The following is a 55785-nucleotide window of genomic DNA, read 5'->3' on the forward strand; positions in this document are numbered from 1 at the left end:
GCCTCGAGCTTGCGGGGGCTGCCGGCCGTGACGGCGACGCGGGCGCCGAGGGCGGCGGCGATCTGGACGCCCGTGGTCCCGATCCCGCTCCCGCCGCCGTGGAGGAGGACGGTGTCGCCGGATCCGAGCCCGGCCACCATCACGAGGTTCGACCAGACGGTGGACGTCGTCTCCGGGAGGGCGGCGGCCGAGACGAGGCCGACGCCGTCCGGCACCGGCAGCACCAGGCCCGCGTCGACCGCGACGTACTCCGCGTAGCCGCCGCCGGAGAGCAGCGCGCAGACCTCGTCGCCCTCCGCGAACCCGGTCGCGTCCTCGCCGAGCGCGACGACCGTGCCGGACACCTCCATCCCGAGGATCTCGGAGGCGCCGGGCGGCGGCGGGTAGACCCCGCCGCGCTGGCCGAGGTCGGCGCGGTTGACGCCGGCGGCCGCGACGCGGACGAGGACCTCGCCGGGTCCGGGGGAGGGCGTCGGCACCTCCTCCAGCACGAGTCGGGAGTCGGGGCCGGGGTTCTCGATGCGGATCGCCTGCATGAGGGGGATGCTACGCCGCGGGCCTCGGCGCTCGCGGTGCTCCCGCCCGGCGAGGGGCCGGCTCAGCGCTGCTCCGCCAGGAACGCCAGCACCGCGTCCTTGAAGCCCCGCGCGGGCACGGTGCTGGTGTGGTCGCGGCCGGGGACGCTCACGAACCGCGCCCCCGCCGCCGCCGCCAGCAGCTCTCCGCCGGGAGCGATCGGATCCGCGCCGCCGGTCACGAGCAGCGTCGGCAGGCCGGGGTGCCGCCCGTGCTCCGGGTGCGCCCCGCCGCGGACGCCGTCGGCCACCGCCACCAGCGCCGCGAGGTCGTTGCCCTGCACGCCCTCCGCCATGCCGATGAAGGCGCGGGTGAAGCCGTCGTCGATCTCGCCGCCGGAGGCGACGCGGGCCCGGGCCGCCTCCGCGTCGAAGGAGCGGAGGGACTCGCCCACGGTCAGCCCGCCGAGGCTCAGCGATGCGAGCCGCTCCGGGTGCTCGAGCCCCAGCACCCAGCTCATCCGGGCGCCGAGGGAGTACCCGAGCACGTGGGGCGCGTCGAGGTCGTAGGAGTCGAGCACCCGCACCAGGTCGGCCACCATGGCGTCCACGCTGTAGGAGTCGGAGTGGTGCGGCTTCTCGCTCGCGCCGTGCCCGCGCTGGTCGAGCGCGACGACGCGGTACCCGGCCCGGTGCAGCGTCCGCAGCCAGCCCGACGTCTCCCAGTTGAGCACGGCGTGGGAGGCGAAGCCGTGCACGGCGAGGACGGTCGGGGCGCTCTCCTCGCCGACGGAGTAGGTGGCCAGTCTCACTCCGTCGTCGGCCACGACGTACACGGGCGGAGGGAAGGCGATCACTCCACCACCCTGCCCGCCGCCGCGGGGTCGAGGGGGCACCGCGCCGCGGACACGCCGGGCGGAGTCCCCGTAGCGGAGAGAGGCCGGGCCCGGTGTCCCCGGACGGTCAGCGCGGCGGACGGGTGGAGCGGGCGAAGGGCACGGCGATCCAGAGGCGCACGGTGCGTCCCCGGCCGGACCGGATCCCGAGGACGGCGCACAGCACGAGGTTGAGCACGGCCAGCGCGAGGATCGCCGAGATCGTCGCGAGCGGCCAGTCGGCGCCGAGCGAGTCGCGCACCGACACCAGCGCGAGGTGCAGCGGGACCAGCATCAGCTGGAGCGCGAGGTAGGTGAGCTGCCAGTTGACGGCGACCAGCCCGTTCCGGTCGCTGAGGGTGCCGATCCGCCGCCGCGACCCCCACACCATCACGGTCGCCGTGAGGGAGATCACGGGGGAGATCACCACGAAGCCGGCGAGCGCCGACAGCCCGGCGAACCAGACGGCACGGGCGCCCTTGCGGTCCCGGGTGCGGTGCCGCAGCTCGTCGTCGTCCATCGTCGCCGCCTCCTCGCGCCGGGACCAGTCTCGCACCCGCCCCCGCCTCGAGGCGGGGGATCGCCCCCGAGTTCCGGGGGTTCCCCGGATGGGGCGGGTCCGGGCTCGTCCGTAGCGTGGAGGCATCGTCGGAGCACACCGGCAGCACCGCCGGCCCGCCCGGCGGGACCGCATCCCGCCGGGCGACCGGCACCCGAGAAGGAGCACACCGTGACCACCGACGACCGCACCGCCCGCCTCTCCACCCCCGCCGACGAGCAGCCGACCGTGGACCTGGGCGCGACCGCCGTCCTCACCGAGGAGCGGCCGTCCGCCGGGGAGCGCCCCGCCGCCGAGGAGCCCGCCTCCTCGCAGCAGGCCCGCGCCCCCTACGGCACCCCCGCCGTCCCGCCCGCGGCCCTCGCCCCGGCGCCCTCGACCCCGTTCTCGCTCACCAGCCTGATCCTCGGCGTCACCTCCGTCTTCTTCGGACTGACCGTGATCGCTCCGGCCGCGGGCCTCGTCTTCGGCATCCTGGGCCTGCGGAGGGAGCCGACCGGCCGCACGCTCTCGATCTGGGGCATCGTGCTCAACTCCGTCATGCTCGGCCTCGTCCTGCTCTTCGCGATCGCCGTGCTCGTCGTGGTCGTGCTCGTTCCGCTCGCGGCCCTCGCGTCGGGCAGCGACTACCGCTGATCCGCCGCTTCCCGCGTCCCGCGCCTCCTGTCCGCTCCGGCGGCGGGAGGCGCGGTCGTTCCGCGCCCGCCGAGAGGACGCTCCGCGCCCGCGTCCGCCGCCGCCCCGTGCCCCGGCGATAGGCTGGCCGCGCAGTTCGCGAGCCCCCTGCACCCTCCGGGGCCGCACGACGACAGCAACGGAGCTGGACGTGACCCTCGCACCGAGCACCCTCCCCGACCGCGACCCGGAAGGCAGAGCCCTGGACGACACCGAGACCCCCGCCACGCGCACCGAGAGCGACTCCATCGGCTCGATGGAGATCCCCGCCGAGGCCTACTGGGGCATCCACACGGCGCGGGCCCTCGACAACTTCCCGATCTCGAAGCGCCCCATCTCGATCTACCCCGATCTCGTCCGGTCCCTCGCGACGGTCAAGCTCGCGGCCGCCCGGGCCAACACCGAGCTCGGCACCCTCGCCCCCGCCAAGGCCGAGCTGATCGAGGCCGCGTGCCGCCGCATCATCGACGGCGAGTTCCACGACCAGTTCGTGGTCGGGGTGATCCAGGGCGGCGCCGGCACCTCGACGAACATGAACGCGAACGAGGTCGTCGCCAACGTCGCACTCGAGATCGGCGGCTTCGAGCGGGGCGACTACGCGCACCTGCACCCCCTCGACGACGTCAACCGCAGCCAGTCCACCAACGACGTCTACCCGACCGCGATCAAGATCGCGATGACCTGGTCGCTGCGCCGCCTGCTCGACGAGCTGGCGCTGCTGCGCGAGTCGTTCTCCCGCAAGGCGGTCGAGTTCGGCAGCGTCCTGAAGGTCGGCCGCACGCAGCTGCAGGACGCGGTGCCGATGACGCTCGGCCAGGAGTTCCACGGCTTCGCGACGACCCTCGGCGAGGACCACGCCCGTCTCTCCGAGACCATCTGGCTGCTCGCCGAGGTCAACATCGGAGCCACCGCGATCGGCACAGGCATCACCGCCGATCCGCGCTACGGCGCGGCTGCTGTCCGCCACCTCAACGAGATCACCGATCTCGACCTCGAGATGGCGCAGGACCTCGTCGAGGCGACGAGCGACACCGGCGTCTTCATGTCGTTCTCGAGCGCGCTCAAGCGCTCCGCGATCAAGCTGTCCAAGATCTGCAACGACCTGAGACTCCTCTCCTCGGGCCCCCAGGCCGGCTTCGGCGAGATCAACCTGCCTCCGCGCCAGGCGGGATCGAGCATCATGCCCGGCAAGGTGAACCCGGTCATCCCCGAGGTGGTCAACCAGGTCGCCTACTCGGTGGCCGGGGCCGATGTCACGGTCACGATGGCGGCCGAGGCGGGTCAGCTCCAGCTCAACGCCTTCGAGCCGGTGATCGCGCACTCGCTGCTGCAGAGCATCACCTGGATGACGCAGGCCTGCAGGACGCTCCGCGAGAACTGCATCGACGGCATCACCGCGAACGTCGACCGGCTCGAGGCCATGGTCGCCTCCTCGGTCGGGGTCGTGACGGCGCTCACGCCGAGCATCGGCTACACCGCGTCCGCCGCCCTCGCGAAGGCCGCCCTCGCGACCGGCCGCAACATCGCCGACCTGGTGGTCGAGGCGGGGCTGATGTCCCGCGAGGAGGTCATGCGGCTGATCTCGCCGGCGCGGCTCTCGGGCATCGAGGCGATGACCGCGGCGCTCCCGATCATCGACCCCGCGCCGGAGGCGTGACCGCGGCCGCGAGGCGCGCCCCGGCGTAGCTGCGCCAGGGCGCCCAGCGGCGTCCGGTCTCGGTCAGCGCGCGCTCGCCGGAGGGCAGGCCGAGCGCCGCCGCGCCCCGCCGGAGCACGGGATCCCCGGTGAGCAGGACGTCGGGATCTCCGGTCGCCCGCTGTGCCACCTCGGCCGCCGTGGCCGCGTCGATCCCGGGGACCGCCAGCAACTGCTCGGCGAGCTCCTCCCGGTCGGCGTCGAGCCGCAGGGCTCCCTCGGCGAGCAGCGTGCAGGTCCGCACCAGCACGTCGGCGGATCCGCGGAGCACGTCGGCGGCGTGCTCGGCGATCACCGCGGGGGAGGGGAAGGCGCGTGCGATCGATCCGCTCGCCACGGACTCCGGGAGCGTCGCGCCGAGCGCTGTGACCAGCCGTGCGGCCTCCCGCCGGCCGAGCAGCGCGCGCACCAGCGTCTCGGCCGGATCGACGGAGCCGGGCACGCGGACACCGGGGCGGGCGGCGACGCTCGGAGCGAGTGCGGGATCGGCCGCGAGGGCCTCGTCCACGGCCCGGGCGTCCGCGTCCAGGTCGAGAACCCGCCTCACCCGGGCGACCAGCGGCCCGACGTCGGCGACGGAGACGAGCGTCGCGCTGCAGCGGACGCTCTCCCCGTCCGCCGCCAGCCGCACCAGTGCCGCGCCCCCGGGCAGGACGAGCGAGCGCGCGTAGCCGCCGGGGGACGCCTCCTCGATGCCCGGGAGCGCGGCGCCGCCGAGCACGTCGAGCACCCCGGGATCGAACGGAGCCCGCACTGCCAGCCGGAGCTCCAGCGTGGTCGCGCCGTCGTGGACGCTCGCCTCGGAGCGCGTGCCGCGGGCCGAGGCGCGCAGGGCCGTCGGGGTCCGCTCGTACACCTCCGCCAGGGTCGCGTTGAACTGCCGGATGCTCGTGAAGCCGGCGGCGAAGGCGACGTCGGACACGGGCAGGTCGGTGCTCGTGAGCAGGAGCCGGGCGGTCTGGGCGCGCTGGGCGCGAGCGAGGGCCAGCGGAGGCGCGCCCAGCTCCTCGCGCAGGATGCGGCCGAGGTGGCGCGCGCCGTAGCCGAGCCGGGCGGCCAGCCCCTCGACCCCCTCGCGGTCGACCACTCCGTCGGCGATCAAACGCATGGCGCGCGCCGCCGTGTCGTCGCGCAGGTTCCACTCGGGGGAGCCGGGGACAGCGTCCGGCAGGCAGCGCTTGCAGGCGCGGAGCCCCGCCTCGTGCGCGGCGGCGGCCGTCGGGTAGAAGCGCACGTTCGCGCGCCGCGGCGTGATGGCGGGGCAGCTCGGACGGCAGTAGATGCCGGTGGAGTGCACGCCGGTCAGGAACCGCCCGTCGAACCGGGAGTCGCGGGAGGCGACGGCGCGGTAGCGCTCCTCGAAGAGCGGATCGGAGTCGGGCACGCCTCGAGCCTCGCACGCGGCGACGTCGAGCAGGAGCGGGAATCGGACACGGGCGTCCGCACCCCGGCCCTCCTCCACGCGCCCGGCGCGTGTCAACCGCCGACAGCGCACCCCGCCCGTGCCCTACTGTCGGCCCCATGAGCGCCTATCCGCCGCCCGCACCGCCCGCCACCGCCCGCCCCTCCGTCGTGCCGACCGTGCTCGGCTCGATCGGCGTGGCGCTCCTCGGGATCCTGCTGCTGCTCGTGCTCGCCTACGTGGTTATCGGACTCGGCGTCAGCGCCGCGGGGATCTGCGCGGTCATCGCCCTCGTCCCGCTGACCGTGGTTCTGCTGGGCGTCCGCTGGGTCGACCGGTGGGAGCCGGAGCCAGCGCTGGGCCTGTGGTTCGCGTTCCTCTGGGGCGCGGCCGGGTCCGTCGCGATCGCGCTCCTGGTCGACCTCGGCGTGCAGATCGCCGTCTACGCGTCCGGGCAGCAGCCGAGCGGATCCGACTTCGTCGGCGCCGTGATCCAGGCGCCGCTGGTCGAGGAGACGGCCAAGGGGATCGGCGTCCTCCTCGTCCTGCTGATCTGGCGCCGGACCTTCGACGGGCCCGTCGACGGCATCGTCTACGCGGCCGTCGTCGCCTCCGGGTTCGCCTTCGTCGAGAACATCCTCTACTTCGGCAGCGCGCTGGTGGAGGGCGGTCTCGGCTCGCTCGCCGTGACCTTCTTCCTCCGCGGGGTGCTCTCGCCCTTCGCGCACGTGCTCTTCACCGCCTGCACGGGCGCGGCCCTCGGCTTCGCCTCGAACCGGCCCGCCGTCGCGCGGCTGCCCATCGCCCTGCTCGGGCTGGCGCTCGCCGCGTTCCTGCACGCGCTCTGGAACGGCTCGTCGTTCCTGGTGTCCGACTGGTTCGGCTTCTACGGCGTGGTCCAGGTGCCGCTGTTCGCGGTCGCCGTGGTCGTGGTGGTGCTGCTGCGCCGGCAGGAGCGGCGCGTGACGCTCCAGCGGCTCGACGACTACGCCGTCGCCGGCTGGCTCTCGCCGGCCGAGGTTCGGATGATCGGCACCGCGGAGGGGCGCCGCACCGCCGCTCGCTGGGCCCGGAGCGCGGGAGGGGACCGGCCGCGGGCGATGCGGGACTTCCTCCGCTCGGCGACGCGGCTCGCGCACCACCGGCAGCACCTCCTGCTCGGCCGCGGCGGACGCACCGGAGCAGTCGACGAGCAGGTCCTGCTCGACGAGCTCGTCGCCCGCCGGGCGGTGCTCACCCGCTGAGCCGGGGCCGCCCCCGCTCAGCCCCGGCGCGCTAGGCGGAGGCGCTGCGCACGCGGCGCTCGCCGGCCGTCACGGGCACGCCGAGCCGGTTCTGCGCGGGCGGCAGCGGGCAGTTGTAGTGGGGCGAGAAGCCGCACGGCGGGATGTACGCCCGGTTGAAGTCCAGGAGCACCGGACCGGGGGTGCCCGCGTCGGCCGCGCCGCCGATCCGCTGCACGACGAGGAAGCGGCCGACGGGGTAGCTCGCGAGCTCCGGGTCGTCGCTGCGGTTGGTCGGATCGCCGAACGGGACGAGGAGCGTGCCGCCGTCGTCGAACGCCGCGACCGTGTACTCGCGGGCGCGCCCGTCGTCCATGAGCGAGAAGGTGATGTCGCCGGGCACGACGAGCTCGCGGGTGGCGCCGTTGTCGCGCAGGTGCTCGAACGGGACCGTGCGGTCCTCGGCGACCGGCTGGAACCACGCCTCGAGCACACAGGCGGCGTCGAACGGGAAGGTCTCGATGGCGTCGAAGGACCGGATGCCGTCGGAGGCCGCGTCCCAGACGCGGTAGCCGTACTCGGGCTCGCCGGTGTCGAGGTTCTCGCGGCGCATCCGCGTCAGGGTCGCCGAGGGGCCGTAGCCGGCCAGCGCCTGCTCGTCGTCGACGCTCTCGCCGGGCTCGAGCCAGCGCGTCTCGACGAGGGCGAGATCGCCCCGGGGTCCGGTGACGCGCTCGACGCGTCGGGCGAGCCACGACTCCCAGCCGGCGCGTGCCGACTCCGTGAGGTCGATCGAGGCGCGGGAGGGGGCGGTGACGCTGCTGCTCGGAGTGGCCATGGGGCGTGCAACGCGGGGCCGTCCGGTTCTCTTCCCGGTCGATGACCGGACGGAGGACGGACACCCGCGAGAAAGAGCTCGACGCCCTGCGGCAGCGGCAGGGCCGGCTGCTCGGACGGGGCGTCGAGCTCTTCGTGAGAGAGAGGATGCTCCTCCGCGGCGCCGAGCGCAAGAGGCATCCGGATCCCGCTGTCGGCGCGGCCCGCTTCGGATCGCTCGGTAGACTGGACCGCCTGTTTTCCCGCGGCCCCCGGAGCGCATCCCGCGCCTCCCGGCCCGCGGCGGCGGACCCTCGGAAGGCGGACGATGACGGACGGCAGCACTGTGCAGGCCACCGAGCTCTCTCGGGAGCGCGACTACGTGGCGGCGCTCTACGCCCGCCTCGACGAGCTGATCGCCCAGGCCCGCGAGGCTCTGGACACGGTCCGCATCGAGAGCGTCGGCGGCAACCACCAGAGCCGCTCCGAGCGCGACGCCTACGCGCGGCTCTACGAGGACCGCATCCGCTCGCTCACCGGCGCCGACGACCGGCTCGCCTTCGGCCGGCTGACGCTCGCGGACGCCGACGCCGAGCACCGCTACATCGGCCGGATCGGCCTGCGCGACGAGGAGCAGGACACGCTGCTGCTGGACTGGCGCGCCCCGCAGTCGGCCGCGTTCTACCAGGCCACCGCCGCCCGGCCGATGGGGACGCGCGCCCGGCGCCACCTCACCACTCGGGGCCGCGAGGTCCTCCGCTTCGAGGACGAGGTCTTCGACGAGGAGCTGCTGCGCGAGGGCACCGTGCTGCAGGGCGAGGGCGCGCTCATGGCGGCCCTCGGTGCGCAGCGCACCGGCCGGATGCACGACATCGTCGCGACCATCCAGAGCGAGCAGGACCGCATCATCCGGTCCGAGCTGCGCGGCGTGCTCGTCGTGCAGGGCGGGCCGGGCACCGGCAAGACCGCGGTCGCCCTGCACCGGGCCGCCTACCTCCTCTACTCCTACCGCGACCGCATCGCCTCCTCCGGCGTGCTCGTGGTCGGCCCCTCACGCTCCTTCCTCCGCTACATCGAGGCGGTGCTGCCCTCGCTCGGCGAGACGGGTGTCGTCCTCTCGACGCTCGGCCAGCTCTACCCGGGCCTCGACCTCGTCGAGGAGGACGTGCCCGCGGTCGCCCGCGTGAAGGGCTCGGCGCGGATGGCGGAGCTGCTCAAGCGCGCGGTCCGCTCCCGCCAGACCGTCCCGGCCGAGACCCAGGTGCTCGACGTCAACGGCGAGAAGCTCCGTCTGGAGCCGCAGGACGTGGAGCGCGCGATCACCCGCGCGCGCGACACCCGCAAGCCGCACAACGAGGCGCGCGTCTCCTTCGTCAAGACGCTGCTCTCGCAGCTCACCCGCCAGCTCGCCGATCAGCTGCGGAGCCACGGCAGCACGGTCGACGAGGCCGACGAGGCGGTGCTGCGCGAGGACGTGCGGACCGCCCACGACGTCCGCGTCGCTCTCAACACCGCGTGGATCCCGCTGACCCCCGAGAAGCTGCTGCAGGACCTCTACGCCCGTCCGAACTGGTTCGCGACCCTCACGCCGCGCTGGACCGCCGCGCAGCGCTCCCTCCTCCGCCGAGACCGCGACGCTCCGTTCACGGTCTCCGACGTGCCGCTGCTCGACGAGGCCGCGGAGCTGCTCGGCGCCTACGACGACCACGCCGACGCCTCGAAGAAGGCCGAGAAGGAGCAGCGCAAGCGCGACGTCGAGAACGCGGAGGCCGCCATCCGCAACATGGGCGTCGACGGCCTCGTCAACGCCAAGGACCTCGCGGCCGGCTTCGCCGAGCGCTCGGTGCTCGGGACCACCGCCGAGCGGGCCGCGGCCGACCGCACCTGGACCTACGGGCACGTCGTGGTCGACGAGGCGCAGGAGCTCTCGCCGATGCAGTGGCGGGTGCTGCTGCGCCGCTGCCCGATGCGCTCGTTCACGATCGTGGGCGACGTCGCGCAGGCGTCCGGCGCCTCCGCCGCCTCGAGCTGGGACGCCGCGCTCCGCGACACCTTCGGCCGCCAGTGCCGGGGAGTGGAGGCGGCGCCGTGGCGCCTGGAGGAGCTGACGGTCAACTACCGCACGCCCGCGCAGATCGTCGCCTTCGCCGAGCGGACGGCGCGCGAGAACGGGCTGGAGATCACGCCGGGGGAGGCCGTGCGCTCCACCGAGTGGCCGGTGCGGACGATCCGCGATCGCGGCGACGCGAGCATCTCGGAGCGCGTGCTGGCGGCCGTCGTCGAGGACCGGGCGATCGAGGCGGAGGGGACGCTCGCGGTCATCGCGCCCGACGACGACCTCGCCGCGATCGCCGAGCGCCTCGAGGAGCGGTTCGGCCGGGAGGTGGGCCGCGGAGCGACCGGGCTCGACCGCGCGATCGCCGTGCTGTCGACGAACGACGCCAAGGGGCTCGAGTTCGACTCCGTGATCATCGCCCGCCCTCGCCTCATCGCGCAGACCGGCGAGCGCGGCGCCGCATCGCTCTACGTCGCGATGACCCGGCCGACGCAGCGCCTCACGCTCGTGGAGTGAGTGCTCGCAGCCCGCTCCCAGACTCCGCTCCCGAGCGCCGTAGGATCGAGGCATGAGCAGCGAGAACCTGACCAAGCCCGAGGTCGACGCCCCTGAGGGCCCGGCCCCCGACACCCTCGTCGTCGAGGACATCGTCGTCGGCGACGGCGCCGAGGCGCAGCCCGGCTCGACCGTCGAGGTCCACTACCTCGGCGTCGAGTACGACAGCGGCGAGGAGTTCGACTCCTCCTGGAGCCGCGACCAGTCGATCAACTTCCCCCTCAACAACCTCATCCGCGCCTGGCAGCAGGGCATCCCGGGGATGAAGGTCGGCGGCCGCCGCAAGCTGATCTGCCCGCCCGCGCTGGCGTACGGCCCGGCCGGCGGAGGGCACCCGCTCTCCGGCAAGACCCTGATCTTCGTGATCGACCTGCTCGGCACCAAGTAGCTCCGAGCACACGACGAAGGCGCAGCTCCTAGCGGGGCTGCGCCTTCTTCACGCGGTCGACCAGCTCGCGCCAGGCTCCGTCGAGCTCGGTCTCGCCGAGGCGGACGTGGTGCGTCTGCACGCGGATCTCGTAGACGAAGCGGTCGGCCCGGCCGGGGGACTCGCCGTCGGCGGCGTCCCAGGGGAGCGAGCCGAGCAGGTCGCGCCAGGCGCGCTCGTCGGGCTGCTGCTCGACGTCGACCCGCCACACCCGGCGGAGGCCGGCGACTCCGCCGCTGCGCGACACGATGACGTCCATGCGCGCGATGCTACCCGCCTCCGTCCTCGAGCGGACCGGCTCAGGCGGACAGCGTCACGCCGACCGTCGTCCAGCCGGTGCGCACGGCGGCCTCGACCTTGGAGCCGGATCCGTAGCGCTCGGCGGCGGCCCGCACGGTGAGCGCCGCGAACGCCTCGAAGTCGGCCGTCGCGGTGAGGACGCCCCCGGTCAGCACGTCGTACCAGACCTGCCCAGCGCGCTCCCACGCCTTCCCGCCGAGGGTCGTCGCCGCCACGGCGAACGCGCGGTTGGGGATCCCCGAGTTGATGTGCACTCCGCCGTTGTCGTCGTCGGTCTCGACGTAGTCGGCCATCGAGCCCGGCTGCGGGTCGGAGCCGAGGACGTCGTCGTCGTAGGCGGTGCCGGGGGCGATCATCGACCGCAGGGCCGTGCCCTGCACCTCGTCGGTGAAGAGCCCCTCGCCGATCAGCCAGCTCGCCTCGTCGGCGCTCTGGCCGGCGCCGTACTGCTCCAGCAGGGCTCCGAACACGTCCGAGACCGACTCGTTGAGCGCTCCGGACTGGCCGCGGTAGACGAGGTTCGCCGTGTACTCGGTGATGCCGTGGGCGAGCTCGTGGCCGATCACGCTCTGCGAGACGGTGAAGCGGCGGAACACCTGGCCGTCCCCGTCGCCGAAGACCATCCGCGAGCCGTCCCAGAAGGCGTTGTCGTAGTCGTCGCCGAAGTGCACGGTCGCGTCGAGCGGCAGCCAGGCGTCGTCGATCGAGTCGCGGCCGTACGCACCCTGCAGGAAGGCCGACATCGCGCCGAGGCCGTCGTACGCCTCGTCGACGGCCGCATCCCCCGTGGCCGCCTCGCCCTCGCGGCGGACGACCGTGCCGGGCAGCGTCTCCTCGGTCCGCGCGTCCGCGATGGTGCGCTGGAGGGACTGCACGCGGGTGCGCGGCGAGGACGTCGCGGCGGCGGTCGGCGCCCCGCGGTCGGGCGCGGGCTCTCCGGGCCGGACGCGCCGGAACGGCACGTCCTGCTCGAGCGAGCGGCTCGCGGCCCGCGCGGCCCGGGCGAAGGCCGGATCGTCGAGGCGGGCGATGCGGACGAGGAGGTACGGCGGCACGACGGTTCGTCTCATGCCCCGATCCTGGCACCGACGTCCGACACGGTCCCGGGCTCGCCCGGCGGGCCCGCATGCGGTAGCGCCGAGCGGTAGCGTGAGCGCGACGAGCGGTTTCCAGCGATCCGGGGCCAGGCCCCGAGGACGACGAGGGCGGACATGGGCATCATCACGCGGGGCTTCTTCGGCAAGAGGGAGGCGGACCCGGACCTCCCGCCGGGCCAGCACCTCGAGAACGGCTTCCCCGTCCTCTCGATCGGGCCCACCCCGAACATCCACGAGTGGGCCTTCTCCATCGACGGCGGACCCGCGGGCGTGCGCCGCTGGAACCGGGAGGAGTTCGACGCGCTCCCGCACGAGGACGTGCACACCGACATCCACTGCGTGACCCGGTGGTCGAAGCTCGGCACCAGCTGGCGCGGCGTCTCGGTCGACACTCTGCTGGAGGGCCTGGAGACGGACGCCGGCTTCGTCATGGCGCAGAGCTTCGGCGGCTACACGACGAACCTCCCGCTCGCCGAGATCCGAGGCGGGAGGGCCTGGGTCGTCACCGAGTTCGAGGGGAAGCCCCTCGCGGCCGAGCACGGCGGCCCCGCCCGGCTCCTGGTGCCGCACCTCTACTTCTGGAAGAGCGCGAAGTGGGTGCGGACGCTCCGCCTGATGCCCGGCGACGAGCCCGGCTTCTGGGAGCAGAACGGCTACCACATGCACGGGGACCCCTGGAAAGAGGAGCGCTACTGGTGATGTGGACGGAGGCGGTGGCCGAGTCGGTCGCGCCGCTCACGCCCACGTCGCGCCTCCTGGTGCTCCGCGTGCCCGGGTGGCCGGGCCACCTGGCGGGGCAGCACCTCGACGTGCGCCTCACCGCGCCCGACGGCTACCAGGCGAGCCGCTCCTACTCGATAGGCGCCCCGGCCGACGGGGAGCGGGTCGAGCTCGCGGTCGAGCGGCTGGACGACGGGGAGGTCTCCCCGTACCTGGTCGACGGCCTCGAAGCGGGCGACCGGCTCGAGATCCGCGGTCCGATCGGCGGCTGGTTCGTCTGGCGTCCGGAGCAGGCGGAGCCGGTGCAGCTGATCGCGGGCGGGAGCGGCGTGGTGCCGCTGATGGCGATGGCGCGCGAGCACGCCCGGTCCGGGAGCGCGGCGCGGATGCAGCTGCTCTACTCGGTCCGCTCGCCCGTCTTCGCCTACTACCGCGAGGAGCTGGCGGCGCTCGCCGAGCGGCCGGCCGCGACGGGCGGAGTCGCGGTGGACCACGTCTTCACCCGGGTGGCGCCGGCGGGAGCGGCGCGTCCGGCCGGCCGCGTCACTCCGGAGCTGCTCGCCGAGGCGGCTCTGCCGGCCTCGCTCGAGCCGACCGTCTACGTGTGCGGCCCGACCTCGTTCGTCGAGGCCGTCGCCACCGCCCTGGTCGAGCAGGGCCACGCGCCCGAGCGCGTGCGCACCGAGCGCTTCGGCGGCGCCTGACGCCATTCCCCGCGAGGCGCCGCGCCCCGGCGGCGCCCCGGGGGGAGGGATCACTCGAAGGAGACGGTGCGGTTCTCGCCGATGTCGGGCTGTCCGCCGGTGACGGCGGCCTTGAGGACCTTGAACAGCACGACCGGACGCGGCTCGTCGGTCGCCCACAGCTCGACGGTCTCGGCCTCGACGCGGATCAGCGCGACGGTCGGGTCGTCCTTGCCGTCGGGGAACCAGCCGGCGACGGCCGGGGACCACAGCTCGTCCACCTTCGCCGGGTCGTGCACGACGGTCGCCGAGCCGGCCACCGACAGGTAGCCCTTCTTCGACTCGAACGCGACGTTGACGCTCGGGTTCGCGCGGATGTCGTCGACCTTGGGCGACGGGTCCTGCGTGAAGAACCACAGTTCGCCGTCGAAGTCGATGTCCTGGGCCTTGAGCGGACGGCTGACGAGCTGCCCGGTGGCGTTGACGGTGGTGAGGAGCCCGATCCCGGCGCTCTTCACCATCTCGGTGATCTGCTCGCGGTCGTCGGAGTCGGCGGGAGTGATGTCGGTGTCGGTCATGGTGCCGACGCTACGCGGACCGTGCGCCGCCGCAAGGGGTGGCGACGCCTCCCCGCGCGTGTCTAGCGTCGAGGCATGGACACCGAATCGACGTACACCGCCATCCTCGACAGCGGAGCGGAGCAGGAGAGCATCCGCCTCGAGATGATCGACGGCTCCCCGCAGCGCTCCTTCACCCGCCTGGCCGACATCGACGGCGAGGAGGTCGAGGTGGTCTGGGAGCTGGAGCCCGACGACGACGGCTTCCACGTCTACCGCCCGGTGCGGGTCGAGGGCCGCGACGACGACAGCGGACTGGTCTCGGACGACCGGCTGACCGACGGCGGCGGCGCCGACGCGGCCTCCGGCGACTGATCCCCGGCGCGCCCGTCCGCCGGCCTGAGCCGAGCGGGCGGGCGCGCTGTCCCATCCGGCTCGAGGGAGACGCCCCTCCGCTCAGGCCGTCGGGTGCAGGGCGTCGTACCCACGGAACCCCGGTCGGAGTCGCAGCACCGCGGCGAGGATCGCGATGATCGCGAGCCCGCCCGCGAGCGGCGGCAGCCAGAGCAGCGCGAGCGAGGCGAGCAGTCCCGTGTAGAGGTCGCCGACCCGCGGGCCGCCCGTCACCACGACGATGAACACGCCCTGGAGCCGACCCCGCATGTTGTCGGGGACCGCGGTCTGCAGCATCGTCTGCCGGAAGATCGAGCTGACGTTGTCGGAGGCGCCCGCGCCGGCCAGGGCGACCGCCGCCAGCGCGATGAGCACCGCGTTCGGCGCCGACGCGTCGTGCTGCACGAATGCGGCACCGAGCAGGACCGCGCCGAACGCGACCACGAACGCTCCGTACACCTGGATCGAGCGGCCGATCGCGAGGCCCTGCCGGCGGACCCCGGTGAGCCGGCCGGAGAAGACGCCGCTGATCAGCGCCCCGATCGCGAACGCGGCCGTGAGGGCGCCCACCGTCACCGCGCCTCCGCCGAGCAGCACGGCGGCGGCGGCCGGGAAGACCACGCGCGGCTGTCCGAAGGTCATGGCCACGATGTCGACCAGGAAGGACATCCGGATGTTCGGGGCGCCCTTCAGGAAGCCCAGGCCGTAGCGGAGGGACTCCAGCCCCGGCCGCTGCCGCTCGCCCTCGGGCACGAGCGCCGGCAGCCCCGCGATGCCGAGGAACGCGGCGAGGAACAGCACGACGTCGATCGTGTACGTGATCGCGAAGCCGGAGGAGGCGACCAGCACGCCGGCGAGGGCGGGCCCCACGGTCACCTCGACTCCGCTCGCGATGCCGCCCAGCGCGGCGGCGGCGGGGACCAGCTCGGTGCGGAGCAGCCGCGGAGCCAGCGTCATCCGGGTGGTCACGATCACCGTCGTCGCCACCGCGTTCACGGCGGTGAGCACGTAGAGGGAGAGCGGGGTCTCGGCGCCGAGCCAGGCGAGGGCCGCGATCCCCGCGGTCGAGCCCCAGGCCACGACCGCGGCGAGCAGGAGCACCAGGCGGCGGTCGAACGCGTCGGCGAGCATCCCGCCGTAGAGGCCGGCGATCACGGTCGGGACCAGCGCCACCACGCCGACCAGCGCGACCGCGAGGGTCGATCCGGTGAGCTCGTAGATGTGCAGGCCGACCGCGACGATCGTCATCTGGCCGCCGATGCCCGAGATCACGTTGCCGGCCCAGAGCCGGGCGAAGGCCGGGGACTCGCGGAGGGGGGAGACGTCGAGGACGTGGCTGCGCCGGGGGGCGCGGGGGGTCTGGCTCACTCGCTCCATTCTGCTGACTCCGCCGCCCCGGCGGGCCGCGTCGCGCCGATCCGGGGGCTCAGGGGTCATCCCCTAGGGTGAGAGGCATGAGCACGTCATCCGACGGCGCGCCCGGGCGTCAGGGTCCTCCTGCCCCGCGAGCAGCCGGAGCCGCCCCCTCGCGACGCTCGATCCGCACCGCCGCCGAGGCGGGCGCGCGTCGCGCGGCGGCCGCCACGGGCGGTCGGCGCAGCTCCACGGGCGGCGTCCGCGCCGGAGCCGCTCGGACCGGTGCCACGGCCTCGGGAGCTCGCCGGTTCCTCCGCCGCTACGGAGCCGGGATCGTCTCGGTCCTCCTGGCCGTCCTCGCGGTCCCGCTGTCGTTCTTCGTCTGGTACGCCCTGATCTCGCTCGGCGCCTACCCGGGCGACCAGGCCGTCAGCGACCTGCTGGTCGGCGTGCTCTACACCGCGCTCGTGCACGCGGTCCTGCTCGCCGGGATCCTGCTCGCCGTCTCCACCCTCCGCGCCCGGCGTCGCGAGAAGCGCCCGCCGATCGCCGGCTGGATCGGCGTGGTCCTCAACGTCCTCGTGCTCGTCTACTGGCAGCTGCTGGTCTCGCCGTGGCTCGTCGTGCTCTGGAACCGGGCCACCGGCTCCTGATACCGCCCTCCCTCTGGTAGAGTCGTCCGGTTGCCGTTCGACGGCCGCGGATCAAGAGAGCCCACGCATCAGGCGCCGGGCACCGCGCAACGAGAGAGAGGGGATCCCATATATGGCACTCGAAGCAGATGTCAAGAAGGCGATCATCGAAGAGTACGCGACCCACCCCGGTGACACCGGATCCCCCGAGGTGCAGGTGGCCGTCCTGACCAAGCGGATCAAGGACCTCACCGAGCACCTCAAGGAGCACAAGCACGACCACCACTCGCGTCGTGGTCTGCTGCTGCTCGTGGGTCAGCGTCGTCGACTCCTCGGCTACCTGTCGGATGTGGACATCAACCGCTACCGCTCGCTGATCGAGCGTCTCGGTCTGCGCCGCTAGCTCCTCCCGGAGCAGGGCGCGGTCTCGATGACACCGCGAACTTCTTGCCGAACGGGCCGTTCTCCTCGCGGAGGGCGGCCCGTTCGCGTTCCCGGGCGGACGAGGCGCGCGGCGCCGGTCAGGGCAGGGGAGCGGGGCGGTCGACTCCGCCCCACGAGTAGCCGCTCGAGGCCGAGAACCAGTCGGCCGCGGCCCGCTGGAGCGCCGTGTCCTCCTCGGGGCGGCCGGGAGCCTCCACGGCGTCGACGAGCCCGGGCAGGGCGATCCGCCAGGCCGCCGCGCTGCGCTGGGCGCGGCCCCAGTCGCGCGCGCACACCGGGTCCTCGGCCGCCGCGGCGAGAGCCCGCGGCGAGGTCACCCGCCAGCCGGTGTCCGACTCCGCGACCACGACCGCGCAGGTGAGCGCGGCGCCGCGGATGATGCTGTCGGGACCGGCGGAGGGGCCGATCGCCTGATCCTGAGCCGCGACCACCGCGGTGAGCGCGAGCTGCAGCCGGGTCGAGGGCTCGTCGGGCCGCGGTCGGATACTCCCGTCGCCGGCCGAGACCGAGGCCGCCGATCCGGGTGCGAGGAGCAGCCCGGAGGAGGACTGCGACGCGTGCAGGCTCAGCAGACCCGTCACTCCGTCCGTCCCGCTCGTCACGCCCCGCACCGAGGAGTCGCCGAGACTCCAGACGACGGGGGTGCGGTTGTGGATCGTGAGGCGCCGGTGGTCCTCGTCGAGGCAGGCCACGAGGTGGCCGGCCGGCACGCCCGCTCCGCCCTCGAAGGCGGACGAGGCGGCCAGCAGCTCCCGGGCGTCGTCGCACTGGGCGGGGGCGTCGGAGGCGGCGGCGGCCTGGTCGGCGACCGGCGCCCGGGGGGCGAGGGAGCCCTGCACGCCCGCGACCGCCGCCGTGGTGAGCGCCGCGGCGGCGAGGAGGAGGACCACGCCGCGCCTGCCCATCCTCCGCACCTCCTGGTCGGAGGCTAGCCCGGCGCGGGCGCTCGGGCCAGCGCTGCGAGGGGCTCGCGAAGTGTCCGGCAGGAATTCTTTCGAAGAATCTCAGACCGGGTGCATCCGAGGAGGCGCCTCGGCCGGAAGTAGTGGTGAAGGCCCTTCTCGACCACCCCCCGACCCCTCGCGGGTCCCATCGTGAAAGAGGAACACCGTGACCACCTCCCGCTTCTCCCGCAGCCTGCTCGCCGGTGCCTGCATCGGAACCCTGGCCGTCGTCGGCATCGCAGCCACGCCCGCCGCCGCCGTCGACGCCGACTCGGCCGACCTCTCGGTCCTGCACGCCGTCCCCGACACCCCGGTCGACGTCTACGTCGACGGCAAGCTGACGCTCGACGACTTCACCCCCGGCTCGCTCGCCGGCCCGCTCGACCTCCCCACCGGCACCTACAAGGTCGCCATCACGGCCTCCACCGCCGCGGACGCCAGCGCCCCCGTGATCGGCCCGATCGACATCAGCCTCGAGGCGGGGAAGAGCTACACCGTCGCGGCGCACCTCAAGCCGGACAACACCCCCACCGCGACCCTCTTCACCAATGACATCTCGAAGACCGCCGCGGGCGAGGGCCGGCTCACGGTCCGCCACATCGCCGCCGCTCCGGCCGTGGACATCCTCGCCGGAGGGTCGCCCGTCCTGACGAACGTGACGAACCCGAACGAGGGCGTGCTGAACCTCGCCCCGGCCACGATCTCGACCGTGGTCGCCGCGACCGGGACCACCGCGCCGGTCATCGGCCCGGCCGACGTGCAGGTCCAGGAGGGCGTGAACACGATCGTCTACGCCTGGGGCAGCCTGGAGAAGGGCAACCTCGCTCTCGCGACGCAGACCATCGATGGACTGCACTCCTCGCCGTCGGGCGTCCCCGCCGGTGAGGCCGGCCTCGCGGCGGACAACCGCCCCGACGCCGCCGCGGGCTGGTGGGGCGGAGCACTGCTCGCCGCCCTCGCCGCTGCCGGCGCTGTGCTGATCGGCCGCCGCACCGCCGCCTCGCGTCGCTGACCCGAGGATCCGACCGCCGGGTCGGCCGTGCTGGAGCGCGGCCGTCCCGGCACCCCCGACCACGACCCAGGAGGACGCCATGAGCCGGAGCCCCTTCCCTCTGCGCGTCCTCGCCGTGGTCGGGCTGATCGTGGCCGGTGCCGGTCTCGCCGGATGCGCGGCGCAGGAGTCCCGGGTGGAGCCCGCTCCCGCCGCCGTCTCCTCGGCGCCCCAGCAGCCGGTGCCGGCCACGGTCCCCTCCTCGCCCGCGGCGACCCTGCCGGAAGCGGTGCCGTCCGTCCCGGTGGCGGATGCTCGGCTCGGCGCAACCCCCGCCCCCACCGCGCTCGCTCCCGAGCGGCTCGTCGTCAACGGGCTCCCCGTCGACATGGCCGTCGAGCCGGTCGGAGTCGCGGACGACGGCACGATGGAGCTCGTGCCCGACACGCAGGTCGCCGGCTGGTACCGCTTCGGCGCCGGCCTCGACGAGCCGGAGGGCACGGTCGTGATCGCCGCGCACGTCGACTCCCTCGCCTACGGCCTCGGGCCGTTCGTCGAGCTGAAGAAGGCGGTCCCGGGCCAGACCGTGACCCTCACCGGCGCGGACGGCGCGGAGCGCGCGTACACCGTCTCGACGGTGGAGACCACGGAGAAGACCACGGTCGACCTCTCGGCCGTGTTCGCCGCCGACGGACCGCCGCGGCTGGTCCTGATCACCTGCGGCGGCGACTTCGACTACGACACCCGCCACTACCTCAGCAACGTGGTGGTCACGGCCGTCCCGGCCGGCTGACCCGCCCGCCCGAGCCTCAGCGACGTACGATGAGCCTCGCAGCGCCGCACGCCCCCGGGCAGCAGCGCTCCCCGCAGCCCTGGAGGGACCCCCTGATCGAGACCATCGAGCCCGCCGACGGCGCCGAGGCCGACAGCGCTCTCGTGGCCCGGCTCGGCCGCCGCTTCGCCGCAGGGGAGGAGGCGGCGCTCGCCGAGGCGTACTCGCGCTGGTCGCCGCTGGTCTTCACGCTGGCGCTGCGCTCGCTCGGCGACCGCGGCGACGCGGAGGACGTGGTGCAGCGCGTGTTCGCCTCGGCCTGGACCTCGCGCTCGGGCTTCGACCCCGGACGGGCGGCTCTCGGAGCCTGGCTGGTCGGGATCTCCCGGAGGAGGATCGCGGACGCGCACGAGGCGCGGGCGCGCGAGCGGAGGCTCACCGAGGCCCTCGTCGCCGTCACGCCGGTCGAGGAGGGGGAGGCCCCCGTCGACATCGAGGCGCGGATCCTGATCGCCGACGAGCTGGCCCGCCTGGATCCCGTCCCCCGGCGGGTGATCGGCCTCGCCTTCTACGAGGACCTCACCCACACCGAGATCGCCGAGCGCACCGGCCTGCCGCTCGGTACCGTCAAGAGCCACATCCGCCGCAGCCTCGACCGGCTCCGCTCCCGCCTGGAGGTGAGCAGCACATGACCCACCTCGATCCCGACGAGCTCGCCCTGCTCGCCCTCGGCGAGCACTCGAGCGACGCCGAGCAGGCCCACCTGCGCGACTGCCCCGACTGCGCCCGGCAGCTGGTCGAGCTCGGCCACGCCGCGGGCCTGGGCCGTGCGAGCCGTGCTGTCGAGCTGGAGGCGCCGCCCGCGATCGTCTGGGACCGCATCCGCGAGGAGCTCGCCCTCGGCGACCTCGGGCCCGGCGCCCTGCCGTCGTCGGCCGCTGCCGTGCCGCCTCCGCTCGCCCTTCCCCCGGGACGGCACCGTCCCGCCCGCCGCCGCCGGCCCCGCGCTCTGAGCGCCGTGCTGGCCGCTCTCGGCGCGCTCGTCATCGGGGTCGCGGGCGGAGCCTGGTGGCAGGCCTCGCGGAGCGACGACACCGCCGCCGTCGTGGCGCGCGCTGATCTCGCCGCTCTCCCCGACTGGCAGGGAGCGAGCGGAACCGCCGAGCTGGAGGACGCCGACGGCACCCGCCGCCTGCACGTGCACCTCGATGCGCAGAGCGCGGACGACTCGTACCGGGAGGTCTGGCTCCTCGCCGCCGACGCCTCCGGGCTGGTCGGGCTCGGCGTGCTCGACGGGACCGACGGCGTCTTCGCCGTGCCCGATGACGTCGACCTCGCCGAGTACTCGCTCGTGGACGTCTCCCAGGAGCCGTTCGACGACGACCCGGAGCACTCCGGCGACTCGATCGTCCGCGGCCCCCTGCGCGAGGGCTGAGGCCTAGGCCGAGCGCTCCGCCAGCACGGCCGTGAGCGCCTGCACCGCGGCGGAGGGGCGCGGCGCCGTGCAGACCGAGAGCTCCCAGACCAGCCCCGGCCAGTCGAGCGCGAGGGCCGTGACGCCCTCCAGCGGCTCGACGCCCGCGCGCGGCACGATCGCCGGCCCCAGCCCCGCCTGCACGAAGCGGGGGATCCCCGGCAGATCGGCGACCTCGGTGGCCACCCGGCGCGACGCCCCGGCTTCGCGGAAGGCGAGGTCGACGGCGACCCTGTTGCCGAAGCCGGCGGGCGTGTCCACGAAGGTGAGCCCGTCGAGGTCCTGCGGGGAGGGCGGTCCCGCCGCGGCGAGCGGATCCGCGCTCTCCACCAGCAGGACGTAGTCGCTGCGCACCAGCCGCGTCACCGCCAGGCCCCGCAGCTGCGCCGCGGGCAGTGCCAGCAGAGCGGCGTCGAGCAGGCCGCGGCGCAGGTCCTCGGCGAGACCGGTGGAGCCGGTGGTCGAGGTGCGCAGGAGCAGGTCCACCAGCGGGTGCCGAGTGCGGAAGACGCCGAGCGCGCCGGGCAGGTCGACGAGGTCGAGGGCGGAGAAGGTGCCCACCCGCACCCGCCCGCGGAGCCCCGCCGCGTCGTCGGCCGCGAGCGAGCGCATCCGGTCGAGGCTGTCGATCGCCGATCGGGCCGAGGGCAGGAGCGCCTCGCCGACCGCGGTGAGCGCCACCCGCCGGGTCGAGCGGGCGAACAGCGGCGAGCCGAGCTCCTGCTCGAGCGAGCGGATGCTCGCCGAGAGGGTCGACTGCACGACGAACAGGCGCGCGGCCGCCCGGGTGAAGCTGAGCTCCTCGGCGACGGCGACGAAGGCGGCGAGCTGGCGGTCGTCCATCCGCCCATTATCCAGCAGGGACGATCAATCCAACCGAGATCCTCCGTTGGACACGGATGATGGGGCGGAGCACTGTGGACACCGTGACCACCACCGAGCGCTCCCTGCCGTCCGTCCACCGCCGCGAGCTCCCGCACCGCCACGGCTTCTGGGTGATCGCCGTCGCCTTCCTCACGGTGATGGCGTTCTCGACCGTGCCGACACCGCTCTACGCGATCTACCAGCAGCGCGACGGGTTCCCGGCCTTCGTCGTCACCGTGGTCTTCGCCGCGTACGCGGTCGGAGTCGTGGCGAGCCTCTTCCTCGCCGGGCACGTCAGCGACTGGCTCGGCCGCCGCCGGATCCTGCTCGCGTCGATCCTCGTCGAGGTCCTGGCGGCCGCCGTGTTCCTGCTCTGGCCGGACGTGCCCGGGCTGATCCTCGCCCGCCTGCTGACCGGGCTCGGCGTCGGCGCGCTCACCGCGACGGCCACCGCCCATCTCTCGGAGCTGCGCGCCGTCGCCCGCCCGGAGGAGGGCCCCGGCACCTCCCGCGCCGTCTCCGCCCTCGTCAACATGGGCGGGCTGGCGCTCGGCCCGCTCGTCGGCGGGGTGTTCGCCGTGACGGTGCGCGAGCCCCTGGTCGTCCCGTACGCCGTGTTCCTCGTCCTCCTGGTCGTCCTCGGGATCGGCGTCGCGCTCGTCCCCGAGACGGTCGAGCGGCGCGAGGTCCTCCCGGCCTACCGTCCGCAGCGCCTGGCCGTGCCGGCCGCCTCCCGCGGCGTCTTCCTCTCGGCCGCGGTCGGCGCGTTCGCCGGGTTCGCCGTGTTCGGCCTCTTCACCTCGCTGGCGCCGACCTTCCTCGCCGGGCGCTTCGGCGAGACCTCCCACCTCGAGGCGGGCGCGGTCTCCTTCGGGGTCTTCGCCGCCGGAGCCGTCGCGCAGCTGGTCTCGATCCGGCTGTCCTCGCGGACGGCGCTCCGCCTCGCGGCCGTGGCGCTGACGGCCGGGCTGCTGCTGGTCGCGACCGGCGCCGTGATCGTCTCGGTGTCCGCCTTCATCATCGGCGGGGTGCTCGCGGGAGCGGGCGTGGGCCTGCTCTTCCGCCTGGCGCTCGGAGTCGCCGGCTCGCTCGCCACCGACGAGACCCGCGGCGAGGTGCTCGCGGCCGTGTTCCTCGCCGCCTACCTCGGCCTCGCGGTGCCGGTCCTGGCGATCGGTGCCGCGCTCGCGCTCCTGCCGGCCGTCCCGGTCCTGCTCGGCTTCGTCGCCGTCGTGCTCGTCCTGGTGCTCGCGGCGATCGCCCGGATGCGGCGCACCGCCTGACGCGAGCGGGGGAGGGGCCGCGAGCTGGACAATGGAGGCATGAAGCTCTTCCCGTTCGGACGCGGCGACGCGAACCCCCTCCCCTCCGACGACCGCGGCTCGGGCAAGCTCGACGACTACGACTACGAGCTGCGCCCGAAGTCGCGGCGCGGTGACACCCTCCTCCGCCTCGCCGACTCCCGGCCGCACCAGGACGAGATCGCGCGGGTGCTCGCCCTCGGCGAGGACGAGGTCACGGCCGTGATCCCGCGCCGCACCGCGGAGGAGGAGCGCGTGGATGCTCCGATGCCGGTCCGCCTGTTCGCGGCCCAGCGCCCCTCGGGGCTCGTCGGCCAGGTGCCGCGCGGTCTCGAGAACGTGGTCGAGGCCGCCCTCGCCCGGCTCTCGGAGGCGGGGAGGTCGCCCCGCGTGCCGGCCCGCATCGTGACGGTGAGGGGCGGGCTGCGCGTCGAGCTGCTGATGCACGAGACGCGGGGCTGACGGGCGGAGGGCCCGCCGGGTCGGCGCGGTCCATGGAGGAACCGCACCGCGGCTGATAGCATGAACCGGTTCCGAATCCGAAAGCGACCGCCGGTCGACCCAGGATTCGAGCCACGGAGCAGGCCGGCAGGAAGCTGGTCCTCGGTGGTGGAGTCCCGGACGGCGGCAGCGTGCGACAGAGCACGGGCCGCCGCGGCACGAGTCGCAGGCGGCACGTCCCGCTCGCGGCACAGGTCGCGACAGCCCGGAGCTCTTCTACTGGTGGCCAGCACGAACGCCCTCCACACGACGGCACGGCGCGAAGCCCTGCCGTGGGATCGTCTCGATTCCTGACCGGACCGCTGCTCCGACGAACGCCGGCGCCCAGAAGGGGCGCCGCTGCAGACGTTAAGGAGACAGACCTCTTGGAAGGTCCTGAAATCACATTCGCCGAAGCCGTTCTCGACAACGGCTCGTACGGCACCCGCACCGTCCGCTTCGAGACCGGCCGCCTCGCGCAGCAGGCTCAGGGCGCCGTCGCCGCCTACCTCGACGAGGACACCATGCTCCTCTCGGCCACGTCGGCCTCGAAGAACCCGAAGGACAACTTCGACTTCTTCCCGCTGACCGTCGACGTCGAGGAGCGCTCCTACGCCGCCGGCAAGATCCCCGGCTCGTTCTTCCGCCGCGAGGGCCGCCCCTCCACCGAGGCGATCCTGGTCTGCCGTCTGATCGACCGGCCGCTGCGCCCCTCGTTCGTCGAGGGCCTGCGCAACGAGGTCCAGATCGTCATCACGGTCCTCAGCATCGCGCCGGACGAGTTCTACGACGCCCTCGCGATCAACGCCGCGAGCGCGTCCACGCAGATCTCCGGCCTGCCGTTCTCCGGCCCGGTCGCCGGCGTCCGCCTGGCGCTCATGTCCGACGGCTCCGGCAACGACCAGTGGGTCGCCTTCCCCAAGGCCTCCCAGCTGGAGAACGCCGTCTTCGACCTCACCGTCGCGGGCCGCGTCGTCACCAACGAGGACGGCTCCTCGGACGTCGCCATCATGATGGTCGAGGCCGAGGCCACGGAGTCCTCCTGGAACCTCATCAAGGCGGGTGCGACCAAGCCCAGCGAGGACGTCGTCGCCGAGGGCCTCGAGGCCGCCAAGCCCTTCCTCCGCGCACTCGTCGAGGCGCAGGCGAAGCTCGCCGCCGAGACCGCGAAGCCGGTCAAGGACTACCCGGTTTTCCTGCCCTACGCGCAGGAGACCTACGACAACGTCGCCGAGCTCAGCTACGACGAGCTCGTCCGCGTGTACCAGATCGCCGACAAGGTCGAGCGGCAGGACGCCGACGACGCCCTCAAGGCGCGCGTCAAGGAGCAGATCGCCGAGCGCATCGCCTCGGGTCAGCTGTCAGCCGAGGCCTACAACCAGGTCGGAGCGGCGTACAAGTCCGTCACGAAGGTGGTCGTCCGCGGCCGCATCCTCCGCGACGGCGTGCGCATCGACGGACGCGGCCTGGCCGACATCCGCCCGCTTGACGCCGAGGTGCAGGTCATCCCGCGCGTCCACGGCTCGGCCATCTTCCAGCGCGGCGAGACCCAGATCCTGGGTGTCACCACGCTGAACATGCTCAAGATGGAGCAGCAGATCGACTCGCTGTCGCCCGTCACCAAGAAGCGGTACCTGCACCACTACAACTTCCCGCCCTACTCGACCGGTGAGACCGGCCGCGTCGGATCGCCGAAGCGTCGCGAGATCGGGCACGGCTTCCTCGCCGAGCGCGCCCTCGTGCCGGTGCTGCCGAGCCGCGAGGAGTTCCCCTACGCGATCCGCCAGGTCTCCGAGGCGCTGAGCTCCAACGGCTCGACCTCGATGGGCTCGGTCTGCGCGTCGACCCTGTCGCTCCTCAACGCCGGAGTGCCGCTGCGCGCCCCGGTCGCGGGCATCGCGATGGGCCTCGTGTCCGACGTCGTCGACGGCCAGACCCGCTACGCGGCGCTGACCGACATCCTGGGCGCCGAGGACGCGCTCGGCGACATGGACTTCAAGGTCGCCGGAACCGCCGAGTTCGTCACGGCCATCCAGCTCGACACGAAGCTCGACGGCATCCCGTCGTCGGTGCTCGACGCCGCGCTCAAGCAGGCCAAGGACGCCCGCACCACGATCCTCGCGGTGCTCACGGCGGCCATCGACCAGCCCGACGAGATGGCCCCGACCGCGCCCCGCGTGATCTCGGTGCAGATCCCCGTCGACAAGATCGGCGAGCTGATCGGCCCCAAGGGCAAGACGATCAACGCGATCCAGGACGAGACCGGCGCCGACATCTCCATCGAGGAGGACGGCACCGTCTACATCGGAGCCGTCGACGGCCCGTCGGCCGAGGCCGCGCGTGCGCAGGTCAACGCCATCGCGAACCCGACCAACCCCGAGGTCGGCGAGCAGTTCCTCGGAACCGTCGTCAAGCTCGCGACGTTCGGCGCGTTCGTCTCGCTCCTCCCCGGCAAGGACGGACTGCTGCACATCAGCGAGGTCCGCAAGCTCGCCGGCGGCAAGCGCGTCGAGAACGTCGAGGACGTCCTCGGAGTCGGTCAGAAGCTGCTCGTCCAGATCACCAAGATCGACGACCGCGGCAAGCTGTCCCTCGCGCCCGTCGTGGCCGAGGAGGCCGAGGCAGAGGCTCCCGCCGAGAGCTGATCCCTCCTGCACGACCGTGACGCCCGTTCCACTCCGGTGGGGCGGGCGTCCGTCGTCGGCGGGGGCATGGGGTACGGTGGCGGGACCGCGCCGCACCGCCCCGACCGGAGGACTCCGTGACCGACCCGACGCCCCTGGCCACCGAGCCGGAGACGCCCCTCCTCTCACGCACCCTGGGTCGGACCGGCCTCCCCGTGCATCCTCTCGCCCTCGACGGCTCCGTCTTCGGCTGGGCCGCCGGGATCGACGACACCACCGAGGTGCTCGACGCGTTCGGCCGTCTCGGCGGCACCCTGATCTCGACCGCGGACCACTACGCGACCGGTCGGAGCGAGTACATGATTGGCCGCTGGCTCGAGCAGAGCGGGCTGCGCGAGCGGATGCTGGTCGCGACGAAGGTCGGCCGGCACCCGGACGCGCCGGGCCTCGCCCCGGAGGACGTCCGCATCGCGATCGAGGGGAGCCTCGAGCGGCTCGGCACCCGGATCGACCTGCTCTCGTTCGACAGCGAGGACCCCGGGATCCCCATCGCCGACAGCCTGGCGGCGGTCGCGCCGTTCCTGGCGGACGGCTCGGTCGGCGCGCTGGGCGCCGCGCACTTCAGCGGAGCCGCGATCACGGCGCTGCACGAGACGGCGACCGCGTTCGCGCTGCCGTCGCTCTCGGCCGTCGTGTCGGAGTACAGCCTGATGGAGCGCCGGACCTACGAGACCGACGTCGCCCCCGAGGTGGTGCGGCTCGAGCTCGGCACCCTCGCGCGGCTGCCCCTGGCGAGCGGTTACCTCACCGGCGCCCTGCGCAGCCGCACGGACGAGCCGGAGTCGGCCCTGTTCGAGGCGGGCCTGGACTACGTCGGCCGCCACGGCTCCCGCGTGCTCGCTGCCCTCGACGAGATCGCCGGGGCCCACGACACGGAGCCCGGCGTGGTCGCGCTCGCCTGGGTGCTCTCGCACCAGGAGGTCTCGGCGGCGATCGTCCGGGCGCGGAACGCCGCGGAGCTCGAGTCGCTGTTCGCGGCGGCCGCGCTCCCGCTGACCCGGAGCGACATCGCTCAGCTGGACCGCGTCTCCGCCTGAGGCTCTCGCCCGCTGGTCCGCCGCCGTCGAGCGCCGCGCCGCGCCCCGCGCCGGGCTCGGAGCGGGGCGCGGCGCGGTTCAGCGGCGCAGGATGCGCGCCTCCCACGGGCCGAGCGTCGACCCGGTCGCACCGGCGACGTTGCCGAGGACCGTCTCGGCAGCCGCCCACTCCTCGAGCAGCGGCACCTCGAGCGGCTCACCGGACACGTTCCCGACGACGAGCAGCTCGCCCGGTCCGGTGCGTGTGAAGGCGAAGAGCGCGGGGTGCTCGGGCTCCAGCAGCGCGAAGCGGCCCAGCTGCACCGTCTCGTCGGCGTGCCGCAGCGCGATCAGCGCCCGGTAGTACTCGAAGACCGACCGCTCGGCGGCCCGATCGGCGGCGACGTTCACCTCGGCGGCGTTGGGGTTGACCGCGATCCACGGCTCGCCGGTCGTGAAGCCGGCCTGGAGGCTGTCGTCCCACTGCACCGGCGTGCGGGCGTTGTCGCGGCTCTGCGCGCGCAGCCCGGCGAGCACGGTCGCCGGGTCCTCGCCGCGCTCGCCGACGGCCTCGGCCCAGTAGTTCAGGGACTCGACGTCGCGGAAGTCCTCGATGCCGGCGAACGGGACGTTCGTCATCCCGATCTCGTCGCCCTGGTAGATGTACGGCGTGCCGCGCTGGAGGTGGAGGAGCGTCGCCCAGAGGGTCGCGGACTCGTAGCGGTGCGCGCCGTCGTCCCCGAAGCGCGAGACGAGACGCGGCTGGTCGTGGTTGCCGAGGTACAGGCTGTTCCAGCCGCGCTCGGCCAGGCCGTCCTGCCAGCGCGCGAGGTTGGCCTTCAAGGCGACCAGGTCCAGCGGCACCGGGTGGAACTTGTCGACTCCGTGGTCGATGCCGACGTGCTCGAACTGGAAGACCATGTCGAGCTCACGCCGCTCGGGATCGGTCACGAGCACCGCCTCCTCGAGGGTGACCCCGGGCATCTCGCCGACGGTGAGGAAGGAGCCCTCGCGGTGCGCGAACACGGCCTCGTGCATCTCGCGGAGGTACTCGTGGAGCCGCGGACCCACCCCTCCGACGATGCCCGCGCCGCCCTGCTCGCCGTCGACGGCTCCGACGTCCTTCGAGACGAGGTTGATCACGTCCATCCGGAAGCCGTCCACTCCGCGGTCGAGCCAGCGGTTCATCATCGCGTGCACCGCGTGCCGCACCTCGGGGTTCTCCCAGTTGAGGTCCGGCTGCTGCACCGCGAAGAGGTGGAGGAAGTACTCGTCCGTCGCCGGGTCGAGCGTCCAGGCCGGGCCGGAGAAGTAGGAGCGCCAGCCGTTCGGCTCGGCGACGTCGAGGCCGGCGCCGGCGGCCGCCTCGAGCTCGCGGCCGGGCTCGGCCGAGCGGCGCCCGCGGCGCCACCAGTACCAGTCGCGCTTCGGGTCCTCCTGCGAGGAGCGGGACTCGACGAACCAGGCGTGCTCGTCGCTCGTGTGGTTGACCACGAGGTCCATCACGATGCGGATGCCGCGCTCGTGGGCCTCCGCGAGGAGCAGGTCGAACTCCTCCAGCGTCCCGAACCGCGGGTCGATGTCCTCGTAGTCCGAGATGTCGTAGCCGTTGTCGTGCTGCGGCGACGGGTAGACCGGCGAGAGCCAGATCACGTCGACCCCCAGGTCGGCGAGGTGGTCGAGCTTCGAGCGGATGCCGCCCAGGTCGCCGATGCCGTCGCCGTTCGAGTCCGCGAACGAGCGCGGGTAGATCTGGTAGACGACGGCGCTCGTCCACCAGGGCGCGGACGTCTCCCGCTCGGGGGAGTCGGAGGTCGGGGCGGCGGTCTCGGAGGGGGTCGGGGCGGCGGAGTCCATGGTCGCGAATCTAGCCCGGACGGCCGACACGGAGGGGCCCGCCGCACCGCTCGCCGGCGCGAGTCGACCCCGCCGGCGGCGCCCGTGTAACGATCTGGTGAACCGTGCGCGACCCGGCGGAGTGGCGGCTCCGGCGCTCGGATACTCTCTCCCCTGGCGGGACCCGAGCCGCCGCAGGGAGAGTGGTGGCGTGCCCAGGGACAGGACCGGCGCCGTCGTGCGGGCTCCCCGTCACAGTGCCGTCCCGCTCCCGCCCGCGGCGTCCCGCGCAGCCTCCTCGAGCGGCGTCCTCGCCGAGACCGGCCCCGTCGAGCCGACCGCCGTCGCACCCTCGCACCGCCGGCCGATGGGCGACTCCGGCCACGACCTCTTCCCCTTCGTGCTCGACGCGGCGGCCCTCGGCCGCGACGACGGTGCCGCGCTGCTCGAGCGCTACGCGGCGTGGGGCGGCAACGGCGTCGTCGTCACCGACTCGAGCCTCGCGGAGGGCGTCGGCGGCTGGCCCGCCGGACACCGCGACCGGGACCGCTTCCTCCTGATCGGCCGCTTCGCCGCTCCGGTCGGCGCGCCCGCGACGCCGCGTGCGCTGGTGGACCGTGTCGAGGGGGCGCTGCGCCGCCTCCGCACCGATCGCCTCGACGTGCTGGCGGTCCGCCCCGACGGGGCCGGACGCCTCGACGAGCTCCTCAGCGCCGTCGACGTGCTGCTGGCGCGCGGGCTGGTGCGGTCGGTGGTCGCCTCCGGGTTCTCCCCGGAGGAGCTGTTCGAGGCGCGCGTCCTGGCCGCCCACGGGCTGCCCCGCCTCGCCGGCGCGGAGGTCCGCTGGAACCTGCTCGAGCGGCCCGGCTCGGAGGGCGATCTCGGCCTCGTCGCCGCCGGCCAGGGACTCGCCCTGCTCGCGACCGTCCCCCTCGCCCACGGGTTCCTCCGCGGCGCCGAGCGCACCCGCCGCGAGCTCGGCCGCCTGCCCGACGGGGCACTCGCCGCCGCCCACCTCGGGCGCCGCGGACGCCGGGTCCTCGCCGTCCTCGACGCGATCGGTGCCGAGCTCTCGGCCGCTCCCGCCGCCGTCGCCCTGGCCTGGCTGCTCGGCCGGCCGCGGCTGACCGCCGCGACGGTCGCCCCGCGCTCACCCGCCGACGTGGACGCGCTGGTGCGCGCGGTCTCGCTCGAGCTCGACCCCGGACACCTGGCCGCGCTGGAGCGCGCGCGCCGCTGACCGCGCCCGTCCGCGACGCCCCCAGCACCTCTCCCGCCACGGCGCGACAGCCCGGCTCGGGCCGCCGTCGCGGTGGCCTAGGGTGGGCACGATGAATCACGGAGTCGCACTGCCCCTCGACCAGCCGGAGACGTCAGTCCGGGCCGCAGGCGGATCCACGGTCCGCCGCTCCGTCCTCCCGAGCGGTGTCCGCATCCTCAGCGAATCGGTGCCCGGCGCCCGCAGCGCCACGATCGGCTTCTGGGTCGCCGCGGGTTCTCGCGACGAGCGGCCCGGCCGCCCCGCGACCGCGGGCGAGCCCGCCGTGCCCTCCAACGTCGGCTCGACGCACTTCCTCGAGCACCTGCTGTTCAAGGGCACGCAGAAGCGGTCCGCCCTCGACATCGCCGTGTCCTTCGACTCCGTGGGCGGGGAGCACAACGCTCTCACCGCCAAGGAGTACACCTGCTACTACGCCAAGATCCAGGACCGCGACCTCCCGATGGCGGTCGAGGTGATCGCCGACATGGTGACCTCGAGCCTGATCGATCCGGACGAGTTCGAGACCGAGCGCGGGGTCATCCTCGAGGAGCTGGCGATGGCGGACGACGATCCGGCCGACGTGGCGGGCGAGAAGCTGTTCGAGGCCGTGTTCGGCGACCACCCGCTGGGCCGCCCGATCGGGGGCACCGCCGCGACCATCGGCGAGGCCACCCGGGACGCGGTCTGGGCGCACTACCGCGCCGCCTACCGCCCGCGAGACGTGGTGATCACCGTCGCCGGCGCCGTCGACCACGAGGCGCTCGTCGCGCTGCTCCAGCGGGTCCTCGTCGCCGACGGCTGGGACCTCGGCACGGCGGCCCCGCCCGTCGAGCGGCGCGTCGGCGGCCGTGCGTCCTACACCCGCGGCAGCGCCCTGTCGGTGGTGCACCGCCCCACCGAGCAGGCGAACCTGCTGGTCGGCTTCCCCGGTCTCGCCGCGGGCGACGAGCGGCGGATGACGATGGGCGTCCTCAACTCGATCCTCGGCGGCGGCATGTCCTCGCGGCTGTTCCAGGAGGTGCGCGAGAAGCGCGGCCTGGCCTACTCCGTCTACTCCTTCGCCCCGTCCTACTCGGACGCGGGCCTCTTCGGGCTCTACGCCGCGTGCACCCCGGCGAAGGCGGGGACGGTCGCCGAGCTCCTGCTCACCGAGTTCCACCGCCTCGCCGAGGACGGCGTCACCGACGACGAGCTCGCGCGCGCCCGCGGCCAGCTCTCGGGAGCGGCGGCGCTCGCGCTGGAGGACTCCGACACCCGGATGTCGCGCCTCGGACGCGCCGAGCTGACCTTCGGCGAGTTCGTCGACCTCGACGAGAGCCTGCGCCGACTCGCCCTCGTCGGCGCGGAGGACATCCAGGCACTCGCGGCAGACTTGGCCCGGGGGCCGTCGTCGATCTCGGCCGTCGGCGCGGTCGACGAGTCGGCCTTCGCCGGGATCGCCGGGATCGAGAGCGCCTCCGCGATCTGATCCGATCGTCGAACGCCCGCTGACCGCGCACCGCCGCGCCGCACCAGGGAGGACCCCGTGTCCCACTACATCTACCTCGTCCGCCACGGCGAGCAGCAGGACGCCGAGCACGGCATGCCGGACGGCCCGCTCTCGGCCCGTGGTGAGCGCCAGGCGAGGCTCATCGCCGAGCGGCTCGGCGGAGTCCCCTTCACCGGAGCGTGGCACTCCCCGCTGCGCCGGGCCGAGGAGACGGCCGCGCGCTTCCAGACGCTTCTGCCGAGCCTGCCGCTCCAGCCGTCCTCGCTGCTGTTCGACTGCATCCCCTCGGGGCCGACCCCGGACATGCCCAAGGCGTTCGAGCCCTTCTTCGGCAGCGTCACCGCGGCCGAGATCGAGGCGGGGCACGCGCAGATGCAGGACGCGGTGGCCGAGTTCCTGGCGCCGTCGCGCGAGGACCGCCACGACCTCCTCATCACCCACAACTTCGTGATCGGCTGGTTCGTCCGCCACGTGTTCGACGCTCCCGACTGGCGGTGGCTGGGCCTCAACCAGGCCAACTGCGGGCTGACGATCATCCGCGTCCGCTCCCGCAAGCCGCCGGTGCTCGTCGTGCACAACGATCTCTCGCACCTGCCCGTGGAGCTGCGCACCGGCCTGCCCGAGGCCCAGCCGTACTGAGCCGCGGGCTACGCTGAGTCGGTGACTACCTCCGTCGCCGTGGTCGGCGCGTCCGGCCGACTCGGCTCGTTCACCTGCTCGCTCATCGAGGCGTCGAGCGAGTTCTCGCTCGTCGCGCGGCTCGGCTCGCGGAGCGATCCCGCCGAGATGCTCGCGGCCGACGTCGTCGTCGACATGACCGTGCCGGCCGTCAGCCAGCAGATCGTCGACTTCGCCGTGGCCAACGGGAGGAAGGTGCTCGTCGGCACCTCCGGCTGGACCGGCGACCGGATCGCGGCCCTCCGGCGCAGCGTCGCCGAGCAGCCGGAGGCCGGCGTCGTGATCATCCCCAACTTCTCGCTGGGCTCGGTGCTCGCGACCGCGCTGGCCACCGTGGCCGCGCGCTTCTTCGACGCCGCCGAGATCGTCGAGACCCACGGCGCCCGCAAGGTCGACTCGCCCTCCGGGACCGCGGTCCGCACGGCCGAGCTGCTGCTGCGCGCCCGGGCCGAGCTCGGTCCGGTGCAGGCTCCGCACACCGACCAGCGGGCCCGCGGCCAGCAGGTCGCGAGCGTCCCGGTCCACAGCCTCCGCCTGCCCGGAGTGGAGGCGCGCCAGGAGGTCGTCTTCGGCGGCACCGGCGAGACGGTCACCATCCGGCACGACACCACCTCGCAGGCCTCCTACGAGCAGGGCGTCCTGCGCGCTCTCGACGCGGTCCGGACGACCACGGGCGTGGTGGTGGGCCTCGACGCGCTGATCGACCTGCGCGCCGCCTTCGACGCCGCGCCTCTCGACGAGCGGCCGGTCGACGAGCAGCCCGTCATCGACCGGGCTCCGTCCGGCCAGGCCGCCGCAGCGACGAGCACCCCGTGAGGACCCGCATCGGCGTCGTCCTGATGGCGGTCCTGCTCGCCCTCTACCTGTTCGTCTGCCTGCAGTACTCCGTCGTCGCCTTCGCCGCGGCGACGGTGCCCGGCATCGTGATGGGCGTCGGCCTGCTGATCCTCGGCGCCGTCGGCGTCTGGGGGCTCGTGCGCGAGCTGCTGTTCGGGCTCCGCGCCGAGAAGCTGGCCCGTCGGCTGGAGGGCGAGAACGCGCTGCCGCAGGAGGTCCTCGACTCGCGGGCCAGCGGGCGTCCGCTCCGGGAGGAGGCGGACGCGCTGTTCCCGCAGTACGCGGAGGAGGTCGACGCGCAGCCCGGCAGCTGGCGTGCCTGGTACCGCCTCGGCCTCGCCTACGACGCCAGTGGCGACCGCAAGCGCGCCCGAGGCGCCATCCGCCGGGCCATCGCGCTGGAGCACGAGGCTCCGGCCTGACCGCTCGGCCTCACTCGAGCGCGGCTCTCCGGGCGAGAACCGCTCGGGCGGCCGGGATCAGGCGAGCACCCACTCCAGCGCCGCGCCGACCGTGCGGTGGCGGAACTCGAAGCCGTCGTCGAGCAGCCGCTGGGGGACCAGGCGCTGGCTCGAGAGCAGGAGCTCGTGCCCGGCGTCGCGCAGCGCGAGCTCGATGATCTTCTCGGGGACGGCCAGCTTGAACGGGCGGTGCAGCTGCTCGGCGAGGGTGCGCATCACGTCGTTCGCGGTCGCCGGCACCGGTCCGGCGAGGTTCACCGGGCCCGAGAGCGAGGACGTGAGCAGGTGGCGGATCGCCGCGGCCTCGTCGTAGAGGCTGATCCAGGGCCAGGCCTGGTTGCCGCTGCCGAGGGGTCCGCTGAGGCCGAGCTTCGTCAGGGGCAGGAGCGGCTTGAGCGCGCCGCCGTCGCCGAGGACGAGCCCGGTGCGAGCGGTGACCACCCGCGTGGCCTCGGGCGCGAGGTGAGCGGCCTTCTCCCAGCGGTCGACGACGTCGGCGAGGAACCCGTCGCCGCGCGAGGACTGCTCGGTGAGCTCCTCGCCCGGGCGGTCTCCGTAGTAGCCGACCGCGGAGGCGTTGATCAGCGTCGTCGGCGGGGTCGAGGACATCCGCATCGCGTCGGTGAGGGTCTGCGTGGACTGGATCCGCGAGTCGAGGATCTCCCGCTTGTAGGACGCGGTCCACGGCAGGCGGCTGATCGAGGCGCCGGAGAGGTTGATCACGGCGTCGACGCGGTCGAGCACGCTGAAGTCGAGCATGTGCGAGGTGGGCGCCCAGTGGAACTCGTCCGGGCTCGACGGCGCGTGGCGCACCAGGCGCAGGATCTCGTGCCCCTCGGCGCGCAGCTGGCGGGTCAGCTCGGAGCCGATCATCCCGCTGGCGCCCGAGATCAGGACGCGGAGCCGGGGAGCAAACGCATCCGGCCGGGCCGAGGGCAGCTCGGACGGCGTCGACACGTGCTCGCCCGGCGTGCGCGCGGCGCGCCGCGGCGAGCCGGAGTCCGTGGTCCCGTCGTGGTCGGAGTGCCGTGCGGATGAGTCGCTCATGGTGCCTCCCGGAGCCGGTCGCGGGCCGCCCGCGAAGCGGACCCAGCCTAGAGCCTCACGCCCGGGAGCCGGCCGAGCGCCCGACCAGGCCGGCCCGCGCGAGCACGAGGTAGAGCTCGCAGCCCAGGCAGAGGCCGAACACGGCGTTGAGGAAGGCGGCGAGGAAGGCGACGGCCGCGGCGACCGGGACCGATCCCGGGACGCCGGCGACGTGCAGGAGGACTCCGGCGCCGGTCACCACCAGGCCGATCAGCTGGGCGAAGCGCGGCGGGCGGGCGTCCTCCCACTCGCGCGGCGGTGCCAGGTGCGGCCGGACCACCCGGCGGAACAGCACCGCCCAGGGGCCGGAGCCGACGCCGCGCGCGGCCGACCAGGCGAAGAGGGCGGCGAGCGCGAGCAGCAGGAGGAAGCCGGGCTGGGAGAGCCGGCCGTCGAGGTCGGCCCGGGCCGGGGCCGCGAGCCCGAGGCCCACGGCCGTGAGGAGGAGTGCGGCGGTGACTCCGGCGGCGACCCTCGGACCGCGGGGATCGACGGTGCCGGACGGGGGAGTGGCGCCGGTGGTGGAGGGGGAGCGGGTGCTCATCATGTCTCCTGGAGTCGGTCGAGCTCGATGGTCAGGGCGGCGCGGGTCGGAGCGCCGCCGATGCGGCTGCGCGGCACTCCGTCTCGATCGAGCAGGAGGAGCGTGGGCGTCTGCCGGACGCGGAAGCGCGCCGCGAGGTCGGGGCGGTGCGTCAGATCGACGTCGAGGTGCGCCAGCCCGGGCCGCTGCTGGGCGAGCTCCCCGAGCATCCGTCGCACTGCAGGGCACCGCGTGCAGACGTCGGTCGAGAATTGCACGACTGTGGCCCGGGTCCCGAGCACTGCGCCGGGGACGAGCTCGCCGGGGTCGATCGCGGGGTCCTGGCGCGAGGGGGCGCTCGCGACGCGCCCGGAGCGGGCCCGATGGACAGCCCCGAGGACGACGCCCAGCACGACGAGGCCGAGCAGTGCGGCGAGGATCGTCACGGGCTCCATCCGGGAAGCGTAGGTCGGCGCGGGCGCTGCGCGGACGACTGTTTCGGGATGTGACGACGGCCGCGGTCGGAGCGTGGTCTAGGTTCGATCCGTGACCGAACAGAGCAGCCTCAGCGCAGACCCGAGTAGTCCCGTCTTCCGCAGTGATGTCGTCGTCGAGCTGGTCCGCGCGAGCGCCCACGACTCCGACGTGCTGTTCGCGGCCCGCGTCTCGACCCAGGGCGAGAAGACGCTCGCCGAGGCGCTCGACGGCGAGGAGTCCGACGCCGAGCTGCAGCGCAAGCGCGACCGCGGCCTGATCAACTACCTCATGCGCGACCGCCACGGCTCGCCGTTCGAGCACAACTCGATGACCTTCTACGTGCAGGCGCCGATCTTCGTCTTCCGCGAGTTCATGCGGCACCGCATCGCCTCCTACAACGAGGAGTCGGGCCGCTACCGCGAGCTCCGTCCGGTCTTCTACGTGCCCGGCCCCCGCCGCAACCTCGTGCAGGTCGGCAAGCCCGGCGCCTACTCCTTCGAGCCCGGCACCGCGGAGCAGGCCGAGCTCGTCGCCGAGGAGACGCGCCGCGTCAGCACGCAGGCCTACGAGTCGTACCGGCGGATGCTCGGCGAGGGCGTCGCCCGCGAGGTCGCCCGGATCGTCCTCCCGCTGAACATCTACTCGTCGATGTACGTCACGCTCAACGCCCGCTCGCTGATGAACTTCCTCTCCCTGCGCACCAAGCGCGAGGACTCGACGTTCCCCTCCTTCCCGCAGCGCGAGATCGAGATGGCGGCCGAGCAGATGGAGACGCACTTCCAGGAGCTGATGCCCCTCACGGCTGCCGCCTTCACAGCGAACGGCCGCGTCGCTCCGTAGCCCGCCGCCCGGCGAGGACGAGCGGGCCGTCCCGCCCGATCCGCCTGCTGCCGTCCGGGCGGGCGGCTCCGGGAACCTCCTCCCGGCGGCGCGGCGGCGACCCGCTACCCTGGCAGCGTGTCAACTCCGGAGAATCCCTTCGGCCAGGTCCTGGTCGCCCTGGTCACCCCGTTCACCGCCGACGGCGAGGTCGACTGGCCCGGTGTCGAGAAGCACATCGACGACTGCATCGCAGCGGGCGCGGACGGCATCGTGGTCACCGGGACCACGGGCGAGACCAGCACCCTGACCGACCCGGAGAAGATCCGCCTCGTCGAGGTCGCCCGCTCGGTCGCCGGGGGCCGCGCGAAGATCATCACGGGAGGCGGCTCGAACGAGACCGCCCACGCCATGCAGCTCGCCCGTCAGAGCGAGAAGGCCGGCGCCGACGGCAACATGATCGTCACCCCGTACTACAACAAGCCCACGCAGGCGGGCGTGCTCACCCACTTCCGGATGATCGCGGATGCGACGGACCTGCCGGTCATCCTCTACGACATCCCCGGCCGCACCGGCGTGCCGATCCGCTACGAGACGATCCTGCGGGCGGCCAAGCACCCGAACATCCTGGCCGTGAAGGACGCGAAGGGCGATCTCTCCGAGGTCAGCCGCGTGCTCAACCAGACCGACCTGATGTACTTCTGCGGCGACGACGCGAACGTGCTGCCCGAGCTCGCCATCGGCGCCACGGGGCTCATCGGCGTCACCGCGAACATCGCCGCCGCGCCGTACCGCACGATCGTCGACGCCGTGAACGCGGGCGACCTCCACGCGGCCACCCGTGCGCACCAGCAGCTCGAGCCGCTCGTGCGCGCCGTGATGACGCACGTGCCCGGGACCGTGGCCGCGAAGTACATCCTGCACGGCCTCGGCCGCATCTCCTCGCCGCGCGTGCGGCTGCCCCTGGTCGGCCCGGAGGAGTCGGAGGCGGCGCTCATCGAGGACGAGCTCGGCCTGGTCCGCGACATCCCGGGCGTCGACTTCCGCAACTTCCGGCCCGACCGCAACGCCGCGGCCGGCGGCGCCCTCCCGAAGGTCGCCGGCACCACCCGCTGAGCCCGAGCGGCACGTCCCGAGAAAGCACCGCTGGAGAAGGAGGGCGCATGCCCGGTCCCGTGATCATCCCCGCCCCGCTCGCTCCGGGAACGCTCCGGATCATCCCTCTCGGCGGCCTCGGCGAGATCGGCCGCAACATGACCGTCTTCGAGATCGACGGCAGGCTCCTGGTCGTCGACTGCGGCGTGCTCTTCCCGGAGGAGGACCAGCCGGGCGTCGACCTGATCCTCCCGGACTTCACGCCCATCCGGGACCGGCTCGACGACATCGTCGGAGTGGTCCTCACCCACGGCCACGAGGACCACATCGGCGCCGTCCCCTACCTGCTCCGGCTGAAGCGCGACATCCCGCTGATCGGCTCCACCCTCACGCTCGCCCTCGTCGAGGCGAAGCTCAAGGAGCACCGGATCACGCCGTACACGCTCACGGTGAAGGAGGGCGACGTCGAGAAACTCGGGCCCTTCGAGCTCGAGTTCGTCGCCGTGAACCACTCGATCCCGGACGCGCTGGCCGTGTCGATCGTCACCGACGCGGGCTCGGTGCTGCACACCGGCGACTTCAAGATGGACCAGCTGCCGCTCGACGGCCGGATCACCGACCTGCGCGCCTTCGCCCGCCTCGGCGAGGAGGGAGTCGACCTGTTCATGGTCGACTCCACCAACGCCGACGTCCCCGGCTTCACGCCGAGCGAGCGCGACATCGGCCCGGTCATCGAGAGCGTCATGGCCAGGGCGACCCGCCGCGTCATCGTCGCGAGCTTCTCCAGCCACGTGCACCGGGTGCAGCAGGTGCTCGACGCGGCCCACGCGACGGGCCGCCGCGTGGCGCTGCTCGGCCGCTCCATGGTCCGCAACATGCGCATCGCCGCGGATCTCGGCTACCTGCACGTCCCTCCGGGAGTCCTGGTCGACATGAAGAAGTCGGGCGACGTCCCCGAGGACAGGATCGTCTACATGTCCACCGGGTCGCAGGGCGAGCCGATGGCCGTCCTCAGCCGGATGGCCAACCTCGATCACCAGATCGAGCCGGGGGAGGGCGACACCGTGATCCTCGCCTCCAGCCTCATCCCCGGCAACGAGAACGCGGTGTACCGGGTCATCAACGGGCTCACCCGGCTCGGAGCGACCGTCGTGCACAAGGGCAACGCGAAGGTGCACGTGTCCGGGCACGCCGCGGCCGGCGAGCTCCTCTACTGCTACAACATCCTCAAGCCGCTGAACGTGATGCCGGTGCACGGCGAGTACCGGCACCTGGTCGCGAACGCGCAGCTCGCGCGCGAGACCGGGATCGCGGAGGAGAACACGATCATCGCCGAGGACGGCACCGTGATCGACCTGCTCGACGGCAGGGCGACCGTCGTCGGACGGCTCGACCTGGGGTTCGTCTACGTCGACGGATCGTCGGTGGGCGAGATCACGGACGCCGACCTCAAGGACCGGCGGATCCTCGGCGAGGAGGGCTTCATCTCGATCATCGTGGTGGTCGAGGCGGGCACGGGGCGGATCGTCGTCGGCCCCGAGATCCACGCGAAGGGCTTCGCGGAGGACGACAGCGTCTTCGACGAGGTCAAGCCGCGGATCGCGGCCGCGCTCGAGGAGGCGGTGCGGAACGGGGCGAGCGATCAGCACGCGCTCTCGCAGGCCGTCCGTCGCGTCGTCGGCCGCTGGGTCAACACCTCCTACCGCCGCCGGCCCATGATCGTGCCGCTCGTCATCGAGGCCTGAGCCTCCCGGCCGGCGGCGGATCGGCGCCTGCCGTCGCGGCGCGGGTCACCGGCCCTGACGGGGGCGGCGGGTACGGTGGCCTCATGGCGACCAGTACCAAGACGACCTCGCGCGGGCGCGGCAGCGCGACTCCGCGCTCCGGCGCGCCGCGATCCGGCCGGGGCTCGGGCAAGGCGGCCGCTGAAACGAAGACGGTGGCCTTCGAGTCCGCCCCGCGCACCAACCCCGCCGTGCGGCTCTGGATGGCGCTGGCCCACCTCGCGGGCGGCGCCGCCCGCGCCCTCGGTCCCGAGCGGCTGGCGAAGGAGGAGCGCCGCGACGGCGTCCCCTTCCTGCTGCTGCTGCTGGCCGTCGCGGGCGCGGTGGTCGAGTGGTTCCTCGCGACCGACCCGGTCGCCCTGGTGCTCGACGCGTGGAGCTTCGGCGGCTTCTTCGGCCGTGTCGCCTACGTGCTGCCGGTCGTCCTTCTCCTCTTCTCCCTCTGGCTCTTCCGGCACCCCCGGTCCGTCGACGACAACGGGCGGATCGGCGTGGGCGTCATCACGCTGCTCGTCGCCTCCGCCGGCATCTGCCACGCGCACCTCGGCCTGCCGCAGCCCGGCCAGGGAATCGAGACCATGGCGGCCGCGGGAGGCGTCCTCGGCTGGCTGGTGGGCGCCCCGCTCGCGGCGATCGCCACCGTCCTCGGCGCGACCGTGCTGCTGTCGCTCGTGATCCTGCTGTCGCTGTTCATCATCACCAAGACCCCGCCGAACCGCATCGGCGCGCGCTCGCGGGAGCTCTACGGCTACCTCTTCGGCGCCCCCGTGCTCGACGACGAGGAGCGCGCCCGCCTCAAGGCCGAGCGGGCCGCCGCCAAGGCCGCGGCGAAGGCGGAGGCCGAGCAGGAGGAGGACGCGCAGCAGGACGGCGGAGAGCTGCCCTGGTGGCGGCGCACCGAGTCCGGGCGCGAGGACGAGCCGACCGTGCAGACCGAGCTCCCGATCGACTCCTTCACCGAGGTGCTCGAGGGCGCCGCGCCCGCCCGCGGCCGCCCGAAGGGCTTCGACACCGCGCTCGAGGAGCGCGACGACGAGGCCCACCCGCCGACCCGCTCCTACGCCACCGAGGTGCTGGCCGAGGCCGAGACCGCCGAGGCGGCGCTCGCCCGCTTCGAGCAGACGGGCGCTCCCCGCGGCGCGACCGGCGTGGTCGACGACGACGCGACCGAGGTCATCCGGCTCGACCGCCTCGACGTGGCGCCCGCCGTCCCGGTCCCGCCCGTCATCGAGACCGGCCCGATCGCGCCCCTCGCCGAGGAGGACCCGACCGCCGGGTTCGACTCCTCGTTCGAGGACGACGCGCCGTACCGCCTCCCCTCGGCGGCCGCCCTCTCGACGGGCACGCCCTCCAAGGCGCGCTCGGCGGCCAACGACGAGATGGTCCGCGCCATCACCGAGGTGCTGCAGCAGTTCAACGTGGACGCGACGGTCACCGGCTTCTCCCGCGGCCCGACCGTCACCCGCTACGAGATCGAGCTCGGCCCCGGCGTCAAGGTCGAGCGCGTCACCGCGCTCAGCAAGAACCTCTCCTACGCCGTCGCCAGCAACGAGGTCCGGATCCTCTCCCCGATCCCGGGCAAGAGCGCGATCGGCGTCGAGATCCCCAACACGGACCGCGAGATCGTCTCCCTGGGCGACGTCCTCCGCTCGCCGGCCTCGACGACGTCCACGCACCCGATGACCATCGGCGTCGGCAAGGACGTCGAGGGCGGCTACGTCGTGGCGAACCTCGCCAAGATGCCGCACCTCCTGGTCGCCGGCTCCACCGGCTCCGGCAAGTCCAGCTTCGTCAACTCGATGATCACGAGCCTGCTGATGCGCGCGCGCCCGCAGGACGTGCGGATGGTCCTGATCGACCCCAAGCGCGTGGAGCTCACCATCTACGGCGGAGTGCCGCACCTGATCACTCCGATCATCACGAACCCCAAGAAGGCCGCCGAGGCGCTGCAGTGGGTCGTGAAGGAGATGGACATGCGCTACGACGACCTGGCGTCGTTCGGGTTCCGTCACATCGACGACTTCAACGCGGCCGTCCGCGCGGACGAGATCAAGCTCCCGGCGGGCAGCAGCCGCGTCCTCAAGCCGTACCCGTACCTCCTCGTGGTGGTCGACGAGCTCGCCGACCTGATGATGGTCGCCCCGCGCGACGTCGAGGACTCGATCGTGCGGATCACCCAGCTCGCGCGCGCCTCGGGCATCCACCTCGTGCTGGCCACGCAGCGGCCGAGCGTCGACGTGGTGACCGGCCTCATCAAGGCGAACGTGCCCAGCCGCCTCGCCTTCGCGGTGACCAGCGTGACCGACTCGCGGGTCATCCTCGACCAGCCGGGAGCCGACAAGCTCATCGGGCAGGGCGACGGCCTCTTCCTCCCCATGGGCACCAACAAGCCGATGCGCGTGCAGGGCGCCTGGGTCCGCGAGGACGAGATCGCGAAGGTCGTCGAGCACGTCACCCGTCAGGCGCAGCCCGAGTACCGCCAGGACATCACCGTGCAGGCGCAGCGCAAGGAGATCGACTCCGACATCGGGGACGACCTCGAGCTGCTGGTCGCGGCGGCCGAGCTCGTCGTCAGCACGCAGTTCGGCTCGACCTCGATGCTGCAGCGCAAGCTCCGCGTCGGCTTCGCCAAGGCCGGCCGACTGATGGACCTGCTCGAGTCGCGCGAGGTCGTCGGCCCCTCCGAGGGGTCGAAGGCCCGCGACGTGCTGGTCACCGCCGAGCAGCTGCCGGGCGTCCTCGCGCGCATGCGCGGCGAGGACCCGGGCGAGGGGCCGGCCGCGCCGTCCTCGGTCGCCCCGGACCCGTACGCGGATCCGCTGGCCGAGCCGACGGGGCCCGCCGCCACCGACTACCACGACGACGACGAGGGGTCCGGCGAGGACGCCTGGACGCTGACGGGACGCGAGTGACCGTCCCGGTCGCCCGCACTGCGAGGAACGGCGGAGCACGATGACCCACCCCACCGCACCGGCTCCGGCCGCGTCGGGCAACTGGAACCTGCCGAACGCGATCACGGTCGTCCGGATCCTGCTGGCGCCCGTCTTCTTCTGGCTCCTGCTGGCCGACGGGGGGCAGGACGGCGGGATCCGGATCGCCGCGGCGCTCCTCTTCATCGTCGCGATCGCCACGGACGGCATCGACGGGCACATCGCCCGGAGCCGGGGCCTCGTGACCGATCTCGGCAAGCTCCTGGATCCGATCGCCGACAAGGTGCTGACCGGTGCGGCGCTCGTCGGGCTCTCGATCCTCGCGGAGCTGCCGTGGTGGGTGACGATCGTCATCCTGGTGCGCGAGATCGGCATCACCGTCTTCCGGATGGCCGTGCTCTCGGACCGGGTGATCCCGGCGTCACGGGGCGGCAAGCTCAAGACGATCGTGCAGTCGATCGCGATCTCCCTCGCTCTGCTGCCGCTCTGGGCCGTCCTCGGCGAGTGGGTCCACTGGCTGAACGGGATCACGATGACGGCCGCGGTGGTGCTCACGGTCGCCACCGGGATCGACTACCTCGCCGACGCCGCCCGCCAGAGCCGGGCCGCCCGGTCGACGCGGTGACGGCCGCGCAGCTGATCGCCGAGCTCCGGCGGCGGGGTGTCGACCTCGCCGTCGCGGAGTCGCTCACCGGCGGCGCGCTCAGCTCCGCCCTCGTGGAGGTGCCCGGCGCCTCCGCCGTGTACCGCGGGGGAGTGGTGAGCTATGCCACCGACCTCAAGGACCGGCTCCTCGGGGTCGACGCGCGCGTCCTCGGCGAGCGGGGGCCCGTCGATCCCGGAGTCGCCGTGCAGATGGCGCGCGGAGCGTCCTCGCGGCTCGCAGCCGACGGGCGTCCGACGCTCGGCCTGGCGACCACTGGGGTCGCCGGTCCGGATCCGCAGGGGGATGCGGCCGTCGGCACCGTCTTCGTGGCGGCCGTCCTCGGCGAGGACGAGCTCGTCCGTGAGCACCGGTTCGACGGCGACCGCGCCGCGATCCGCGCCGCCTCGGTCGACGCGGCTCTCGCCCTCGGCGCGGAGCTGATCTCCCGCGGCGCATGAGGCGGATACCCAGCGAGGGCCCTCCGGGAATCGGAATGCGCCGCATTGCGGCCCGGTTACAACTGGTGTCGCTCACACGCAAAGTCCAGTCATCCGGTATTAGAGTCGACACCATACGAACCGGGTAGTGAACAGCTATCCGGTTCTCTCGTCCCAGCCCCCCGATCACCCGCTCCGGAGAATCTCCGGCGCTCGTGCTCGCGGTGCAGGTGCATGACATGCGGTTGACGTGGAGAAGGAGGGTCCAGTGGTTCTAGTTCGTCAGGAGATCGGCGATGTCCTCAGGGACTTTCGCCTGCAGAAAGGTCGTACGCTCCGTCAGGTGGCGAGCAAGGCGAGCGTTGCGCTCGGCTACCTGAGCGAGGTCGAACGCGGTCAGAAGGAGGCCTCCTCGGAGATCCTCGCCTCTGTCGCCGACGCCCTCGACACCCCCATCTCGGTGATCATGCGCGAGGTCGGCGATCGTCTCGCCGTCATCGAGGGCATCGACACCATCCCCGACACCATTCCGGCCGACATGGTCGCCGGCTTCGACGCGGACCTCGTCACGCAGTAGTCGGCCCCCGTCCCCTCCACTCACCGCACCCGTTCCACGCGAAGGGCGCCCAGGCTCCGGCCGGGCGCCCTTCGGCGTTCCCGGGGGAGTGCGGCCTCCGGGCAGCGGCTACCGTGGACGCATGCGCTTGAGCGAGTTCCGGCAGCTGGTGGACGACGAGTTCGGCGGCGCCTATGCCCGTGTCCTGGTCTCGGACCTCGTGCTGACCGAGCTCGGGGGCCGCACCGCCGAGCGCGCCCTCGCGGACGGAGCGGAGCCGCGCGAGGTCTGGCTCGCCCTCTGCCGCGCCAACGACGTCCCGGAGGCCCGGTGGCACGGCGTGGATCCGCGGAAGCGCCACCGCTGACGCTCCCGTCGCCGAAGCCGTGTTCGACACGCCGACGGCTCGTGCTCGAATCCGTGTTCGAACGGGTCTAGGCTCCTCCACAGAAGCAGGAACGGCCCCGTCTCCACGGAGTCGCTCTCGCTCGGCCCCGATGTCGGTGGTCGGGCGTACCGTCGGAGACACCTGAACGGACCTGCTTCACCGCCTTGTCGCAGCCGGCCGGCACTGTCACTCCGACAGCCACCGGCATGTCGCGACAGCCTGTAGGCGACACCACCACGAACACGAGAGCGAGACGGCCATGCCCAGTTCCTCCGACCGCGAGAAGTCCCTCGAGACCGCACTCGCCCAGATCGACCGCCAGTTCGGCAAGGGCGCCGTCATGCGCCTCGGAAGCGACGACCGCGCTCCCGTCGAGGTGATCCAGACCGGTTCGATCGCGCTCGACGTCGCGCTCGGGATCGGCGGGCTCCCGCGTGGCCGCATTGTCGAGATCTACGGCCCCGAGTCCTCCGGAAAGACCACCCTCACGCTGCACGCGATCGCGAACGCGCAGCGCAACGGCGGCATCGCCGCCTTCATCGACGCGGAGCACGCGCTCGACCCCGAGTACGCCAAGAAGCTCGGCGTCGACATCGACTCCCTCCTCGTGTCGCAGCCCGACACCGGAGAGCAGGCGCTCGAGATCGCCGACATGCTCGTGCGCTCGGGCTCGATCGACCTCATCGTGATCGACTCCGTCGCGGCCCTCGTGCCGCGTGCCGAGATCGAGGGCGAGATGGGCGACTCCCACGTCGGCCTGCAGGCCCGCCTCATGTCCCAGGCGCTGCGCAAGCTGACCGGCGGACTGAACACCACGAACACCACGATGATCTTCATCAACCAGCTGCGCGAGAAGATCGGCGTCTTCTTCGGAAGCCCCGAGACCACGGCGGGCGGCAAGGCGCTCAAGTTCTACGCGTCGGTCCGCCTCGACATCCGCCGCATCGAGACGCTGAAGGACGGCACCGACGCGGTCGGCAACCGCACCCGCGTCAAGGTCGTGAAGAACAAGATGGCCCCGCCCTTCAAGCAGGCCGAGTTCGACATCCTCTACGGCGTCGGCATCTCCCGCGAGGGCAGCCTGATCGACTTCGGTGTCGAGCACGAGATCGTCCGCAAGTCGGGCGCCTGGTACACCTACGACGGCGACCAGCTCGGCCAGGGCAAGGAGAAGGCGCGCCAGTTCCTCATCGACAACCCCGATGTGGCCGCCGAGATCGAGAAGCGCATCCTGGTCAAGCTCGGCGTGATCGTCGACCCGAACGCGGCCGTCGAGGCCGCGCCGGTCGCGATCGAGACCAAGCAGCCCGTGCGCAAGGGCGCCTAGCCCGTGGCGGAGAAGGCCGCGGAGGGGGCGAAGGGCCGCCCCGTGGCCTTCCTGCCCTGGGTCGACCGGGGTGCGGCGGGCGACGAGGGCTGGGCTCCGGCGGCGCCGGACGCCGACGGGGCCGGGTCGCTTCCGGAGCCGTCCGGAGCCGGGACGCCGAGTACCAGTGCTCCCCGGACGGTCGCAGGAGAGTCGGGAGGCTCCGCCCTCGGCGGCGCCGCGTCTCCGGCCTCCGAGCGGATCGCCGAGCTCTCGGCTCACGTCGCCCGGCGCACGCCGGCGTTCGTCGAGAAAGCGGACGACGAGGACGACGACGACGCGATCGCGATCCCGGAGGAGATCGATCCCGAGCAGGTCGCGGATCGGATCGTACGGGGGCTCTCCCGCAAGAGCCTCTCGGTCGCCGAGGTCGAGGCGCGCCTCTACACGGAGGGCGTCGCCGAGAAGGACGCCCTCGAGATCCTCGAGCGCTTCACGCGCTTCGGCTACCTCGACGACCTCCGCATGGCGGAGCAGCTGGTCGTCTCGCTCCGCGACCGCAAGAAGCTCGGCCGCTCCTCCATCCAGCAGGAGCTGCGCGCGCGGAAGATCGACCCCGAGGCGATCGCGTCAGCGCTCGACGAGCTGGACGGCGACGACGAGTACCGCACGGCGCTCGAGCTCGCGCGCAAGCGCCTGCCGAGCCTGCGCTCGCTCTCCGACGAGGTCGCCGAGCGCCGGCTCACGGGGTTCCTCGCGCGCCGCGGCTACGCCGGCGGACTCGTGCAGCGCGTCGTCCGCGAGACGATCCGCAAGCCGGGGTCGAGCGTCCGCTTCCGCTGACACGGCGGCCCGGGAGCGGTCCGACCGGAGCGTAGAATCCCACACCATGAGCACGCTCGGTACCGCCCCGTCGCCCGTCGCCGAGACCCGGCCGAGGACCTACGAGGTCCGTACGTTCGGGTGCCAGATGAACGTGCACGACTCCGAGCGGCTGAGCGGTTCGCTCGAGGCGGCGGGCTACGTGTCCGCCGATGGAGCCGAGGCCGACGTCGTCGTCATCAACACCTGCGCGGTGCGCGAGAACGCCGACAACAAGCTCTACGGCAACCTCGGCCACCTCGCGTCGGTGAAGCGCCGCCACGAGGGGATGCAGATCGCGGTCGGCGGCTGTCTCGCGCAGAAGGACAAGAACGTCATCCTCGACCGTGCCCCGTGGGTCGACGTGGTCTTCGGCACGCACAACATGGGCGCCCTCCCCAGCCTGCTCGAGCGCGCCCGCCACAACGACGAGGCGCAGCTCGAGATCCTCGAATCGCTCGATGTCTTCCCCTCCACGCTCCCCACGAAGCGCGACTCGACCTACAGCGGCTGGGTCTCGATCTCGGTCGGCTGCAACAACACCTGCACCTTCTGCATCGTCCCCTCGCTCCGCGGCAAGGAGAAGGACCGGCGCCCCGGCGACGTGCTCGCCGAGATCCAGGCGCTCGTGGACGACGGCGCGATCGAGGTCACCCTTCTCGGCCAGAACGTGAACTCCTACGGCGTCGAGTTCGGCGATCGCCAGGCGTTCTCGAAGCTGCTCCGCGCGGCGGGCACCATCGACGGGCTCGAGCGGATCCGCTTCACGAGCCCCCATCCCGCGGCCTTCACCGACGACGTGATCGACGCCATGGCCGAGACGCCGGCGGTGATGCCGCAGCTGCACATGCCGCTCCAATCCGGCTCCGACCGCGTCCTCAAGGCGATGCGCCGCTCCTACCGCTCCGAGAAGTTCCTCGGGATCCTCGACCGGGTGCGCGATCGCATCCCGCACGCGGCGATCAGCACCGACATCATCGTGGGCTTCCCCGGCGAGACGGAGGCCGACTTCCAGGAGACCCTGCGGGTGGTCGAGGCGGCCCGCTTCGCCTCCGCCTTCACCTTCCAGTACTCCATCCGGCCCGGCACCCCGGCCGCGACGCTGCCCGACCAGATCCCCAAGGCGGTCGTCCAGGAGCGTTACGAGCGGCTCGTCGCCCTGCAGGACGCGATCAGCGAGCAGGAGAACCGCGCAGTCGTCGGCCGAGAGGTCGAGGTCCTCGTCGCGACCGGCGAGGGCCGTCGCGACACGGAGACGCACCGGCTGAGCGGACGCGCCGAGGACAGCCGTCTGGTGCACTTCGACGTGCCCGAGGGCTCCGAGCAGCCGCGTCCCGGAGACGTGGTCTCCGTCCGGGTCACCCGTGCCGCCCCCTTCTACCTCCTGGCGGATTCGCCCGACGGCGCGCCGCTCCGCATCCGCCGCACCCGCGCGGGCGACGCCTGGGACCGGGCGCAGACCGAGTCCTGCGGAGTTCCGGCCGCCCCGGGCGGGAGCGGGGCGCCCCGGGTCTCGCTGGGCCTGCCGTCGCTGCGCGTGCGCGACGCCGGCACGCTGACGACGCCGATCTACGACGCCCTCGATGGCGAGCGCTGAGACCGGAGCCCCCGATACCGCGCCGGAGCTCATCGCGGTCGTCGGCGCGACCGGCACGGGCAAGTCCGACCTCTCGCTCGAGCTCGCCGAGGCGATCCGGCAGGACGGCGGCGCCGCTGAGATCGTGAACGCCGACGCGATGCAGCTCTACCGCGGGATGGACATCGGCACCGCGAAGCTGCCCGCCGACGAGCGGCGGGGCGTCCCGCACCATCTGCTCGACGTCCTCGACGTGACGGAGGAGGCGTCGGTCGCCCGCTACCAGAGCGAGGCGCGGCGGGTGATCGAGAGCGTGCTGGCGCGCGGGGCGACGCCGATCCTGGTCGGGGGTTCCGGCCTGTACGTCTCCAGCGTCGTCTTCGAGTTCTCGTTCGCGGGCACCGACCCGGCCGTCCGGCGCCGGCTCGAGGAGACCGCCGAGCGGGAGGGCCTGGGCGCCCTCGTCGAGCGGCTGCGCCGGATCGACGCCGGAGTGGCCGAGCGGATCGGTCCGCACAACGCCCGGCGCATCGTCCGCGCGCTCGAGATCGCGGAGCTGAACGGCGGGAGCACGCACAGCGCACTGATGTCCGACGAGCCGGTTCCGTGGCGCCCCGCCTCCCTCCTGTTCCTCGAGGCTCCGCGGGAGGAGCTGGTGCAGCGCCTCGACCGGCGGGTGGAGCGGATGTGGGCGGCGGGAATGCTCGACGAGGTCGAGCGGCTCGTCCCCCTCGGCCTGGAGCTCGGAGTCACCGCGGGGCGGGCCATCGGGTACGCCCAGGCGCTCGCCCAGCGTGCCGGCGTCCTCCGCGAGGACGAGGCGATCGCGGCGACGCAGGCGCTCACGCGCCGCTACGCACGCCGGCAGAACAGCTGGTTCCGGCGCTACGCCGGCGCCCACCGGCTCCCGTACGACGCGCCGGACCTGGTGTCGCTGGCGCACGCCGCCGCCCAGGCCGCCTCTCCCGCTCCTCGCTAGGCTGTGCGCCATGACGATCGAGCTGCACTTCACCAAGGGCCAGGGCACCGGCAACGACTTCGTGCTCTTCAGCGACCCGGACGGTGAGGTCGACCTCTCGCCCGCGCAGATCGCGATGATCTGCGACCGCCACTTCGGCGTCGGCGCCGACGGCGTCATCCGTGCCGTCCGCTCCCGCGCGATCCCGGAGGGCGCCGCGGCTCTGGCCGAGGAGAGCGAGGCGGAGTGGTTCATGGACTACCGCAACGCCGACGGCTCGATCGCCGAGATGTGCGGCAACGGCATCCGCGTCTACGCCGCGTTCCTGCTCGCGGGCGGCCTCGCGGCGCTCGAGCCCGGCGACACCCTGCCGATCGGCACCCGCGCCGGCGTCCGCGACGTCACCCGCAGCGGTGCCGGGTTCCAGGTCGACCTCGGCCGCTGGGAGCTGGCGGGCGGCGAGCCCCTGGTGCGGGCGAAGGAGCTCAAGGTCGCGCGCCCCGGTCTCGGGATCGACCTCGGCAATCCGCACGTGGTCGTCGCCCTCAGCAACGACGAGGAGCTCGACTCCGCCGACCTCTCCTACATCCCGCAGCTCGACCCGGAGCCCGAGGACGGCGCGAACGTCGAGTTCGTGGTTCCCGGCGAGCCGCTGGTCCACGACGGGATCGGGCGGATCCGGATGCGCGTGCACGAGCGCGGCAGCGGCGAGACCCTGAGCTGCGGCACGGGTGCCGCGGCGGCGGCACTGGCGGTGCGCTACTGGGCGGGAGCGCGCGCTCCGCAGGCCTGGCGCGTGGAGGTCCCGGGCGGCACGCTCGGCGTGACGATGTTCGCGGCGGAGGAGGGCGAGCACGTCGGGCTCTCCGGCCCGGCCGACCTCGTCTTCACCGGGACGATCCGGATCGACTGAGGACCCGGTCAGGCCCGGCGGGTCGTCCGCAGCACGCGGAAGCCCTTCGCCGAGGAGACGCGCTCCACGTCGAGCCGCCCGGCGAACGCGGCGCCCAGCCAGGTCTGGAGCGAGTCGGAGCCGAGGTTGCGCTGCACGACGAGCCAGGCGTCCGCGCCCTCCTCGAGCCGCGGCAGCCAGCGCTCGAGAAGGAGGTGCAGCTCCTCCTTGCCGATGCGGATCGGCGGGTTCGACCACACGGTGCGGAAGCGGACGTCGTCGGGAACATCCTCGGGCAGCACGGCGTTGACATTGAGGACGCCGAGTTCCTCGCAGTTGCGACGGACCAGCTCGAGCGCCCGCTGGTTGACGTCGACCGCCCACACCCGGGCGTCGGGGGAGGCGAGGGCGAGCGCGAGGGCGATCGGGCCCCAGCCGCAGCCGAGGTCCAGCAGGTCCCCGTCAGCGGGGGCGTCGGGCACCGCGTCCAGCAGGACGCGCGTGCCGAGATCGACGTGACCGGGGCTGAACACCCCTCCTGCCGTCGTGACCTCGAGGTCGCGGCCGGCCAGGCGGGCCTGGATCCTGCGGGGCCGGAGGTCGCCGTCGGGAGTACTCGAGAAGTAGTGCTCGGCGGCCATGAGAAGTGAACCTATCAAGACCTGAGGAGTTAGTGTTATCCGGATGACGGAAGACCTGAACGAGACCGACACGACCGAGGCCGTGGACGTCGTCTCGAGGGTCCTGGCGAACGCGCAGTCGCGTTCGGCAGGGTACTCGCGCTTCGTCGCGGGTGGAGCCCAGGCGCTGCAGAGCGCCGGCCACGAGGGCGAGAACAGCGACGGCGAGCAGTTCGACCGCGACGACCGGCAGGCGCTGCGACGCGTCGCCGGCCTCTCGACCGAGCTCGAGGACGTCACGGAGGTCGAGTACCGCCAGCTGCGCCTGGAGAACGTCGTGCTCATCGGCGTGTACTCGCAGAATTCGCTGGAGGACGCGGAGAACTCGCTGCACGAGCTCGCCGCGCTCGCGGAGACGGCGGGAGCGACGGTCCTCGACGGCCTGCTCCAGCGCCGCCCGCACCCCGATCCGAGCACCTACCTCGGCAAGGGCAAGGCCCAGGAGCTCGCGGGGCTCGTCGCGGCCCTCGGCGCGGACACGGTCGTCGCCGACACCGAGCTCGCACCGAGCCAGCGCCGCGCGCTGGAGGACGTGGTGAAGGTCAAGGTGATCGACCGCACCGCGGTGATCCTCGACATCTTCAGCCAGCACGCGAAGAGCCGCGAGGGCAAGGCGCAGGTCGAGCTCGCGCAGCTCGAGTACCTGCTCCCGCGACTGCGCGGCTGGGGCGAGTCCATGTCCCGCCAGGCCGGCGGCCAGGTGGGCGCGGGAGCCGGAATGGGCTCGCGCGGTCCGGGTGAGACGAAGATCGAGCTCGATCGTCGCCGCATCCACACCCGCATGGCGCGCCTGCGCAAGCAGATCACGGCGATGAAGCCCGCCCGCGAGGCCAAGCGCGCGAACCGCAAGCGCAACGCCGTCCCCTCGGTGGCGATCGCGGGGTACACGAACGCCGGCAAGTCGAGCCTGCTGAATCGGATGACGCACGCGGGCGTCCTCGTCGAGAACTCGCTCTTCGCGACCCTCGACGCCACCGTCCGCAAGGCCCAGACGAAGGACGGGCGCCTCTACACGCTCGCCGACACGGTCGGCTTCGTGCGAGCGCTTCCGCACCAGCTCGTCGAGGCCTTCCGGTCGACGCTCGAGGAGGTCGCGGACTCCGATGTGATCGTCCACGTCGTGGACGCCTCCCACCCCGATCCGGCCGGGCAGATCGCCACCGTGCGCGACGTGATCGGCGAGGTGGGCGCCCGCAGCATCCCCGAGATCATCGCCTTCAACAAGGCCGATCTGGTGGACGAGGGCACGCGGCTGGTGCTGCGCGGTCTCGCTCCCGACGCGGTCTTCGTGTCGGCGCGCAGCGGCGAGGGCATCGACGAGCTGGAGGCGCGGATCGCCGAGATCCTGCCCGAGCCGGACGTCGAGATCGACCTGCTCGTGCCGTACGACCGGGGCGATGTGATCTCGCATCTGCACCGCAGCGGCCGGATCCTGTCGACGCAGTACGTCGAGGGCGGCACCCGCGTGGTCGCCCTCGTGCACGCCGACCTGGCGGGCTCGCTCACCGAGTTCGCGGTTCCGCGCGCGGCCGTCCAGGCCTGATCGCCACCACCCGAGCGCCCGTCTCCCCGTCCGGGAGGCGGGCGCTCGGCGCATCCGGGAGGGGGTGCGGCGTCCCGCATCATCGACCCGCTCCGGCGGTCGGAGGGTTCGGCGATCTCGTGTCGGCAGCTCTCCTCCGCCTTCCCGTGACCGCGACGGAGGGGCGCGCGCCCCGATCGCCCGTGCCCGTCGAATGCAGGAGGGGCCCGACCGGCTGCACGCCGGTCGGGCCCCTCCTGCACGCCCGGTGTCAGACCGAGCGGAGGACCGCCACGATCTTCCCGAGCACCTCTGCCTCGTCGCCGAGGATCGGCTCGAAGTTGGAGTTGCGGGGCAGCAGCCAGGTGTGGCCGTCGCGCTGGCGCAGCACCTTGACGGTGGCCTCGCCGTCGAGCATGGCCGCCACGATCTCGCCGTTCTCGGCGGTGCGCTGCGAGCGGACCACGACCCAGTCGCCGTCGCAGATCGCGGCGTCGATCATCGACTCGCCGACGACCTTGAGCATGAAGAGCTCGCCCTTGCCGACGAGCTGCCGGGGAAGCGGGAACACCTCGTCGATCTGCTGGTCGGCCATGATCGGCACGCCCGCCGCGATCCGGCCGACGAGGGGGACCATCGCCGCGTCGCCGACCGTCGCGGTCGACTCGAACGACCCGTCGTCGTCCGTCGAGCTGGGGACGTCGATGAGGATCTCGAGGGCGCGGGGCCGGTTCGGGTCGCGGCGCAGGTAGCCGCTGAGCTCGAGCTGGTTGAGCTGGTGGGTGACGCTCGACAGCGAGGCGAGGCCGACCGCGTCGCCGATCTCGCGCATGCTCGGCGGGTAGCCGCGGCTCGACACCGAGCGCTGGATCGCGTCGAGGATCGCGAGCTGCTTGGCGCTCAGGCTCTTCCGGCGCCGGCCTGCGGCCGCCTTCGTCTTGGCGGCCGGGGTCCCGGCCCTCTGCGCGTCGCTCACGATGCTCCCTCTTCCCGGTGCGCACGCCGCGTGCGCGCCCGCCCGGTCGCGACCCGACAAGGAATGTCGGTGGTCGCTGCTCTACTACGACCAGGCTCTCGAAACTGTATCCGCCGGAACTCACGACTCGGAACATTCGTTCGAGTGTGTCGCGCGCGAGTCCGCCCGCGGATCAGCCGGAACGGTCCCTTGACCGCTCCGTCGTTCGAAGATATGTTCGGTACAGGCGTTCGGGGCGGCCCTCCCGGCCGAGGGCCTCCCCGAATCCCTGTTGAAAGGAGCGTTCCCATGACCGCACAGCTCACCTCCCGCCCGCTCCAGCGCTCGTCCGCGGCTCGGCCCGTCGAGGTACTGCCGTCCGCTCCCGAGCCGATGAGCGCGTTCGGCGAAGCGCGGATCGTTCGCACCCGTCTGCGCCTCACGCGCCGCGGCCGCGCCGTGGTGGCCGCTCTGGGGGCCCTGCCGATCGTCGCGGGCGCCTTCGCCTTCGGGCTCAACGGCGGTGGAGCGGTCGCGTCGAGCGACGCCGCTGCGGTCGAGTTCCAGTACGTCACCGTTCACGCGGGCGAATCGCTCTGGTCGCTTGCCGAGGAGCTCGCCCCGCAGGCGGACCCGCGCGACGTGGTCGACGACATCCTCTCCCTCAACCAGCTCTCGAGCGCGGGCGTCGAGCCCGGGCAGCGCCTCGCGGTCCCGGCCGAGTACGACACCGCTCGCTGAGCCGGGCTGCCCGGACGTCCGCGCCGGGTGCTTCGCTACCATTCCCTGGTGACGACTCTCGATGACCTGCCCCTCCGCGACGACCTCCGAGGCAGGCACCCGTACGGTGCCCCCCAGGCGGTCGTGCCCGTCGCCCTCAACGTCAACGAGAACACCCACCCGGTCCCGGACGACGTGATCGCCGACATCGTCGGGCGGGTCACGGAGGCGCTGCGCACCGTCAACCGGTACCCCGACCGCGAGTTCCGAGAGCTGCGCGACTCCCTCGCCGGCTACCTCGGTCACGGGCTCACCGCGGACGGCGTGTGGGCTGCGAACGGATCGAACGAGGTGCTCCAGCACGTCCTTCAGGCGTTCGGCGGTCCCGGGCGCTCGCTGCTGGGGTTCGCGCCCACCTATTCGATGTACTCGATCCTCGCGTCGGGGAGTGGAACGGAGTGGATCCCCGCTCCGCGCGAGGCGGAGTTCGAGATCGGAGCCGAGTACGCCGCGGAGCAGGTGCGCCGGGCCCGGCCCGACATCGTCTTCCTCTGCGCTCCGAACAACCCGACCGGGACGCCGCTCGACCTCGCCGTGATCGAGGCGGTCTACGACGCGACCGACGGCATCGTCGTCGTCGACGAGGCGTACGCCGAGTTCGCGGGCAGGGGCGCGCCCACCGCGCTGAGCCTCCTCCCCGGGCGACCGCGCCTGCTCGTGTCCCGCACCATGAGCAAGGCCTTCGCCTTCGCCGGCGTCCGCCTGGGCTACCTCGCCGCCGACCCCGCGGTGATCGACGCGCTCCGCCTCGTCCGCCTCCCGTACCACCTGTCGGCCCTCACCCAGGCCGCCGCGACCGCCGCCCTCGCTCACGCCGACGAGATGCTCGCCATGGTCGGCGAGATCATCGTGCAGCGCGACCGGATGATCGACGGCCTGCGCGCCCTCGGCTACCGCCCGTACGCGACCGGCAGCAACTTCGTCCTGTTCGGCAATGTCGCGGATCCGGCCGCCGTGTTCGAGGGCCTGCTCGCCCGCGGCGTCCTCATCCGCGACGTCGGCATCCCGAACCACCTCCGTGTCAGCGCCGGCACCGAGGAGGAGACGACCGCGTTCCTCGAGGCGCTCGCCTCCCTCCCCGCACCGTCGGCCGACCCCGCGGTGGCGCTCTCGCGCGAGTGAGCTCCGCCCGGGGGCGGCGACGCGGCGCGAATAGACTGGAAGGCATGACCTCCCCGAGCGCCGCACCCGGGCGCACCGCCTCCCTCAGCCGTGCCACCAGCGAGTCGAGCATCGAGCTCTCCCTCGACCTCGACGGCACGGGCGTCGCCGATCTCGAGACCGGCGTGCCCTTCTTCGACCACCTGCTGACGGCGTTCGCGAAGCACTCGCTCACGGATCTCCGAGTCCGGGCCCGCGGCGACATCGAGATCGATATCCACCACACCGCGGAGGACATCGGCATCGTGCTCGGCACGGCCATCCGTCAGGCGCTCGGCGACAAG

The 55785-nt window shown here is 73.2% G+C and carries 57 protein-coding genes (2 of these 57 running past the window's edge); 40 read left to right on the plus strand and 17 right to left on the minus strand.

Features of this window, described 5'->3' with window-relative positions; genetic code table 11:
* The 3 genes from C5D09_RS04855 to C5D09_RS04865 form a co-directional block, all read right to left on the minus strand.
* A protein-coding gene (locus C5D09_RS04855; protein WP_104268730.1) for an NAD(P)H-quinone oxidoreductase crosses the window boundary here: on the minus strand, positions 1–536 show its 5' portion. The gene continues 442 nt to the left of window position 1, outside the view; only the first 536 of its 978 coding nucleotides appear in the window; its start codon is at positions 534–536; the stop codon falls past the left edge of the window.
* Between the two features lie 62 nt (positions 537–598).
* Entirely contained in the window at positions 599–1372 is a 774-nt protein-coding gene (locus tag C5D09_RS04860; protein ID WP_181074540.1) for an alpha/beta fold hydrolase, read from the minus strand.
* A 106-nt stretch (positions 1373–1478) separates the two neighbouring features.
* A complete protein-coding gene (locus C5D09_RS04865; protein WP_181135005.1) occupies positions 1479–1946 on the minus strand; it encodes a DUF4870 domain-containing protein in 468 nt (155 codons plus the stop codon).
* 174 nt (positions 1947–2120) lie between these two features.
* On the opposite strand from C5D09_RS04865, the gene C5D09_RS04870 reads away from it, so the two are divergent.
* Positions 2121–2585: a DUF4190 domain-containing protein gene (locus tag C5D09_RS04870; RefSeq protein WP_104250160.1), complete on the plus strand. Its 465-nt coding sequence runs from the start codon at positions 2121–2123 to the stop codon at positions 2583–2585.
* 241 nt (positions 2586–2826) lie between these two features.
* Complete coding sequence (locus tag C5D09_RS04875; protein WP_258066920.1) at positions 2827–4281, plus strand: aspartate ammonia-lyase; 1455 nt, start codon at positions 2827–2829, stop codon at positions 4279–4281.
* On the opposite strand, the gene C5D09_RS04880 is transcribed toward C5D09_RS04875, so the two are convergent.
* Positions 4256–5704, minus strand: a complete 1449-nt coding sequence (locus C5D09_RS04880) for an Ada metal-binding domain-containing protein (RefSeq protein WP_181135006.1) — start codon at positions 5702–5704, stop codon at positions 4256–4258. The genes C5D09_RS04875 and C5D09_RS04880 overlap by 26 nt on opposite strands.
* Positions 5705–5841: 137 nt before the next feature.
* Here C5D09_RS04880 and C5D09_RS04885 point away from each other — a divergent pair, with 137 nt between their 5' ends.
* Positions 5842–6966 (plus strand): PrsW family intramembrane metalloprotease, encoded by a 1125-nt coding sequence (locus C5D09_RS04885; protein WP_104268734.1) that lies wholly within the window; start codon positions 5842–5844, stop codon positions 6964–6966.
* Between the two features lie 31 nt (positions 6967–6997).
* On the opposite strand, the gene C5D09_RS04890 is transcribed toward C5D09_RS04885, so the two are convergent.
* Positions 6998–7783, minus strand: coding sequence for a DUF1684 domain-containing protein (locus tag C5D09_RS04890; RefSeq protein ID WP_104268735.1), 786 nt, complete (start codon positions 7781–7783; stop codon positions 6998–7000).
* Positions 7784–8089: 306 nt separating this feature from the next.
* On the opposite strand from C5D09_RS04890, the gene C5D09_RS04895 reads away from it, so the two are divergent.
* Both C5D09_RS04895 and C5D09_RS04900 read left to right on the plus strand, forming a co-directional pair.
* Positions 8090–10333: a UvrD-helicase domain-containing protein gene (locus C5D09_RS04895; RefSeq protein WP_104268736.1), complete on the plus strand. Its 2244-nt coding sequence runs from the start codon at positions 8090–8092 to the stop codon at positions 10331–10333.
* Positions 10334–10385: 52 nt separating this feature from the next.
* Positions 10386–10760 carry an FKBP-type peptidyl-prolyl cis-trans isomerase gene (locus C5D09_RS04900; RefSeq protein ID WP_104267071.1) on the plus strand — a complete coding sequence of 125 codons (375 nt, stop codon included), beginning with the start codon at positions 10386–10388 and terminating at the stop codon, positions 10758–10760.
* A gap of 28 nt (positions 10761–10788) precedes the next feature.
* On the opposite strand, the gene C5D09_RS04905 is transcribed toward C5D09_RS04900, so the two are convergent.
* Positions 10789–11058: a protealysin inhibitor emfourin gene (locus tag C5D09_RS04905; protein ID WP_104233246.1), complete on the minus strand. Its 270-nt coding sequence runs from the start codon at positions 11056–11058 to the stop codon at positions 10789–10791.
* 40 nt (positions 11059–11098) lie between these two features.
* A complete protein-coding gene (locus tag C5D09_RS04910; RefSeq protein WP_104268737.1) occupies positions 11099–12169 on the minus strand; it encodes a M4 family metallopeptidase in 1071 nt (356 codons plus the stop codon).
* A 141-nt stretch (positions 12170–12310) separates the two neighbouring features.
* Between C5D09_RS04910 and C5D09_RS04915 the strand changes: the two genes are divergently transcribed.
* Both C5D09_RS04915 and C5D09_RS04920 read left to right on the plus strand, forming a co-directional pair.
* Positions 12311–12895, plus strand: coding sequence for a molybdopterin-dependent oxidoreductase (locus C5D09_RS04915; RefSeq protein WP_104224820.1), 585 nt, complete (start codon positions 12311–12313; stop codon positions 12893–12895).
* Complete coding sequence (locus tag C5D09_RS04920; protein ID WP_104226284.1) at positions 12895–13620, plus strand: ferredoxin reductase; 726 nt, start codon at positions 12895–12897, stop codon at positions 13618–13620. Before C5D09_RS04915 ends, C5D09_RS04920 begins: the two co-directional genes overlap by 1 nt.
* A gap of 50 nt (positions 13621–13670) precedes the next feature.
* On the opposite strand, the gene C5D09_RS04925 is transcribed toward C5D09_RS04920, so the two are convergent.
* Positions 13671–14177: a pyridoxamine 5'-phosphate oxidase family protein gene (locus C5D09_RS04925; protein ID WP_104224818.1), complete on the minus strand. Its 507-nt coding sequence runs from the start codon at positions 14175–14177 to the stop codon at positions 13671–13673.
* A 75-nt stretch (positions 14178–14252) separates the two neighbouring features.
* On the opposite strand from C5D09_RS04925, the gene C5D09_RS04930 reads away from it, so the two are divergent.
* Entirely contained in the window at positions 14253–14531 is a 279-nt protein-coding gene (locus C5D09_RS04930; RefSeq protein WP_104224817.1) for a hypothetical protein, read from the plus strand.
* Between the two features lie 81 nt (positions 14532–14612).
* On the opposite strand, the gene C5D09_RS04935 is transcribed toward C5D09_RS04930, so the two are convergent.
* Positions 14613–15917 carry an MFS transporter gene (locus C5D09_RS04935; RefSeq protein ID WP_258064081.1) on the minus strand — a complete coding sequence of 435 codons (1305 nt, stop codon included), beginning with the start codon at positions 15915–15917 and terminating at the stop codon, positions 14613–14615.
* Between the two features lie 86 nt (positions 15918–16003).
* Here C5D09_RS04935 and C5D09_RS04940 point away from each other — a divergent pair, with 86 nt between their 5' ends.
* Positions 16004–16558, plus strand: coding sequence for a hypothetical protein (locus tag C5D09_RS04940; protein ID WP_104268739.1), 555 nt, complete (start codon positions 16004–16006; stop codon positions 16556–16558).
* Positions 16559–16670: 112 nt separating this feature from the next.
* On the plus strand, positions 16671–16940 hold the full coding sequence (gene rpsO, locus C5D09_RS04945) for a 30S ribosomal protein S15 (protein ID WP_068252328.1): 270 nt from the start codon (positions 16671–16673) through the stop codon (positions 16938–16940).
* Positions 16941–17058: 118 nt separating this feature from the next.
* On the opposite strand, the gene C5D09_RS04950 is transcribed toward rpsO, so the two are convergent.
* Positions 17059–17886 carry a hypothetical protein gene (locus C5D09_RS04950; RefSeq protein ID WP_104268740.1) on the minus strand — a complete coding sequence of 276 codons (828 nt, stop codon included), beginning with the start codon at positions 17884–17886 and terminating at the stop codon, positions 17059–17061.
* A gap of 205 nt (positions 17887–18091) precedes the next feature.
* Between C5D09_RS04950 and C5D09_RS04955 the strand changes: the two genes are divergently transcribed.
* The 4 genes from C5D09_RS04955 to C5D09_RS04970 all read left to right on the plus strand — a co-directional run bounded on the left by C5D09_RS04955 (position 18092) and on the right by C5D09_RS04970 (position 21123).
* Entirely contained in the window at positions 18092–18937 is an 846-nt protein-coding gene (locus C5D09_RS04955; protein ID WP_104268741.1) for a DUF4397 domain-containing protein, read from the plus strand.
* Between the two features lie 79 nt (positions 18938–19016).
* Positions 19017–19709 (plus strand): class F sortase, encoded by a 693-nt coding sequence (locus C5D09_RS04960; protein ID WP_104268742.1) that lies wholly within the window; start codon positions 19017–19019, stop codon positions 19707–19709.
* A 29-nt stretch (positions 19710–19738) separates the two neighbouring features.
* On the plus strand, positions 19739–20380 hold the full coding sequence (locus C5D09_RS04965; protein ID WP_104268743.1) for an RNA polymerase sigma factor: 642 nt from the start codon (positions 19739–19741) through the stop codon (positions 20378–20380).
* Positions 20377–21123 (plus strand): anti-sigma factor, encoded by a 747-nt coding sequence (locus C5D09_RS04970; protein ID WP_104268744.1) that lies wholly within the window; start codon positions 20377–20379, stop codon positions 21121–21123. The genes C5D09_RS04965 and C5D09_RS04970 overlap by 4 nt, the downstream gene beginning before the upstream one ends.
* Before the next feature lie 3 nt (positions 21124–21126).
* Here C5D09_RS04970 and C5D09_RS04975 read toward each other — a convergent pair whose 3' ends face one another.
* Entirely contained in the window at positions 21127–22005 is an 879-nt protein-coding gene (locus tag C5D09_RS04975; RefSeq protein ID WP_104268745.1) for a LysR family transcriptional regulator, read from the minus strand.
* An 83-nt stretch (positions 22006–22088) separates the two neighbouring features.
* Here C5D09_RS04975 and C5D09_RS04980 point away from each other — a divergent pair, with 83 nt between their 5' ends.
* The 4 genes from C5D09_RS04980 (at position 22089) to C5D09_RS04995 (ending at position 27528) form a co-directional block, all read left to right on the plus strand.
* Positions 22089–23309, plus strand: a complete 1221-nt coding sequence (locus C5D09_RS04980; protein ID WP_258059399.1) for an MFS transporter — start codon at positions 22089–22091, stop codon at positions 23307–23309.
* A gap of 39 nt (positions 23310–23348) precedes the next feature.
* On the plus strand, positions 23349–23789 hold the full coding sequence (locus tag C5D09_RS04985; RefSeq protein WP_104226292.1) for a hypothetical protein: 441 nt from the start codon (positions 23349–23351) through the stop codon (positions 23787–23789).
* Between the two features lie 404 nt (positions 23790–24193).
* Complete coding sequence (locus tag C5D09_RS04990; protein ID WP_104226293.1) at positions 24194–26452, plus strand: polyribonucleotide nucleotidyltransferase; 2259 nt, start codon at positions 24194–24196, stop codon at positions 26450–26452.
* A gap of 116 nt (positions 26453–26568) precedes the next feature.
* On the plus strand, positions 26569–27528 hold the full coding sequence (locus C5D09_RS04995; RefSeq protein WP_104268746.1) for an aldo/keto reductase: 960 nt from the start codon (positions 26569–26571) through the stop codon (positions 27526–27528).
* Between the two features lie 78 nt (positions 27529–27606).
* Here C5D09_RS04995 and C5D09_RS05000 read toward each other — a convergent pair whose 3' ends face one another.
* Complete coding sequence (locus tag C5D09_RS05000) at positions 27607–29364, minus strand: alpha-glucosidase (RefSeq protein WP_104255563.1); 1758 nt, start codon at positions 29362–29364, stop codon at positions 27607–27609.
* Positions 29365–29554: 190 nt separating this feature from the next.
* On the opposite strand from C5D09_RS05000, the gene C5D09_RS05005 reads away from it, so the two are divergent.
* The 5 genes from C5D09_RS05005 to C5D09_RS05025 all read left to right on the plus strand — a co-directional run bounded on the left by C5D09_RS05005 (position 29555) and on the right by C5D09_RS05025 (position 34030).
* Positions 29555–30583: an aldo/keto reductase gene (locus tag C5D09_RS05005; RefSeq protein ID WP_146076624.1), complete on the plus strand. Its 1029-nt coding sequence runs from the start codon at positions 29555–29557 to the stop codon at positions 30581–30583.
* Positions 30584–30674: 91 nt separating this feature from the next.
* Positions 30675–32072 carry a pitrilysin family protein gene (locus C5D09_RS05010; protein WP_104260638.1) on the plus strand — a complete coding sequence of 466 codons (1398 nt, stop codon included), beginning with the start codon at positions 30675–30677 and terminating at the stop codon, positions 32070–32072.
* Positions 32073–32129: 57 nt separating this feature from the next.
* Positions 32130–32732, plus strand: coding sequence for a histidine phosphatase family protein (locus tag C5D09_RS05015; RefSeq protein ID WP_104224462.1), 603 nt, complete (start codon positions 32130–32132; stop codon positions 32730–32732).
* A 21-nt stretch (positions 32733–32753) separates the two neighbouring features.
* Positions 32754–33587 (plus strand): 4-hydroxy-tetrahydrodipicolinate reductase, encoded by an 834-nt coding sequence (gene dapB, locus C5D09_RS05020; RefSeq protein WP_104250174.1) that lies wholly within the window; start codon positions 32754–32756, stop codon positions 33585–33587.
* The gene (locus C5D09_RS05025) at positions 33584–34030 is read left to right on the plus strand and encodes a hypothetical protein (protein WP_104250175.1); all 447 of its coding nucleotides are present in this window, start codon (positions 33584–33586) and stop codon (positions 34028–34030) included. The genes dapB and C5D09_RS05025 overlap by 4 nt, the downstream gene beginning before the upstream one ends.
* Positions 34031–34087: 57 nt before the next feature.
* Here C5D09_RS05025 and C5D09_RS05030 read toward each other — a convergent pair whose 3' ends face one another.
* From C5D09_RS05030 to C5D09_RS05040, 3 genes are read right to left on the minus strand one after another with little or no spacing between them, the layout of a single operon-like run.
* Positions 34088–35116 (minus strand): TIGR01777 family oxidoreductase, encoded by a 1029-nt coding sequence (locus C5D09_RS05030; protein ID WP_104268748.1) that lies wholly within the window; start codon positions 35114–35116, stop codon positions 34088–34090.
* Between the two features lie 55 nt (positions 35117–35171).
* Positions 35172–35699 (minus strand): DUF4395 domain-containing protein, encoded by a 528-nt coding sequence (locus C5D09_RS05035; protein ID WP_104268749.1) that lies wholly within the window; start codon positions 35697–35699, stop codon positions 35172–35174.
* Positions 35699–36133, minus strand: coding sequence for a thioredoxin family protein (locus C5D09_RS05040; RefSeq protein WP_104267086.1), 435 nt, complete (start codon positions 36131–36133; stop codon positions 35699–35701). Before C5D09_RS05040 ends, C5D09_RS05035 begins: the two co-directional genes overlap by 1 nt.
* Positions 36134–36224: 91 nt before the next feature.
* On the opposite strand from C5D09_RS05040, the gene thyX reads away from it, so the two are divergent.
* The 13 genes from thyX to dapF all read left to right on the plus strand — a co-directional run bounded on the left by thyX (position 36225) and on the right by dapF (position 50424).
* A complete protein-coding gene (thyX, locus tag C5D09_RS05045) occupies positions 36225–36995 on the plus strand; it encodes an FAD-dependent thymidylate synthase (RefSeq protein ID WP_104226301.1) in 771 nt (256 codons plus the stop codon).
* A 117-nt stretch (positions 36996–37112) separates the two neighbouring features.
* A complete protein-coding gene (gene dapA, locus C5D09_RS05050; RefSeq protein WP_104268750.1) occupies positions 37113–38090 on the plus strand; it encodes a 4-hydroxy-tetrahydrodipicolinate synthase in 978 nt (325 codons plus the stop codon).
* Between the two features lie 47 nt (positions 38091–38137).
* A complete protein-coding gene (locus C5D09_RS05055; protein ID WP_104268751.1) occupies positions 38138–39814 on the plus strand; it encodes a ribonuclease J in 1677 nt (558 codons plus the stop codon).
* A gap of 83 nt (positions 39815–39897) precedes the next feature.
* Positions 39898–42765 (plus strand): DNA translocase FtsK, encoded by a 2868-nt coding sequence (locus tag C5D09_RS05060; protein WP_104268752.1) that lies wholly within the window; start codon positions 39898–39900, stop codon positions 42763–42765.
* A gap of 40 nt (positions 42766–42805) precedes the next feature.
* Positions 42806–43408, plus strand: a complete 603-nt coding sequence (gene pgsA / locus C5D09_RS05065; protein ID WP_104226303.1) for a CDP-diacylglycerol--glycerol-3-phosphate 3-phosphatidyltransferase — start codon at positions 42806–42808, stop codon at positions 43406–43408.
* Positions 43405–43887 (plus strand): CinA family protein, encoded by a 483-nt coding sequence (locus tag C5D09_RS05070; RefSeq protein ID WP_104224473.1) that lies wholly within the window; start codon positions 43405–43407, stop codon positions 43885–43887. Before pgsA ends, C5D09_RS05070 begins: the two co-directional genes overlap by 4 nt.
* Before the next feature lie 247 nt (positions 43888–44134).
* On the plus strand, positions 44135–44443 hold the full coding sequence (locus C5D09_RS05075; RefSeq protein WP_068207524.1) for a helix-turn-helix domain-containing protein: 309 nt from the start codon (positions 44135–44137) through the stop codon (positions 44441–44443).
* Between the two features lie 121 nt (positions 44444–44564).
* Entirely contained in the window at positions 44565–44789 is a 225-nt protein-coding gene (locus C5D09_RS05080; RefSeq protein ID WP_104224474.1) for a DUF3046 domain-containing protein, read from the plus strand.
* A 280-nt stretch (positions 44790–45069) separates the two neighbouring features.
* Complete coding sequence (gene recA, locus C5D09_RS05085) at positions 45070–46137, plus strand: recombinase RecA (protein ID WP_104224475.1); 1068 nt, start codon at positions 45070–45072, stop codon at positions 46135–46137.
* 42 nt (positions 46138–46179) lie between these two features.
* The gene (locus C5D09_RS05090; protein WP_181127332.1) at positions 46180–46959 is read left to right on the plus strand and encodes a regulatory protein RecX; all 780 of its coding nucleotides are present in this window, start codon (positions 46180–46182) and stop codon (positions 46957–46959) included.
* Positions 46960–47005: 46 nt separating this feature from the next.
* Positions 47006–48574, plus strand: a complete 1569-nt coding sequence (gene miaB, locus C5D09_RS05095) for a tRNA (N6-isopentenyl adenosine(37)-C2)-methylthiotransferase MiaB (RefSeq protein ID WP_104260627.1) — start codon at positions 47006–47008, stop codon at positions 48572–48574.
* A complete protein-coding gene (gene miaA, locus C5D09_RS05100) occupies positions 48561–49532 on the plus strand; it encodes a tRNA (adenosine(37)-N6)-dimethylallyltransferase MiaA (protein ID WP_104268753.1) in 972 nt (323 codons plus the stop codon). The genes miaB and miaA overlap by 14 nt, the downstream gene beginning before the upstream one ends.
* 10 nt (positions 49533–49542) lie before the next feature.
* Positions 49543–50424: a diaminopimelate epimerase gene (gene dapF / locus C5D09_RS05105; protein ID WP_104226308.1), complete on the plus strand. Its 882-nt coding sequence runs from the start codon at positions 49543–49545 to the stop codon at positions 50422–50424.
* Between the two features lie 8 nt (positions 50425–50432).
* Here the strand turns inward: dapF and C5D09_RS05110 are convergent, their stop codons facing one another.
* The gene (locus C5D09_RS05110) at positions 50433–51044 is read right to left on the minus strand and encodes a class I SAM-dependent methyltransferase (protein WP_104226309.1); all 612 of its coding nucleotides are present in this window, start codon (positions 51042–51044) and stop codon (positions 50433–50435) included.
* Between the two features lie 43 nt (positions 51045–51087).
* Between C5D09_RS05110 and hflX the strand changes: the two genes are divergently transcribed.
* Positions 51088–52626 (plus strand): GTPase HflX, encoded by a 1539-nt coding sequence (hflX, locus tag C5D09_RS05115; RefSeq protein WP_104268754.1) that lies wholly within the window; start codon positions 51088–51090, stop codon positions 52624–52626.
* 250 nt (positions 52627–52876) lie between these two features.
* Here hflX and lexA read toward each other — a convergent pair whose 3' ends face one another.
* Positions 52877–53581 carry a transcriptional repressor LexA gene (lexA, locus tag C5D09_RS05120; RefSeq protein WP_104267096.1) on the minus strand — a complete coding sequence of 235 codons (705 nt, stop codon included), beginning with the start codon at positions 53579–53581 and terminating at the stop codon, positions 52877–52879.
* A 288-nt stretch (positions 53582–53869) separates the two neighbouring features.
* On the opposite strand from lexA, the gene C5D09_RS05125 reads away from it, so the two are divergent.
* The 3 genes in view from C5D09_RS05125 to hisB are tightly spaced (at most 45 nt apart) and all read left to right on the plus strand, a layout consistent with a single transcriptional unit that may run on beyond the window.
* A complete protein-coding gene (locus C5D09_RS05125) occupies positions 53870–54301 on the plus strand; it encodes a LysM peptidoglycan-binding domain-containing protein (protein WP_308470716.1) in 432 nt (143 codons plus the stop codon).
* A 45-nt stretch (positions 54302–54346) separates the two neighbouring features.
* On the plus strand, positions 54347–55462 hold the full coding sequence (locus C5D09_RS05130; protein WP_104268769.1) for a histidinol-phosphate transaminase: 1116 nt from the start codon (positions 54347–54349) through the stop codon (positions 55460–55462).
* 44 nt (positions 55463–55506) lie between these two features.
* On the plus strand, positions 55507–55785 hold the 5' portion of the coding sequence (gene hisB, locus C5D09_RS05135) for an imidazoleglycerol-phosphate dehydratase HisB (protein ID WP_104224484.1). The gene runs 342 nt beyond the window's last position; only the first 279 of its 621 coding nucleotides appear in the window; it begins with the start codon at positions 55507–55509; its stop codon lies beyond the right edge, outside the window.

The organism is Rathayibacter sp. AY1C9 (genome assembly GCF_002932315.1).
GTDB lineage: Bacteria > Actinomycetota > Actinomycetes > Actinomycetales > Microbacteriaceae > Rathayibacter.

Bases quoted from the DNA above. Each gene is read 5' to 3' on its own strand.
- C5D09_RS04885 (WP_104268734.1), top strand. From the start codon at position 5,842: ATGAGCGCCTATCCGCCGCCCGCACCGCCCGCCACCGCCCGCCCCTCC.
- C5D09_RS04890 (WP_104268735.1), bottom strand. From the start codon at position 7,783: ATGGCCACTCCGAGCAGCAGCGTCACCGCCCCCTCCCGCGCCTCGATC.
- C5D09_RS04895 (WP_104268736.1), top strand. From the start codon at position 8,090: ATGACGGACGGCAGCACTGTGCAGGCCACCGAGCTCTCTCGGGAGCGC.
- C5D09_RS04900 (WP_104267071.1), top strand. From the start codon at position 10,386: ATGAGCAGCGAGAACCTGACCAAGCCCGAGGTCGACGCCCCTGAGGGC.
- C5D09_RS04905 (WP_104233246.1), bottom strand. From the start codon at position 11,058: ATGGACGTCATCGTGTCGCGCAGCGGCGGAGTCGCCGGCCTCCGCCGG.
- C5D09_RS04910 (WP_104268737.1), bottom strand. From the start codon at position 12,169: ATGAGACGAACCGTCGTGCCGCCGTACCTCCTCGTCCGCATCGCCCGC.
- C5D09_RS04915 (WP_104224820.1), top strand. From the start codon at position 12,311: ATGGGCATCATCACGCGGGGCTTCTTCGGCAAGAGGGAGGCGGACCCG.
- C5D09_RS04920 (WP_104226284.1), top strand. From the start codon at position 12,895: ATGTGGACGGAGGCGGTGGCCGAGTCGGTCGCGCCGCTCACGCCCACG.
- C5D09_RS04925 (WP_104224818.1), bottom strand. From the start codon at position 14,177: ATGACCGACACCGACATCACTCCCGCCGACTCCGACGACCGCGAGCAG.
- C5D09_RS04930 (WP_104224817.1), top strand. From the start codon at position 14,253: ATGGACACCGAATCGACGTACACCGCCATCCTCGACAGCGGAGCGGAG.
- C5D09_RS04940 (WP_104268739.1), top strand. From the start codon at position 16,004: ATGAGCACGTCATCCGACGGCGCGCCCGGGCGTCAGGGTCCTCCTGCC.
- rpsO (WP_068252328.1), top strand. From the start codon at position 16,671: ATGGCACTCGAAGCAGATGTCAAGAAGGCGATCATCGAAGAGTACGCG.
- C5D09_RS04950 (WP_104268740.1), bottom strand. From the start codon at position 17,886: ATGGGCAGGCGCGGCGTGGTCCTCCTCCTCGCCGCCGCGGCGCTCACC.
- C5D09_RS04960 (WP_104268742.1), top strand. From the start codon at position 19,017: ATGAGCCGGAGCCCCTTCCCTCTGCGCGTCCTCGCCGTGGTCGGGCTG.
- C5D09_RS04965 (WP_104268743.1), top strand. From the start codon at position 19,739: ATGAGCCTCGCAGCGCCGCACGCCCCCGGGCAGCAGCGCTCCCCGCAG.
- C5D09_RS04970 (WP_104268744.1), top strand. From the start codon at position 20,377: ATGACCCACCTCGATCCCGACGAGCTCGCCCTGCTCGCCCTCGGCGAG.
- C5D09_RS04975 (WP_104268745.1), bottom strand. From the start codon at position 22,005: ATGGACGACCGCCAGCTCGCCGCCTTCGTCGCCGTCGCCGAGGAGCTC.
- C5D09_RS04985 (WP_104226292.1), top strand. From the start codon at position 23,349: ATGAAGCTCTTCCCGTTCGGACGCGGCGACGCGAACCCCCTCCCCTCC.
- C5D09_RS05000 (WP_104255563.1), bottom strand. From the start codon at position 29,364: ATGGACTCCGCCGCCCCGACCCCCTCCGAGACCGCCGCCCCGACCTCC.
- C5D09_RS05010 (WP_104260638.1), top strand. From the start codon at position 30,675: ATGAATCACGGAGTCGCACTGCCCCTCGACCAGCCGGAGACGTCAGTC.
- C5D09_RS05030 (WP_104268748.1), bottom strand. From the start codon at position 35,116: ATGAGCGACTCATCCGCACGGCACTCCGACCACGACGGGACCACGGAC.
- C5D09_RS05035 (WP_104268749.1), bottom strand. From the start codon at position 35,699: ATGAGCACCCGCTCCCCCTCCACCACCGGCGCCACTCCCCCGTCCGGC.
- C5D09_RS05040 (WP_104267086.1), bottom strand. From the start codon at position 36,133: ATGGAGCCCGTGACGATCCTCGCCGCACTGCTCGGCCTCGTCGTGCTG.
- C5D09_RS05055 (WP_104268751.1), top strand. From the start codon at position 38,138: ATGCCCGGTCCCGTGATCATCCCCGCCCCGCTCGCTCCGGGAACGCTC.
- C5D09_RS05060 (WP_104268752.1), top strand. From the start codon at position 39,898: ATGGCGACCAGTACCAAGACGACCTCGCGCGGGCGCGGCAGCGCGACT.
- pgsA (WP_104226303.1), top strand. From the start codon at position 42,806: ATGACCCACCCCACCGCACCGGCTCCGGCCGCGTCGGGCAACTGGAAC.
- C5D09_RS05080 (WP_104224474.1), top strand. From the start codon at position 44,565: ATGCGCTTGAGCGAGTTCCGGCAGCTGGTGGACGACGAGTTCGGCGGC.
- recA (WP_104224475.1), top strand. From the start codon at position 45,070: ATGCCCAGTTCCTCCGACCGCGAGAAGTCCCTCGAGACCGCACTCGCC.
- miaB (WP_104260627.1), top strand. From the start codon at position 47,006: ATGAGCACGCTCGGTACCGCCCCGTCGCCCGTCGCCGAGACCCGGCCG.
- miaA (WP_104268753.1), top strand. From the start codon at position 48,561: ATGGCGAGCGCTGAGACCGGAGCCCCCGATACCGCGCCGGAGCTCATC.
- dapF (WP_104226308.1), top strand. From the start codon at position 49,543: ATGACGATCGAGCTGCACTTCACCAAGGGCCAGGGCACCGGCAACGAC.
- C5D09_RS05110 (WP_104226309.1), bottom strand. From the start codon at position 51,044: ATGGCCGCCGAGCACTACTTCTCGAGTACTCCCGACGGCGACCTCCGG.
- hflX (WP_104268754.1), top strand. From the start codon at position 51,088: ATGACGGAAGACCTGAACGAGACCGACACGACCGAGGCCGTGGACGTC.
- C5D09_RS05125 (WP_308470716.1), top strand. From the start codon at position 53,870: ATGACCGCACAGCTCACCTCCCGCCCGCTCCAGCGCTCGTCCGCGGCT.